Source organism: Kribbella sp. NPDC055071, assembly GCF_053608045.1.
The window spans coordinates 237,594-293,332 of sequence record NZ_JBSGUS010000003.1 but is presented as its reverse complement, the minus strand read 5'-3'; the positions used below and the strand labels follow the sequence as shown (position 1 = coordinate 293,332).

General features: G+C 67.9%; 56 protein-coding genes, 2 tRNA genes and 1 riboswitch (2 of these 59 cut by a window edge). Of the genes, 18 read left to right on the top strand and 40 right to left on the bottom strand.

Annotation, left to right across the window (positions count from 1 at the left end; translation table 11 throughout):
• Positions 1 to 647: the 3' portion of a trans-sulfuration enzyme family protein gene (locus tag ACWF4Z_RS08030; protein WP_452242225.1), read on the top strand. It extends 463 nt beyond the left edge of the window; the window shows 647 of its 1,110 coding nt (coding positions 464-1,110); its start codon lies off the left edge, out of view; it ends in the stop codon at positions 645 to 647.
• Here ACWF4Z_RS08030 and ACWF4Z_RS08025 read toward each other — a convergent pair.
• Positions 631 to 1,803 (bottom strand): MFS transporter, encoded by a 1,173-nt coding sequence (locus ACWF4Z_RS08025; protein ID WP_452242224.1) that lies wholly within the window; start codon positions 1,801 to 1,803, stop codon positions 631 to 633. The two genes, ACWF4Z_RS08030 and ACWF4Z_RS08025, sit on opposite strands and share 17 nt — an antisense overlap.
• A complete protein-coding gene (locus ACWF4Z_RS08020) occupies positions 1,800 to 2,537 on the bottom strand; it encodes a DeoR/GlpR family DNA-binding transcription regulator (RefSeq protein WP_452242223.1) in 738 nt (245 codons plus the stop codon). The genes ACWF4Z_RS08025 and ACWF4Z_RS08020 overlap by 4 nt, the downstream gene beginning before the upstream one ends.
• Positions 2,538 to 2,613: 76 nt before the next feature.
• Between ACWF4Z_RS08020 and ACWF4Z_RS08015 the strand changes: the two genes are divergently transcribed.
• Positions 2,614 to 3,783: an MFS transporter gene (locus ACWF4Z_RS08015; protein WP_452242222.1), complete on the top strand. Its 1,170-nt coding sequence runs from the start codon at positions 2,614 to 2,616 to the stop codon at positions 3,781 to 3,783.
• Here ACWF4Z_RS08015 and ACWF4Z_RS08010 read toward each other — a convergent pair.
• Positions 3,767 to 4,015 (bottom strand): hypothetical protein, encoded by a 249-nt coding sequence (locus tag ACWF4Z_RS08010; RefSeq protein WP_452242221.1) that lies wholly within the window; start codon positions 4,013 to 4,015, stop codon positions 3,767 to 3,769. The genes ACWF4Z_RS08015 and ACWF4Z_RS08010 overlap by 17 nt on opposite strands.
• A 31-nt stretch (positions 4,016 to 4,046) precedes the next feature.
• Positions 4,047 to 4,739, bottom strand: coding sequence for a FadR/GntR family transcriptional regulator (locus ACWF4Z_RS08005; RefSeq protein WP_452242220.1), 693 nt, complete (start codon positions 4,737 to 4,739; stop codon positions 4,047 to 4,049).
• A 122-nt stretch (positions 4,740 to 4,861) separates the two neighbouring features.
• Here ACWF4Z_RS08005 and ACWF4Z_RS08000 point away from each other — a divergent pair, with 122 nt between their 5' ends.
• Complete coding sequence (locus ACWF4Z_RS08000; RefSeq protein ID WP_452242219.1) at positions 4,862 to 6,022, top strand: CynX/NimT family MFS transporter; 1,161 nt, start codon at positions 4,862 to 4,864, stop codon at positions 6,020 to 6,022.
• A 168-nt stretch (positions 6,023 to 6,190) separates the two neighbouring features.
• Here ACWF4Z_RS08000 and ACWF4Z_RS07995 read toward each other — a convergent pair whose 3' ends face one another.
• The 3 genes from ACWF4Z_RS07995 to ACWF4Z_RS07985 form a co-directional block, all read right to left on the bottom strand.
• Positions 6,191 to 7,198, bottom strand: coding sequence for a sugar phosphate isomerase/epimerase family protein (locus tag ACWF4Z_RS07995; RefSeq protein ID WP_452242218.1), 1,008 nt, complete (start codon positions 7,196 to 7,198; stop codon positions 6,191 to 6,193).
• An 11-nt stretch (positions 7,199 to 7,209) separates the two neighbouring features.
• On the bottom strand, positions 7,210 to 8,301 hold the full coding sequence (locus ACWF4Z_RS07990; protein ID WP_452242217.1) for a Gfo/Idh/MocA family protein: 1,092 nt from the start codon (positions 8,299 to 8,301) through the stop codon (positions 7,210 to 7,212).
• 125 nt (positions 8,302 to 8,426) lie between these two features.
• Positions 8,427 to 10,190 carry a hypothetical protein gene (locus ACWF4Z_RS07985; protein ID WP_452242216.1) on the bottom strand — a complete coding sequence of 588 codons (1,764 nt, stop codon included), beginning with the start codon at positions 10,188 to 10,190 and terminating at the stop codon, positions 8,427 to 8,429.
• Positions 10,191 to 10,349: 159 nt separating this feature from the next.
• Between ACWF4Z_RS07985 and ACWF4Z_RS07980 the strand changes: the two genes are divergently transcribed.
• Positions 10,350 to 11,567 carry an MFS transporter gene (locus tag ACWF4Z_RS07980; RefSeq protein ID WP_452242215.1) on the top strand — a complete coding sequence of 406 codons (1,218 nt, stop codon included), beginning with the start codon at positions 10,350 to 10,352 and terminating at the stop codon, positions 11,565 to 11,567.
• Here the strand turns inward: ACWF4Z_RS07980 and ACWF4Z_RS07975 are convergent.
• The 3 genes from ACWF4Z_RS07975 to ACWF4Z_RS07965 are packed head-to-tail and all read right to left on the bottom strand — an operon-like array spanning position 11,564 to position 14,273.
• Positions 11,564 to 12,475, bottom strand: coding sequence for an aminoglycoside phosphotransferase family protein (locus ACWF4Z_RS07975; RefSeq protein WP_452242214.1), 912 nt, complete (start codon positions 12,473 to 12,475; stop codon positions 11,564 to 11,566). The two genes, ACWF4Z_RS07980 and ACWF4Z_RS07975, sit on opposite strands and share 4 nt — an antisense overlap.
• Complete coding sequence (locus tag ACWF4Z_RS07970) at positions 12,472 to 13,476, bottom strand: NAD(P)H-dependent glycerol-3-phosphate dehydrogenase (RefSeq protein WP_452242213.1); 1,005 nt, start codon at positions 13,474 to 13,476, stop codon at positions 12,472 to 12,474. The genes ACWF4Z_RS07975 and ACWF4Z_RS07970 overlap by 4 nt, the downstream gene beginning before the upstream one ends.
• The gene (locus tag ACWF4Z_RS07965) at positions 13,473 to 14,273 is read right to left on the bottom strand and encodes a lysophospholipid acyltransferase family protein (protein WP_452242212.1); all 801 of its coding nucleotides are present in this window, start codon (positions 14,271 to 14,273) and stop codon (positions 13,473 to 13,475) included. Before ACWF4Z_RS07965 ends, ACWF4Z_RS07970 begins: the two co-directional genes overlap by 4 nt.
• 16 nt (positions 14,274 to 14,289) lie before the next feature.
• On the opposite strand from ACWF4Z_RS07965, the gene cofC reads away from it, so the two are divergent.
• Positions 14,290 to 14,961, top strand: coding sequence for a 2-phospho-L-lactate guanylyltransferase (cofC, locus tag ACWF4Z_RS07960; RefSeq protein WP_452242211.1), 672 nt, complete (start codon positions 14,290 to 14,292; stop codon positions 14,959 to 14,961).
• A gap of 1 nt (position 14,962) precedes the next feature.
• The gene (locus ACWF4Z_RS07955) at positions 14,963 to 15,169 is read left to right on the top strand and encodes a hypothetical protein (protein WP_452242210.1); all 207 of its coding nucleotides are present in this window, start codon (positions 14,963 to 14,965) and stop codon (positions 15,167 to 15,169) included.
• A gap of 99 nt (positions 15,170 to 15,268) precedes the next feature.
• Here the strand turns inward: ACWF4Z_RS07955 and ACWF4Z_RS07950 are convergent, their stop codons facing one another.
• The 4 genes from ACWF4Z_RS07950 to leuC form a co-directional block, all read right to left on the bottom strand.
• The gene (locus ACWF4Z_RS07950) at positions 15,269 to 15,847 is read right to left on the bottom strand and encodes an HU family DNA-binding protein (protein WP_452242209.1); all 579 of its coding nucleotides are present in this window, start codon (positions 15,845 to 15,847) and stop codon (positions 15,269 to 15,271) included.
• Positions 15,848 to 16,028: 181 nt separating this feature from the next.
• On the bottom strand, positions 16,029 to 17,186 hold the full coding sequence (gene corA / locus ACWF4Z_RS07945) for a magnesium/cobalt transporter CorA (RefSeq protein WP_452242208.1): 1,158 nt from the start codon (positions 17,184 to 17,186) through the stop codon (positions 16,029 to 16,031).
• A gap of 279 nt (positions 17,187 to 17,465) precedes the next feature.
• The gene (leuD, locus tag ACWF4Z_RS07940; protein ID WP_452242207.1) at positions 17,466 to 18,065 is read right to left on the bottom strand and encodes a 3-isopropylmalate dehydratase small subunit; all 600 of its coding nucleotides are present in this window, start codon (positions 18,063 to 18,065) and stop codon (positions 17,466 to 17,468) included.
• A gap of 14 nt (positions 18,066 to 18,079) precedes the next feature.
• Entirely contained in the window at positions 18,080 to 19,510 is a 1,431-nt protein-coding gene (gene leuC / locus ACWF4Z_RS07935; RefSeq protein ID WP_452242206.1) for a 3-isopropylmalate dehydratase large subunit, read from the bottom strand.
• Positions 19,511 to 19,632: 122 nt separating this feature from the next.
• Between leuC and ACWF4Z_RS07930 the strand changes: the two genes are divergently transcribed.
• Entirely contained in the window at positions 19,633 to 20,352 is a 720-nt protein-coding gene (locus ACWF4Z_RS07930; protein WP_012922430.1) for an IclR family transcriptional regulator, read from the top strand.
• 96 nt (positions 20,353 to 20,448) lie between these two features.
• Positions 20,449 to 21,015, top strand: a complete 567-nt coding sequence (locus ACWF4Z_RS07925) for an HdeD family acid-resistance protein (RefSeq protein WP_452242205.1) — start codon at positions 20,449 to 20,451, stop codon at positions 21,013 to 21,015.
• Here the strand turns inward: ACWF4Z_RS07925 and ACWF4Z_RS07920 are convergent.
• From ACWF4Z_RS07920 to ACWF4Z_RS07875, 10 genes are all read right to left on the bottom strand, one after another.
• A complete protein-coding gene (locus ACWF4Z_RS07920; protein WP_452242204.1) occupies positions 21,012 to 21,986 on the bottom strand; it encodes a LacI family DNA-binding transcriptional regulator in 975 nt (324 codons plus the stop codon). The genes ACWF4Z_RS07925 and ACWF4Z_RS07920 overlap by 4 nt on opposite strands.
• On the bottom strand, positions 21,970 to 22,878 hold the full coding sequence (locus ACWF4Z_RS07915; RefSeq protein ID WP_452242203.1) for a nucleoside hydrolase: 909 nt from the start codon (positions 22,876 to 22,878) through the stop codon (positions 21,970 to 21,972). The genes ACWF4Z_RS07920 and ACWF4Z_RS07915 overlap by 17 nt, the downstream gene beginning before the upstream one ends.
• A gap of 12 nt (positions 22,879 to 22,890) precedes the next feature.
• Positions 22,891 to 23,712 (bottom strand): carbohydrate ABC transporter permease, encoded by an 822-nt coding sequence (locus ACWF4Z_RS07910; RefSeq protein ID WP_452242202.1) that lies wholly within the window; start codon positions 23,710 to 23,712, stop codon positions 22,891 to 22,893.
• Between the two features lies 1 nt (position 23,713).
• Entirely contained in the window at positions 23,714 to 24,577 is an 864-nt protein-coding gene (locus ACWF4Z_RS07905) for a carbohydrate ABC transporter permease (protein ID WP_452242201.1), read from the bottom strand.
• Positions 24,574 to 25,884, bottom strand: coding sequence for a sugar ABC transporter substrate-binding protein (locus tag ACWF4Z_RS07900; RefSeq protein WP_452242200.1), 1,311 nt, complete (start codon positions 25,882 to 25,884; stop codon positions 24,574 to 24,576). Before ACWF4Z_RS07900 ends, ACWF4Z_RS07905 begins: the two co-directional genes overlap by 4 nt.
• A 129-nt stretch (positions 25,885 to 26,013) precedes the next feature.
• Positions 26,014 to 26,089, bottom strand: a tRNA-Glu gene (locus tag ACWF4Z_RS07895).
• 78 nt (positions 26,090 to 26,167) lie between these two features.
• Positions 26,168 to 26,239: transfer RNA gene (locus tag ACWF4Z_RS07890), tRNA-Gln, on the bottom strand.
• 116 nt (positions 26,240 to 26,355) lie between these two features.
• The gene (locus ACWF4Z_RS07885) at positions 26,356 to 27,285 is read right to left on the bottom strand and encodes a CPBP family intramembrane glutamic endopeptidase (protein WP_452242199.1); all 930 of its coding nucleotides are present in this window, start codon (positions 27,283 to 27,285) and stop codon (positions 26,356 to 26,358) included.
• Positions 27,282 to 28,802 carry a glutamate--tRNA ligase gene (gene gltX, locus ACWF4Z_RS07880; protein WP_452242198.1) on the bottom strand — a complete coding sequence of 507 codons (1,521 nt, stop codon included), beginning with the start codon at positions 28,800 to 28,802 and terminating at the stop codon, positions 27,282 to 27,284. Before gltX ends, ACWF4Z_RS07885 begins: the two co-directional genes overlap by 4 nt.
• On the bottom strand, positions 28,795 to 29,583 hold the full coding sequence (locus tag ACWF4Z_RS07875; RefSeq protein ID WP_452242197.1) for a fumarylacetoacetate hydrolase family protein: 789 nt from the start codon (positions 29,581 to 29,583) through the stop codon (positions 28,795 to 28,797). The genes gltX and ACWF4Z_RS07875 overlap by 8 nt, the downstream gene beginning before the upstream one ends.
• Positions 29,584 to 29,624: 41 nt before the next feature.
• On the opposite strand from ACWF4Z_RS07875, the gene ACWF4Z_RS07870 reads away from it, so the two are divergent.
• The 3 genes from ACWF4Z_RS07870 to ACWF4Z_RS07860 are packed head-to-tail and all read left to right on the top strand — an operon-like array spanning position 29,625 to position 31,183.
• The gene (locus tag ACWF4Z_RS07870; RefSeq protein WP_452242196.1) at positions 29,625 to 30,107 is read left to right on the top strand and encodes a GNAT family N-acetyltransferase; all 483 of its coding nucleotides are present in this window, start codon (positions 29,625 to 29,627) and stop codon (positions 30,105 to 30,107) included.
• A complete protein-coding gene (locus ACWF4Z_RS07865; RefSeq protein WP_452242195.1) occupies positions 30,104 to 30,979 on the top strand; it encodes a 3-methyladenine DNA glycosylase in 876 nt (291 codons plus the stop codon). The genes ACWF4Z_RS07870 and ACWF4Z_RS07865 overlap by 4 nt, the downstream gene beginning before the upstream one ends.
• Positions 30,980 to 30,988: 9 nt before the next feature.
• Positions 30,989 to 31,183 (top strand): hypothetical protein, encoded by a 195-nt coding sequence (locus tag ACWF4Z_RS07860; protein ID WP_452242194.1) that lies wholly within the window; start codon positions 30,989 to 30,991, stop codon positions 31,181 to 31,183.
• 52 nt (positions 31,184 to 31,235) lie between these two features.
• On the opposite strand, the gene ACWF4Z_RS07855 is transcribed toward ACWF4Z_RS07860, so the two are convergent.
• Positions 31,236 to 31,577 (bottom strand): ArsR/SmtB family transcription factor, encoded by a 342-nt coding sequence (locus tag ACWF4Z_RS07855; RefSeq protein WP_452242193.1) that lies wholly within the window; start codon positions 31,575 to 31,577, stop codon positions 31,236 to 31,238.
• A gap of 82 nt (positions 31,578 to 31,659) precedes the next feature.
• On the opposite strand from ACWF4Z_RS07855, the gene ACWF4Z_RS07850 reads away from it, so the two are divergent.
• The 5 genes from ACWF4Z_RS07850 to ACWF4Z_RS07830 all read left to right on the top strand — a co-directional run bounded on the left by ACWF4Z_RS07850 (position 31,660) and on the right by ACWF4Z_RS07830 (position 39,926).
• Positions 31,660 to 33,117, top strand: coding sequence for an MFS transporter (locus ACWF4Z_RS07850; RefSeq protein WP_452242192.1), 1,458 nt, complete (start codon positions 31,660 to 31,662; stop codon positions 33,115 to 33,117).
• Positions 33,118 to 33,621: 504 nt separating this feature from the next.
• Positions 33,622 to 34,908 carry a Fic family protein gene (locus ACWF4Z_RS07845; protein ID WP_452242191.1) on the top strand — a complete coding sequence of 429 codons (1,287 nt, stop codon included), beginning with the start codon at positions 33,622 to 33,624 and terminating at the stop codon, positions 34,906 to 34,908.
• 71 nt (positions 34,909 to 34,979) lie between these two features.
• Complete coding sequence (locus tag ACWF4Z_RS07840) at positions 34,980 to 35,600, top strand: DinB family protein (protein ID WP_452242190.1); 621 nt, start codon at positions 34,980 to 34,982, stop codon at positions 35,598 to 35,600.
• A 102-nt stretch (positions 35,601 to 35,702) separates the two neighbouring features.
• Positions 35,703 to 35,858, top strand: a riboswitch (cobalamin riboswitch).
• A gap of 142 nt (positions 35,859 to 36,000) precedes the next feature.
• Positions 36,001 to 38,874 (top strand): ribonucleoside-diphosphate reductase subunit alpha, encoded by a 2,874-nt coding sequence (locus ACWF4Z_RS07835; protein WP_452242331.1) that lies wholly within the window; start codon positions 36,001 to 36,003, stop codon positions 38,872 to 38,874.
• Complete coding sequence (locus tag ACWF4Z_RS07830; RefSeq protein WP_452242189.1) at positions 38,871 to 39,926, top strand: ribonucleotide-diphosphate reductase subunit beta; 1,056 nt, start codon at positions 38,871 to 38,873, stop codon at positions 39,924 to 39,926. Before ACWF4Z_RS07835 ends, ACWF4Z_RS07830 begins: the two co-directional genes overlap by 4 nt.
• Positions 39,927 to 40,026: 100 nt before the next feature.
• On the opposite strand, the gene ACWF4Z_RS07825 is transcribed toward ACWF4Z_RS07830, so the two are convergent.
• The 7 genes from ACWF4Z_RS07825 to ACWF4Z_RS07795 all read right to left on the bottom strand — a co-directional run bounded on the left by ACWF4Z_RS07825 (position 40,027) and on the right by ACWF4Z_RS07795 (position 45,948).
• A complete protein-coding gene (locus tag ACWF4Z_RS07825; protein WP_452242188.1) occupies positions 40,027 to 40,887 on the bottom strand; it encodes an alpha/beta hydrolase in 861 nt (286 codons plus the stop codon).
• 92 nt (positions 40,888 to 40,979) lie between these two features.
• Positions 40,980 to 41,555: an isochorismatase family protein gene (locus ACWF4Z_RS07820; protein ID WP_452242187.1), complete on the bottom strand. Its 576-nt coding sequence runs from the start codon at positions 41,553 to 41,555 to the stop codon at positions 40,980 to 40,982.
• A gap of 11 nt (positions 41,556 to 41,566) precedes the next feature.
• The gene (locus ACWF4Z_RS07815; protein WP_452242186.1) at positions 41,567 to 42,928 is read right to left on the bottom strand and encodes an MFS transporter; all 1,362 of its coding nucleotides are present in this window, start codon (positions 42,926 to 42,928) and stop codon (positions 41,567 to 41,569) included.
• Positions 42,925 to 43,368, bottom strand: coding sequence for a MarR family winged helix-turn-helix transcriptional regulator (locus ACWF4Z_RS07810; protein ID WP_452242185.1), 444 nt, complete (start codon positions 43,366 to 43,368; stop codon positions 42,925 to 42,927). Before ACWF4Z_RS07810 ends, ACWF4Z_RS07815 begins: the two co-directional genes overlap by 4 nt.
• A 51-nt stretch (positions 43,369 to 43,419) precedes the next feature.
• Positions 43,420 to 43,722 (bottom strand): hypothetical protein, encoded by a 303-nt coding sequence (locus ACWF4Z_RS07805; RefSeq protein WP_452242184.1) that lies wholly within the window; start codon positions 43,720 to 43,722, stop codon positions 43,420 to 43,422.
• Complete coding sequence (gene cimA / locus ACWF4Z_RS07800; RefSeq protein WP_452242183.1) at positions 43,719 to 45,308, bottom strand: citramalate synthase; 1,590 nt, start codon at positions 45,306 to 45,308, stop codon at positions 43,719 to 43,721. The genes ACWF4Z_RS07805 and cimA overlap by 4 nt, the downstream gene beginning before the upstream one ends.
• Before the next feature lie 232 nt (positions 45,309 to 45,540).
• The gene (locus ACWF4Z_RS07795; RefSeq protein ID WP_452242182.1) at positions 45,541 to 45,948 is read right to left on the bottom strand and encodes a hypothetical protein; all 408 of its coding nucleotides are present in this window, start codon (positions 45,946 to 45,948) and stop codon (positions 45,541 to 45,543) included.
• 279 nt (positions 45,949 to 46,227) lie between these two features.
• Here ACWF4Z_RS07795 and ACWF4Z_RS07790 point away from each other — a divergent pair, with 279 nt between their 5' ends.
• Entirely contained in the window at positions 46,228 to 46,974 is a 747-nt protein-coding gene (locus tag ACWF4Z_RS07790; protein ID WP_452242181.1) for a polysaccharide lyase family 7 protein, read from the top strand.
• A gap of 149 nt (positions 46,975 to 47,123) precedes the next feature.
• Here the strand turns inward: ACWF4Z_RS07790 and ACWF4Z_RS07785 are convergent, their stop codons facing one another.
• From ACWF4Z_RS07785 to ACWF4Z_RS07775, 3 genes are read right to left on the bottom strand one after another with little or no spacing between them, the layout of a single operon-like run.
• Complete coding sequence (locus ACWF4Z_RS07785; protein ID WP_452242180.1) at positions 47,124 to 48,224, bottom strand: branched-chain amino acid aminotransferase; 1,101 nt, start codon at positions 48,222 to 48,224, stop codon at positions 47,124 to 47,126.
• Between the two features lie 46 nt (positions 48,225 to 48,270).
• Positions 48,271 to 49,320, bottom strand: a complete 1,050-nt coding sequence (locus tag ACWF4Z_RS07780) for a 3-isopropylmalate dehydrogenase (protein ID WP_452242179.1) — start codon at positions 49,318 to 49,320, stop codon at positions 48,271 to 48,273.
• Positions 49,317 to 49,472, bottom strand: coding sequence for a hypothetical protein (locus tag ACWF4Z_RS07775; protein WP_452242178.1), 156 nt, complete (start codon positions 49,470 to 49,472; stop codon positions 49,317 to 49,319). Before ACWF4Z_RS07775 ends, ACWF4Z_RS07780 begins: the two co-directional genes overlap by 4 nt.
• Before the next feature lie 146 nt (positions 49,473 to 49,618).
• On the opposite strand from ACWF4Z_RS07775, the gene ACWF4Z_RS07770 reads away from it, so the two are divergent.
• Positions 49,619 to 50,185, top strand: coding sequence for an O-methyltransferase (locus ACWF4Z_RS07770; RefSeq protein WP_452242177.1), 567 nt, complete (start codon positions 49,619 to 49,621; stop codon positions 50,183 to 50,185).
• A gap of 107 nt (positions 50,186 to 50,292) precedes the next feature.
• Here the strand turns inward: ACWF4Z_RS07770 and serA are convergent, their stop codons facing one another.
• The 5 genes from serA to ACWF4Z_RS07745 all read right to left on the bottom strand — a co-directional run.
• On the bottom strand, positions 50,293 to 51,891 hold the full coding sequence (gene serA / locus ACWF4Z_RS07765; RefSeq protein ID WP_452242176.1) for a phosphoglycerate dehydrogenase: 1,599 nt from the start codon (positions 51,889 to 51,891) through the stop codon (positions 50,293 to 50,295).
• A 115-nt stretch (positions 51,892 to 52,006) separates the two neighbouring features.
• Positions 52,007 to 53,200, bottom strand: a complete 1,194-nt coding sequence (locus ACWF4Z_RS07760) for a S1 family peptidase (RefSeq protein WP_452242175.1) — start codon at positions 53,198 to 53,200, stop codon at positions 52,007 to 52,009.
• 138 nt (positions 53,201 to 53,338) lie between these two features.
• The gene (ilvC, locus tag ACWF4Z_RS07755; protein ID WP_452242174.1) at positions 53,339 to 54,370 is read right to left on the bottom strand and encodes a ketol-acid reductoisomerase; all 1,032 of its coding nucleotides are present in this window, start codon (positions 54,368 to 54,370) and stop codon (positions 53,339 to 53,341) included.
• 39 nt (positions 54,371 to 54,409) lie between these two features.
• Entirely contained in the window at positions 54,410 to 55,042 is a 633-nt protein-coding gene (gene ilvN / locus ACWF4Z_RS07750) for an acetolactate synthase small subunit (RefSeq protein ID WP_452242173.1), read from the bottom strand.
• A protein-coding gene (locus tag ACWF4Z_RS07745) for an acetolactate synthase large subunit (RefSeq protein ID WP_452242172.1) crosses the window boundary here: on the bottom strand, positions 55,042 to 55,739 show its final stretch. The gene runs 1,051 nt beyond the window's last position; 698 of the gene's 1,749 nt are visible here — the last part of the coding sequence; its start codon lies off the right edge, out of view; the stop codon is at positions 55,042 to 55,044. The genes ilvN and ACWF4Z_RS07745 overlap by 1 nt, the downstream gene beginning before the upstream one ends.

The following is a 55,739-nucleotide window of genomic DNA, read 5'->3' as shown; positions in this document are numbered from 1 at the left end:
CGGGCCGGGCGACCGACGCGATCGTTGTCGTCGACAACACCTTCGCGACGCCACTCCTGCAGCGACCGCTCGCGCTCGGTGCGGACATCGTGATGCACTCGGCGACCAAATTCATCTCCGGCCACTCCGACGTCGTTCTCGGCGCCGTGGTCACCGCCGACGACGACCTGTGGAGCGCGATCGAACTCCGCCGGCGCAGCCTCGGCGCGATCCCCGGTCCGATGGAGGCGTGGCTCGCGCTGCGCGGATTGCGGACGCTGGCGTTGCGGCTGGAGCGAGCGCAGTCGAATGCGGCGTTCCTGGCCGAGCGCCTGCTGGCGCATCCGCGCGTCAGCCGGGTCCGCTATCCGGGGCTGCTCGACGATCCGGGCCATGAGCGCGCGGCTGCGCAGATGTCCGGCTTCGGCGCGATCCTGTCGTTCGAGCTCGGTGGCGACGCCGAGGCCGCTCAGCGCGTCTGCGAATCAACAGACCTGTGGGTGCACGCGACCAGCCTCGGCGGCGTCGAATCGATGCTCGAACGGCGCCGCCGCTGGCCGCTGGAGGTCCCGACGATTCCGGCTGACCTGATCCGGCTGGCCGTCGGGATCGAGCATCCCGACGACCTCTGGGCCGACCTGGAGCAAGCGCTCAAGAACGCTTTTTGAGCACCGGTCCACCGAAGAACGTCAGCACACACAGCACGACCGGCAGGATGAACGCGATGTTCAGCGGCATCCAGTGCGCGAGTCCGCCGATCAACGCCGGCCCGGCGAGCAGTCCGACGTACCCGAGTCCGACCACGCGAGCCATCAGGGCACCGGCCGAGGCCGGGTCGAGGTTGCCGGCGGCGGTGAACAGTTGCGGTACGCCGCCGGCCAGGCCGAGACCGAAGACCGCCCAGCCGACCAACGCGACGGGCACCGACGGTACGACGATCACGACGGTCAGGCCGACGGCCGCCATCGCGGCGCCCCACCGAACGATCGCGGCGGGTCCGACGACCGCGGCGACCCGGTCGGTGAGGAATCTGCCCACGGTCATCGCGACGGCGAAAGCGCCGTACGCATAGGCCGCCGTGCTGACGGACGTGCCGAGGATGTCGCGGAACTGCAGCGCGGCCCAGTCGTTGGCGACACCTTCGGAAAGCATCAGACCGAACGCGAGTCCGCCGAGCGCCCAGACCAGCTTCGCCGGCGGCTTCGTCCGCTCCTCGGCCGGCTTGTCGGCGTCATGGTGGACTGTGGGCTCCAGCAGGAACTGACGGGCGATCAGCGAGATCAGGATGCACACAACGCCCGCTGCAACCAGCGTGACCTCGGTCGGCACGCCGGCTCGCAGCGTGGCTGCACCGATGAGCGCGGCGATGGCGCCGCCGATCGACCACATCGCGTGGAAGGCGGCCATGATCGGCCGCCCGTACGCGCGTTCGACCACAACGGCCTGTGCGTTCATGCCGACATCGATCGAGCCGTTGCCGAGGCCGATCAGGATCAGGGCGAGGCCGAGCGTCCACCAGTTCGTTGCCAGGCCCGGACCAGCCAGAGCGATGCCGAGCAGTACGCCGGACGCCGGTACGAGGCGGCGCTGCCCCAGCCGGTCGACCAGCGGACCCGCGACCTGCATGGCGATAAAGGCGGCGCAGCCGAGCACCAGCAGGAGCAGACCGAGCGTGGGGTGCGAAATGCCGGTCGAGTGCTCGATGCTGGGGATGTGGACGACCCACATGCCCACTGCGAACCCGTTGAGGCCGAAGTAGAGCCAGGTGGCGACGCGGGCTGCTCTTGGCGGGGTGGTCTCGGTCGACAGCTCGGTGGCGGTCATTCGGCTACCTCCACGAGGACTCCGCGCTGGGTGAGGAGTGTTCGTTGGTCTTCGGGCGCACTGGCGTCGGTGATGATCAGATCGGCGCGGTCCGCTGGGCAGACGTAGGCCAAGGCGGCACGGTCCCATTTGGCGCCGTCGGCAAGGACCATAGATCTCGTCGCGACGTCCAGCGCCGCTTGCTTGACCTCTGCGTCGCCCAGGTCGAACGCCGTCAGTCCGGCGTCCAGACTGAACGCACAGGGGCTCAGCACGGCCAGATCGAACCGCAGCGCCCGCAACGACGCGACGGTGAGCGGACCGATGAGTGACAGCTCTCCCTTGCGCGCCTCACCGCCAGGCATGAGCAACCGGACCCGTGGCGCGTCGGCCAACTCGTGGGCGATGTGCAGCGACAACGGCATGACTGTCAGGGTGCGATCGTGCAGCAGTCGCGCTGTCTCCAGAGCCGTCGTACCGCTGTCGAGGACGATCGTCTCGCCGTCGCGAATGTGCTCGACCGCCGCTCGGGCGATGGCCTGCTTGGCCGCGACCGCCGCCTGCGCGCGGAGCGAGTACGGCGGCTCGAGACCGGACGGCATCGCCGACACCGCTCCCCCGTGGACGCGCTTGAGCACGCCCTGCGCGGCGAGGAAGTCGAGGTCCCGCCGTACGGTCATGTCCGAGGCCTCGGTCGCCTCGACCAGCTCGTGGACGGAGACTCGGTCGCCGACCCGGAGTCGTTCTACGATCATTTGATGCCGTTCCGCACTTCTCACGCGCAAAAATCTACCATCCATCTGATCGATCAAACAGTTAGCATGTTTACTTGTGCCTGATGACACAAAGCTGATCAAGCGGTCGCGGTACGCCGTGGCCGCCGTTTTCTGTGTGCACGGATCGGTGACGGGGTCGTTCGCGACCCGGGTGCCGTGGATCCAGGAGCACGCCGGGGTCTCCGCCGGGCAGCTCGGCCTGGCGCTCGCGTTCCCGGCGCTCGGCGCCGCGGTGCTGATGCCGCTGGCCGCCCGGATCACGCACCGCTTCGGCACCCGGACTGCTTTGCGCGGCCTACTCGCGCTCTGGACCCTCGCGCTCGTCCTCCCGTCGCTCGCGCCGAACCTCCTGACGCTGTGCGCCTTCCTGTTCGTGTACGGCGGGACCGCGGGGATGGCCGATGTGGCCATGAACGCGCTCGGCGTCGAGATCGAACATCGGCTGAAGAAGTCGATCATGTCCGGGCTGCACGGCCTGTGGAGTGTGGGGGCGCTGCTCGGGTCCGCGGTGGGGACGGTGGCCGCGCACGCCGGTCTGAGTGCTCAGATCCACCATGCGGTGGCTGCCGTCGTACTGACGATCGTCGGGCTCGTGGTGACGCAGTTCGTGCTCAACATCCATCCCGAGGAGGACGAGGAGCCGCCGGCGCGGTTCGCGTTCCCACCGAAGTCGGCGTTGCTCATCGGTGCGGTCGGGTTCTGTGCGGTGTTTGCCGAGGGCGCGAGCCTGGACTGGTCTGCGGTCTACCTGCGCGACATTCTGGACAGCTCGGCCGGTGTGGCAGCCGGCGCGACCACCGGGTTCGCTTTGACGATGGCGATCGCACGGATCACCGGTGACGCGGTGATCGACCGGTTCGGCGCCGTACGGACGGTTCGGTGGAGTGGAGTGATCGCCACGGCCGGCGGCGCACTCGTTGTGGTCGCTCCGAACGCGGTGTGGGCGACGGTCGGGTTCGGGTTGATCGGCGTCGGGATCGCGGTCGTCGTACCGCTCGCCTTCGCGGCCGCGGCCCGCAGCGGCACCAACGCCAGCCAGGCGATCGCGGGCGTAGCCACCATCACCTACGCCTCCGGCCTGGTCGCACCGTCGATCATCGGCGGCATCGCCCAGGCCAGCAACCTGACGATCTCGTTCCTCGTGGTCACGCTGCTCGCGACCGGGCTGGCCATCTTCGCCCCCGTCCTCCGCACCAAACCCCGATCCTTCACAGCAGCCGGTTGAGCACCTCGCCCGCCTCGTCGTAGCCCGCATCACTGATCCGCTGCAACTCCAACAGATCCCTGGCGGCCGCCGCACGCCGCGTCAGGTGCTCGCCTGCCCGCATGTTCCCTTCATCAAGCAACTCACTCAACGCATTCACGTCACCCCGCTCGTCGGCGAGATCGGCGAGCCGATCGGCGGCCTTCTCGTTGCCCTCGTCGGCCAGCGCGCGCAACGTCTCCCAATCAGTCATAACCCAATCATGCAGCGACAGCCGGCCTGTCTCAGGTATTACTGGACGGATCCGTTGCTTCTCGCTTGACGGACTCGATCAACGCATACGACGCCCGACTCGCCGCCTCGGGATCGCCTGCCCGGATGGCCTCGAGTACGCCGACGTGCGCGCCGAGGATCCGGTGATCCTCGCGCAGCATCGCGGTCTGGTGGATCGATGCGGTCAGCACTTCGGCGATCGCGTCGTACAAACGCAGTAGCAACGGGTTCCTGCTGGCAACCACGACATTGCGGTGGAAGTCTGCGTCCGCGGACACAAAGGCGTCCACGTCACTCGCGGCGCCGCGGGACTCCAGTGCCGCGGACATCACCGCCAGAATCTCCGGGTCCGGGTGCTGTGCGGCCAGGCGCGCGGCCGCGGCCTCGATGCCGGCACGGACGTCGAGTACGTCGGTCAACGAGGCGGAGAGCTCGTCCCTGACCAGTACGCCGCTGATCTCGTTCGTCGCCCGCACATAGGTGCCGTCGCCGACGCGCGGCTCGAGCAGGCCGGTCAGGCTCAGCGAACGTAGCGCCTCCCGTACGGTGCCACGGCTGACCCCCAGCTCGGTGGCGAGCTGGTGCTCCCCCGGGATCCGCGAGCCGCGCGGCCAAGCCCCGGACTCGATCTGCGCCCGGAAGCGCTCCGACACCTGCAGCACGAGCGGCACCTGCCGCACCGGTCCATCGAATGACACCGCCATCGGCCTCCGTTCCCGATCAGCGTACAGTGCAAATGTAGGACATCTGCATGGGAGAGGTGTGTGTCGTGGCGGTATTACCCGGATCATTACCCGGTTCGGAACTTCGGACCCGGTCGGCAGTGGTGACCGCAACGGTCTTCGTGGTGGCGCTCAGCCTCCGGCCGGCTCTGACCGCGGTCGGTCCGGTGCTGCCACGGATCGGCCTCGACCTGCACCTGGGCGAGGCCGCGCAGGGCTTGCTGGGCACACTCCCGCTGCTCGCGTTCGCCGGCGCCTCACCACTGGTGCATCTCGCCTCCCGCCGCTTCGGGATGGAGCGCACCGTCTTCATCTCACTGCTGGTCCTCGCGCTGAGCAGCGCACTCCGCCCGTACTCGGGCCAGGCCGGCCTGTGGATCGGGACGTGTGTCGTCGGCGCCTCGATCGCCGTTGGCAACGTGCTGGTTCCGGTGATCATCAAGCGGGACTACGCCGGACATGTGTCGCGGGCGACCGGTGTGTACACGGCGTTCATCACCGGTGGTGCGGCGATCGCGTCGATCCTCGCCGTACCGATCGCGGATGCGGTCGACTGGCGGCTGGCGCTCGCGGTCTGGGGCGGTCTCGCCGTACTGGTTGCTGTGATCTGGCTGCCGCGGACGCTGTCTCCGGAGCCGGCTCCACTGCCGGTTGCGGATGACGACGATCCGCCGGTGAGCGTCTGGCGGCAGCCGATGGCTTGGATGGTCACCGGGTTCATGGGGCTGCAGTCGACGAGCTTCTACCTGATCGTGAACTGGCTGCCGAGCATCGAGCTCGCGAACGGCGTCGCGGAGCGGACGACCGGGATCCACCTGTTCCTGTTCCAGGGCTTCGGGCTGGTCGGCGGGCTCTCGATTCCTCGCTTGATGAAGCACCCCACCGACCAACGCGCCGGCACCGTCACCGCCAGCGTCCCCGTACTGGTCGCCCTCCTAGGCCTGCTCCTACTCCCCCACCTAGCCATCGCCTGGGCAATCCTCGCCGGCCTGGGCCAAGGCGCCGCCCTGGTTGCCGCCCTAACCCTCATCAGCCTCCGCGGCCGCACCCACCACGAGACCACCCAACTCTCCGGCATGGCCCAAGCAGTCGGCTACCTCCTGGCCGCCACCGGCCCAGTCCTAGCCGGCTATCTCACCCAACACACCGGCTCCTGGCACACCACCCTCACCGTCTTCGCCACCCTCTCCCTAACCCAACTCCTCCTAGGCGCAGCCGCCGGCCGAGCCCCCCACCCACCGACCTCCACCAACACGAACGGATAACCCCGTGAGTGTCGGGTTCTCCCATCAGATGGTTGGTTCTCCCGTGACATCCCGATGGGAGAACGGACAAACTCGCGGGATAACCCACGAGTTGGCAACCGCCCGGCCGGGGCGACGCGCGACAGCAGCCGCCGCGCAGCGGTGTGCGTTGCGCGGCGGCTGGTGGGGCTACTTGTCGGTGGCGAAGGCTGCGTCGAAGGCGGCTTCGGGCTTGTCGAAGGCGAGGGCGCGGATGGTGTTGACCGCTTCGGCGGCGCCGATCTTGCGATCCATGCCGGCGTCTTCCCACTCGACGGAGATGGGGCCGTCGTAGCCGATCGAGTTGAGGACGCGGAAGCAGTCCTCCCAGTTCACGTCGCCGTGACCGGTCGAGTAGAAGTCCCAACCGCGGCGCGGGTCGGCCCACGGCAGGTGCGAACCGAGCCGACCGTTGCGGCCCCCGCCGACCCGCATCTTCGTGTCCTTGCAGTCCACGTGGTAGATCCGGTCCTTGAAGTCCCAGAGGAACGCGACCGGGTCGATGTCCTGCCAGACCATGTGCGACGGGTCCCAGTTCAGCCCGAACGCCTCCCGGTGACCGATCGCCTCCAGCGCGAAGGTCGTCGTCCAGTAGTCGTACGCGATCTCCGACGGGTGCACCTCGTGCGCGAACCGCACGCCCTCGGAGTCGAACACGTCGAGGATCGGGTTCCACCGGTCCGCGAAGTCCCGGTATCCGGCCTCGATCCGCTCCGCCGGCACCGGCGGGAACATCGCGACGTACTGCCAGATCGAGGAGCCGGTGAAGCCGATCACCGTCTTCACGCCGAGCTTGGCCGCGGCGCGCGCGGTGTTCTTGAGATCCTCGGCGGCGCGCTGCCGCACCCCTTCGGGGTCGCCGTCGCCCCAGACCCGGGACGGCACGATCGCCTGGTGCCGGAAGTCGATCGGGTCGTCGCAGACCGCCTGGCCGACCAGGTGGTTCGAGATCGCCCAGACCTTCAGGTTGTACTTCTCCAGGATGTCGCGCCGACCCTGGACGTACGAGTCGTCGTCGACCGCCTGCTGGACGTCGAAGTGATCACCGGAGCACGCGATCTCGACGCCGTCGTACCCGGCCTCGGACGCGAACTGGCAGACCTCCTCGAACGGCAGATCGGCCCATTGACCGGTGAACAGTGTGATCGGACGGGGCATCTCACAGACTCCTAAGGGGTTTCGACGGTGATCCACGCGCTGTCGTCGGCGGCCGACCGCAGAACGGCGTCGACCAGGCGGGCGGACCGCGCGCCGGCGGCAAAATCGGGGAGGCCGTCCGGGTGGTCACCCAGTACGGCGGCATAGCTGTCGGCCACGAACGAGTCGAACGCGTCCTGGTACCCCTGCGCGTGACCGGCCGGCAGCCGGTTCACCCGCGCGGCCGGCGGGCTCAGCGTCTCGGGATCCCGCGTCAGCAACTCGGCGGCTTTGCGGCGTCCGACCCACAACCGATCGGGGTCCTCCTGGTCGAACCCGAAACTCGACTCGGTCCCGGAGACCTCCAGGTACAACCGGTTCTTCCGCCCGGCCGCGACCTGGCTGACCACGATCGTCCCGACCACCCCGGCCTCGGTCCGGAACTGCGCGGTGGCCAGGTCCTCGGTGTGGACCTCGACTCCACCGCGGGTGGATCGCACGGTCCGCAGCTGCGCACTGATCGCCGCGATCCGGTCGCCGGTGACGAACTCGGTCAGGTCGCACCAATGCGACCCGATGTCCGCGAACGTCCGCGACGGACCCCCGGCGGCATCGTCGACGCGCCAGTTCTGATCGTCGGCGCCGGCGAGCCAGTCCTGCAGGTACGACCCGTGCAGGCTCGTGATCATGCCGGCCTCGCCCTCGGCGATCCGCGTGCGCAACTCCCGGACCATCGGGTGGTAGCGGTAGACGAACGGGACCGCACCGACCAGCTCGGCCTCGAAGGCGGCGGTCTGCAGTCCGGTCGCGTCGTGGACAGAGGTCGCGAGCGGCTTCTCGCAGATCACGTGCTTGCCGGCCTCGAGAGCCTGCAGTGTCACGTCGAGATGCGTGTTGTTCGGCGTACACACGTGGACCACGTCGATGTCGGCGGCCAGGAGCTCGTCCAGGGTCGCGAAACCGCGCTCGGCGCCGGTCGCTTCCGCGGCTGCCTCGGCCCGCTCGGGCGACGACGCGACGGCTCCGACCACCGTGGCCCCGGCGACCAGTGCGGACCGGCCGTGAACCCGGCCCATGAAACCGCCACCGACGATCCCGACCCTCAGTTTGCGCGCACTGGACACGTCGAAGGACGCTATGTGACCGGTTTGAACCCTGTCAATCGCCGTCCCAGCCCCACGTCACCCGGTCCCCCGACCCATTCGTTGCCCTCGGCCACAACCAGTCCACGCGCCGTCACCGGGCCGGCCTAGCGGTCGGACGGGTCTTCGGTCGGCGCGTCGGTCGGCAGCTCCGCGGCGATCTCCTGCCTGAGCTTCGCGAACTGCGCGCGGTCCGCGGTGAAACTTCTCCGCAATTCGGCGATCTCGGCGGCCGTCAGCGCCCCGCCCCGCACTCCCTTGGCCAGCACCGTGTTCCCTGCCGGAAGCGGGAAGTCGTAGTTCCCCATGTCGACCTGAGTGCCCGGTTTCAGCGTCGCGAGCATCTTCTCCCACACCTCGGAGAAGGCCAGGTAGTCGTCCAGCCACAGCAACAGTTCCTCGACACTCGGGTCCCGGACCGTCTCGCTGCCGGGCCAGTTGGCGCGATACGAATGCAACCGCGTACCGGCGAACCGGTCGACCATCGGCTGAACCGACGATCCCAGCTGACTCAGATACATGGATCCGATCGTCCGGCTCATCGCGTCGTCGGTGGCGAACATGGCGTCGACCAGTTGGCCGGCGAACACCTGCGGATCGGCGGTCTTGACCCACTCGACGTCGGCGATCTGACCGCGGGCACCAGCGCGAAGCCAGGTCATCACGTCAGCCGTCGTCAGGTCCGGCTGCCACTCGCCGACGACGAGCCGGAATTCGCCGTCAGGCTTCCAACCGAACCACCGGAACAGCAATCCTTGGATCCCGAGCGGCGTCAGCTCGACTCCGCCACCGACGGTCGGGACGATCGCACCCAGCCGCAGGAGCCGGTCGATCGCAGCCGCGCCGTCGGCGGATGCGCGGACCGCCGCCAAGCGATCGAGTGAGGCCGAAGGCCCTGGGAGGTACAGGGAGAGAATCAACTCGACGACCTGGATCCGCAGCGGACCGTCCAGGTCGGAAACCGCGATGCCGACCGTATCGGTCCAGAGGGCGATGGCGCGCTCAGGCTCCGACCACAGATCAAGGTTCTCGCCGCGAAAGACCCGGATCGGCACCGGCCAGAGGAAACCCGCCAGCACTCCCAGTCGCCAGGCCTCCTGCACCGCGTCAGGATCGGACAGCGACGTACCGTCAAGAACCTCTTGTACGACGTCCTTGCCCAGCCAACCACCGGACCAGGCACCCGTCCGGTCGGCGAGGAACTCGGCCACCTCGATCACGTCAGCCATCAACGGCGCGTTCCGGGCCGCGGCGGCCAGCGTCGACGGCAGCGAGATCGTCGGCCGCGGTATGACGTTGTCGCCGAAAAACTGCGTCGGGAGCTCGATCTCCGGACGCACGATCGGCCCCATCAACTCGTTGCGCCGTTCCCAGGGCATCCGGTCGAACCGGGCTGACCAACGCTCACCTTCCGCACCGGGTGGCGGTTCGAACTTCGCGTCGATGCGCAACCAGTACCTGCGCAGCGCCCGCGCCCAGCTCGCGGGCCTCTCGATCACGGTGTTGTCGGTGAGCATGTCCACCGCATCCGCGGTCTCCTTGCGGAGCGTGGTGGGGTCCTCCTTGGTCAGGCTCATCCGGATGAACGCGCCGAGCAGCGGCACCGTGCGAATCAACGCCTCCCGCACCTGCGCGTCGTACGGGAACGAGAACGGTCCGACCTCGATCGCGGTCCGGTACAACGACGTGTTCGGCCACACCATCACGCCGGGCACGCCTTGGCCCATGTCGTCGCGCAGGTGGAACACGTCCTGAACCGGCCGACGAGCCTCGAGCAACGCCCGGATCAGCTCCAGATCCGGGTCGCCCTCAGCGCCGGTCCGATCCATCCAGTCGACAAAGAGCCGAACAAACTCCTCAATCGGTTCCACCCCCGAACGCTATCCCCGGGCAGGTCCACCACTTCCGTACAAGCCGCAGGGGGTTACGCCAAGCCCTGAAACGAGTATCGAAACTGCGGGGAGACGACCTGATCGGTGCCTAGCGTGAATGCGGCCAAGGGGATATCGGGGTCGACGGAAGGTGTGACGGTGGAGGCTACCGGGCGCGCGGCCAGGTATCGGGATGTATTTGCCAATGGTGAGTTCCGGGCGTTGTGGTTCGCCGAACTCGTGTCCACCGCCGGCGATCAGGTTGCCCGGGTCGCGTTGTCGGTGCTGGTCTTTGTGCGGACCGGATCCGCGGCGTTGAGCGCGTTCACGTTCGCGTTGACTTTCCTGCCCGCATTGATCGGGCCGGTGTTGGGCGGTCTTGCCGACCGGTACCCGCGGCGCGAGGTGATGATCTTCTCCGCGTTGTCGCGCGGCGTGGTGATGGCTGTGATGGCGTTGCCGTTCGTCCCGCTCTGGGCGATGTTCCCGCTGATCTTCGCCGAGCAGTTCCTCGGTTCCCCGTCGACCGCGGCCCGTGGGGCCTTGCTGGCCGACATCCTCGAGGGCGATCTGCTCACCATCGGCCAAGGACTGCGGCAGATGGCCGGACAGTTGGCCGGCGTCGGAGGCTTCGCCGTCGGCGGCCTCCTGACCGCCTGGCTGACCCCCTACGGCTCGCTCGCGGTCAACGCCGCAAGCTTCTTCGGCTCCGCCCTCTTCATCGCACTCGGCGTACGACGTCGCCCGAGCCCCCACCAGGACACCGAACACGTCTCGCTGCTGGAGTCGACGCGGCGCGGCGCCAAGCTGGTGTTCGCCGACCCCCAACTACGCACGCTGATCTGGCTCATCTGGATGATCGGCCTGCCCGTCGCCTCGGAAGGTCTCGCGGTTCCGTACGCGGCACACCTGAGTTCGGACCCCACCGCCGGCGGCTGGTTGCTCACGGCAACGCCGATCGGAGCCGTCATCGGCGCGTACGTCCTGACCAGGCTCCGGCCGACGCTACGCCTGCGACTGATGGCGCCGCTGGCCGCTCTCTCCGGCCTACCGTTGCTGCTCTGCGTCCTCGAGCCGAACCTGATCATCTCGATCGCGTTGTTCGGCTTGTGCGGGATCCTCCAGGCCTACATGGTGGTCGCGCCGACGACGTTCATCCAGCGCTCTCCACAGGCCAGCCGCGGCGCCACGATCGGCCTGATGTCATCCGGCTCCATCGCGGCCCAGGGAGTCTGCCTCGCCCTCGGCGGCGCGATTGCGGATTGGCTCGGTCCCGCCGGAGCCTTGGCCGCAATGGGCACGACCGCCTTGATCCTGGGCGGGATTCTCACCATCGTCTGGCAGCGGGTCAACACCACCGAACCAGCACTGGCCTAGGCACTCCACTCGATGGCCAGGCGATCAGCCAATGCGATCACCCGGTCCAGGTACACACCACTCCGCGCACGTCCGAACCCGTTCCGCCGGCCGTGGAAGCCACCCTCGACCAAGCGATAGAGCGCCCACCGCCGCACCCGTACCGGATCGAGCTCAGCCGCCTCAGCGAACACCTCGAGCTCGCGCTCAAGCTCACGAACCACAGTGCCCGAGTCGATCAGTGCGGCCGCCCGAGGCAGGATGAGCGCGGCTCCGTCGTACGCCGGGTCCCCGACGTACCCCTTGGGGTCGACAGCCAGCCACGGCTCGCGTTCGGCGCGAAGGATGTTGCGGGCATGAAAGTCGCCGTGGACGACGAGCTCCGGCTGGTCCCGCCCCAGTTCGTCGACGACCGCCACCGCGCTCTCCACCACCGACGTAGACAACGCGTCCGGGAACTCAGCGGCGCCCGAGAGCAACTCCTCCCGCCACTCGTCGGCCTTGTCCGCCAGCCGTGGCAGCCCGTCCGGCGCCGCGATGGACAGCCTCCGGCTCAACTCCCCCGCCACGACCGCGATCGTCTCGCCAGGCTCGTCGGCCAAGGTCGTGGGATGCGCCCGCTCCAGCAACATCGCGTACTGCTCGTCGGCCCGCTCGTACAACCGGACAGCACCCCGGCCGTCCCAAGCAGTGAAGGCATCCGGCTCGTGCACGTTGCCAGGATGCGGGAAAGACACCTTCAGTACGGCGGGATCCGGCGAAGCCACCGGGAGCACCAAGCCAACCTGGCCGTGGAAAGCATCGCCGTCGGGCTCGCAGTCCCAGCGTGTCAGCAGATCCTCGACGATTCCCGGCAGCTCCTCCAACCACGCCGCGCCGGCCGGACCTTCACGCGCAACAGTGGCGTCGGCGAACGCGGCCGGGATCATCCCCAGCGCTCCGACTTCGCCGAGCGGGAGACGAGACTGAACAGCATGTCCTTCGGGGTCATCTCCCCCGACACCACCTTGGTGACGTGTTCGACGATCGGCATCTCGACGTCGTGGTGGTGGGCCAGCTCGGAGATCGACGCGCAGGACTTCACGCCCTCGGCGACCTGACGCATCCCACCCGCGATGTCGGCGACCGTCATGCCCTGCCCGAGCTTCTCGCCGAAGGTCCGGTTGCGCGACAACGGCGACGAACACGTAGCCACCAGATCACCCAAGCCGGCCAGCCCGGAGAACGTGTGCTCATCCGCACCGAGCGCCGTACCCAGCCGAGCGATCTCGGCCAGCCCACGGGTGATCACCGAGGCCCGCGCGTTGTCACCGAAGCCGAGGCCGACCGCCATCCCGACGGCCAACGCGATCACGTTCTTGCAGGCACCGCCGAGCTCACAGCCGATCACGTCGTTGTTCGTGTACGGACGGAACGTCGGCGAGTGGCACAGCTTCTGCAGCCGCGTCGCCGTCCCTTCGTCTGCACAGGCAACCACCGACGCGGCCGGCTGCCCTTCGGCGATCTCGCGGGCCAGGTTGGGCCCGGACACCACGGCGATCCGCTCCGCCCCGGCACCGGTCAACTCGGCGATCACCTCGCTCATCCGCTTCGTCGTACCGACCTCGACGCCCTTCATCAGGCTGACCAGCGGTACGGCGTTCGGCAGAACGCCGGCCCAGTCCCTCAGGTTGTCCCGCAACGACTGCGAAGGAACAGCCAGTACGACGGCCTCCGCACCCTCGGCGGCCGCAGCCGGATCGTGGGTCGCGGTGATCGCGTCCGGGAGTCGCAGGCCGGGCAGGTAGTCGGCGTTCTCGTGCTGGGAGTTGATCGCGTCGCAGACCGCCTCACGCCGGGCCCACACCGACACCTGGTTCCCCGCGTTGGCCAGCACGACGGCGAACGCCGTACCCCAGGATCCGGCTCCGAACACCGCGACCTTCGTCATGCCTTCTCCTCGCCCTTACCCTCTTCGGCCTTGCGGGCCTTGCGCAGGTCGTAGAGCTCCTTGGGCGGAGTCTCGCCGCGCAGCTCACCGAGCGTCTCGGCGACCCGGGCCATGATCACCTCGGTTGCCTCGTGCAACAGCTGGTTGGTCAGCGGCTTGCCCTCGAACGCGCTCAGGTCGACCGGCCGGCCGGCCCGCACCTGCAGGGTCTTGCGCGGCAGCAGCCGGATCCGGATCTTGCCCGTGTACGACTTGATGATCTCCTGCGCACCCCAGTTGCCGAGCGGGATCACCGGACAGCCGGTCATCAGCGCGATCCGGGCGGCGCCGGTCTTGCCGGTCATCGGCCACATCTCCGGATCGCGCGTGATGGTGCCTTCGGGGTAGACGCCGACACACTCGCCCTTCTCGACGGCGGCGACCGCGTCCCGGAACGCATCGGCGGCCTGCGCGGAATCCCGGTACACCGGGATCTGGCCGGCGCTGGTGATGATCCGGCCGACGATCGGCAGCTTGAACAGCGAGGCCTTGCCCAGGAACCGCGGAATCCGCCGGCACTCCCAGATGAAGTAGCCGAGCAGCACCGGGTCGAAATGCGAGATGTGGTTGGCCACGAAGATCACCCCGCCCGAGCGCGGCATGTTCTCCCGCCCGGTGAACACCGACTTGGTGAAGACCAGCATGAACGGCTTGACGATGATGACGATCAGGCCGAACCAGAAGCCCCGCCGTGGCCGGGGATCACGCTGCTGGCCGTCCACTGCTGCCTCCTGGTGCTCGTTACCGCCGTCGGTCATGGGAGAATCCTGCCTGATGGCAGACCTACAGGTCGCTCCCTGGATCCTGGTGATCCCGGTGAAGCGTACGGCGATCGCGAAGAGCCGGCTCGCTCCCGCCTACCCGCAGCACCGGCCGGAGTTCGCCCGCGCCTTCGCGATCGACACTACTGCGGCCGCCCTCGCGTCGCCGCTGGTGCATGCCGTCCTGGTCGTCACCGACGATCCGCTCGTGGCCGCGGACGTGACCGCGGTCGGCGCCCGCGTCGTACCCGATCTGCCGGCCGCCGGCCTGAACGAAGCCCTCCTGCATGGTGCCACTGTGGCCGCCGCCGAGTTCCCTGGCAACGCGGTGGCCACGCTGTCCGCGGATCTGCCCGCGTTGCGACCGGCCGAGCTGACGGCCGCGCTGGCTGCCTTCGTGGCGCCGCGTTCGTTCGTGATCGACCTGCCCGGCACCGGTACGACGATGCTCGCGACAGCGCCCGGGATCCCGCTGGATCCCCACTTCGGCGTGGGTTCCGCGCTGGCCCACCAGGCCTCGGGGGCGATCCCGATCGAACTCTCCGCAATCGAGTCGGTACAGCGAGATGTCGACACCGCAGCCGATCTGGCTCACGCCGTACAACTCGGTGTCGGTCCCGCGACCGCCGACGTGATGTCGCTCGTCCTCGGCGCCGCGACCGGCACCGAGGGCATAGCCTGCTGATATGCAAGCAACTGTGAGCCGCTACGACCTCGACACCTTCTCCGGGTCGGTGCTGACCGACACCGGGATCGAGTTGCCCTTCACCGTCCACGCGGTCTCGGACACACCGGTGCGGCATCTTCGCGTCGGCCAGCGCGTCCGCCTGCAGACCACGGGAACCGGCGCCGGCCTGACGATCGAGAAGGTCGAGTTCGCCACCGAGCTCTGAGAAGGTTGCCTCAGGCACCCTGAAATCAACGAACCCCGTACACACGCGAAGGCCGGTCACCCCTGGAGTGGGGGACCGGCCTTCGCTGTATTGCGTGGTTCAGCGAGCTGCGCGCTTCGCCGGGGCCTTCTTGGCGGGGGCCTTCTTGGCCGGCGCCTTCTTGGCAACGGCCTTGACCGGCGCAGCCTTCTTGGCCGGCGCCTTCTTGGCAACAGCCTTCACGGGCGCAGCCTTCTTGGCCGGCGCCTTCTTCGCAACCGTCGTCTTGGCCGGCGTCGCCTTCTTGGCGGCGGCGGTCTTGGTCGCCGCGGCCTTCACCGGGGCGGCCTTCTTTGCCGGGGCGGCCGTCTTCGTGGCGGTCGCGGTCGGCTTGGGCGCTACCAGCTTCGGCAGCTTCTTCGCACCGGAGACAACGGCCTTCAGCTCCGCACCCGCGCGGAACTTCGGCACCGTGGTCTTCTTGGCGCGCTTGGTCTCACCGGTCCGCGGGTTGCGCACGATGCGCGCGCCACGCTCGATGGCCTCGAAGGCACCGAAACCGGTGATGGCGACCTTGCCACCCTTTTTGGTCAGCTCGCGCTGCACGGTGTCGATCACCGATTCCAGTGCGTGCTGGGCCTGGCGGCGGTTTCCGTCGAAGTGCACTGCGAGCGCTTCGACCAACTGGCTCTTGTTCACTGCTTCCCTCCGTGAACACTAGGCGTCGAGCACAGCGCTCGATCTCACAGGAACGTTATGGACTCAAGTGGCAGTTCACAAACACCAACGCGGCAATTCGGCCTTGTTTTGGGCGATTTGGGCCACTTTTTGCCCCGATCGGTCGGTTCGGGGCCAGTCCAGCAAGGGAATCGGTGGAAGTTCACAGCCAACTGAGGCGTTTGAAGATGAGGTACAGACCGCCACACACCAAGCCCATCAGGCCGATCGCGAAGGGGTAGCCGTACTGCCAGTGCAGCTCCGGCATGTTGTCGAAGTTCATCCCGTAGACGGTGCCGATCAAGGTCGGCGCGAACAGGATGGCCGCCCAGGCGGAGATCTTCTTGACCTCTTCGTTCTGCGCGCTGCTGGCGATCGCGAGGCTCTTCATCTCCTCGTTCTGCTGCTGTGCCACCAGCGTCGCGTTCACGGTCAGAATGTCGCGGAGCAGTTCGCGGAAGCCGCCGACCTTCTCCACCACCTCCGTGACGTGGTCGGCCACATCGCGCAAGGAACGCTGCAGTTCCTCGTCCACGCCGTACTTCTCGAATCCACCGCGCAACGATTCGAGCATGCCGACCAGCGGCCGGGTCGCGCGCTGGAACTCGATCACCTCGCGGGACAACTCGTAGATACGCCGCGACACCTTCGGATCGCCGCGGAACACCTCGGTCTCGATCTCGTCGATGTCGTTCTCGAGACCCGCGACAACGGGCGCATAGCCGTCGACGACCTTGTCCATGATCGCGTAGAGCACGGCTTCGGTCCCGCGGTTGAGCAGATCGGGATCGCGTTCGACGCGGCGCCGGACCGCGGCCAGGTTGGGCGCTTCGGCATGCCGGACCGTCACCACGAAGTCCGGGCCGACGAACACGTGCACCTCGCCGAACTCGACCTCCTCGGTCGCGTCCCGATAGCGAGCGGCCTTCAGGACGACGAAGAGCGTGTCGCCGTAGCGCTCGAGCTTCGGCCGCTGATGGGCCTCGTTGGCGTCCTCGATGGCCAGCTCGTGCAGGTCGAACTCCTGCGCCAGTGAGGCGAGTTCGCGGCTGTCAGGCCGGTACAGGCCGATCCAGGCCAGGCTGCTCGGGGCTTTGTGCAGGACCCGGTACGTCTCTGCCAGCGACTCCGGTGACGCGACCCGGCGGCCGCCGCAGTAGATCGCACTGTCGACGACGCTGTGTCCCTTGGGTTTCGGGGATTCGCGCAGCTTCTCGGCCGGCTCGACGAGCTGCTCGGGCTCGGCGTGACGGCGGGCGGCGGCGCGCAGGGACGGCGTACGGCCGAAGGCACGAAGGGTGCGCAGGCGAAGGTCGGACATGAGTCCTCCAAAAAGCACAGCAGGTGCGGTGCAGCGAGTGAGAGTGACGGGCACGCGTCTGCCCGACCCCTACGGCACTCAAGCCGCAACTACCAGAGGACTTCAGCCTCTCAAGGTCGAGCGAGACCGGTATGTCTGGAGGGATCGCTACTCATGAGCGCCTCACCTCCTCGGTCTCGCAAGCCTTGTTCTGACAACCACGCCAGCCTAACACCAGCGTTATCGCCGCCGATGTGCGATTCGTTACGGCGGCGGTAACTCTGCCCCTACTGCACTTGTTCAGGCCTTGGCGGGCAAGGTGGCCGGCTTGAAGGTCGGCCGGGTCGCTTCGTACGTGGCGATATCGGCCGCGTGCGACAGCGTGATGCCGACGTCGTCGAGACCGTTCAGCAGGCGGTAGCGGGTGTAGTCGTCGATCTCGAACGGCGCCGATACGTCACCGGCCGAGATCGTCTTGTTCTCGAGGTCGACGGTGATCTTGGTGCCCGGGTCGGCCTCGATCGTGGCCCACAACTGCTCCACGACGTCCTGCGTCACCAAGGCCGCGAGCAGGCCGGCTTTACCCGAGTTGCCGCGGAAGATGTCGCCGAAGCGCGAGGACACGACCACGCGGAACCCGTAGTCGAGCAGGGCCCAGACCGCGTGCTCACGCGACGATCCGGTGCCGAAGTCCGGACCCGCGACGAGCACCGAGACTCCGTCGTACTCGGGCTGGTTCAGGACGAAGGCCGGATCGTTGCGCCAGGCCGCGAACAGCCCGTCCTCGAAGCCGGTCCGGGTGACGCGCTTCAGGTAAACGGCCGGGATGATCTGGTCGGTGTCGACGTTGCTGCGCCGCAGCGGGGCCGCCGTACCGATGTGCTGAACGAAGGCTTCCATGATTCTTCTGCTCCTCAGACGTTCTCGGGTACGGAGACCTCGACGGGCTGCAGGTCCGCGGGGGCGGCGAGGGTGCCGGCGACGGCGGTCGCGGCGGCGACGAGCGGCGAGACCAGGTGGGTCCGGCCGCCCTTGCCCTGGCGTCCTTCGAAGTTGCGGTTCGAGGTGGAGGCGCTGCGCTCACCCGGGGCGAGCGTGTCCGGGTTCATGCCCAGGCACATCGAGCACCCCGCGCCACGCCATTCGGCGCCGGCGTCCTTGAAGATCTCGGCCAGCCCCTCGGCCTCGGCCTGCAGCCGCACGCGGCCCGAGCCCGGCACCACGAGCATCCGGGTGCCCTCGGCAACCTTCCGCCCGGCCAGCACCCCGGCGGCGGCGCGCAGGTCCTCGATCCGGCCGTTGGTGCACGAGCCCAGGAACACCGTGTCCACGTGGATGTCGCGCATCGGCGTCCCGGCGGTGAGGCCCATGTACTCCAGTGCCCGCTCGGCGGCGACCTTGTCGTTCTCGTTCTCGAAGTCGTCCGGCGACGGCACCGACTCCGACAGCGGGATGCCCTGGCCGGGGTTCGTCCCCCAGGTCACGAACGGCGCGATCTCCTCGGCGCGCAGCACGACCTCGCGGTCGAAGGTCGCGTCGGCGTCGGTCGCGATGCTCTTCCAGTACTCGACGGCCGCCTCCCAGTCGACGCCCTCGGGTGCGTGCGGCTTGCCCTTCAGGTACTCGAACGTCGTCTCGTCCGGCGCGATCATGCCGGCCTTCGCCCCCCACTCGATCGACATGTTGCAGATCGTCATCCGGGCTTCCATGCTGAGCGCGCGGATCGCCTCACCGCGGTACTCGACGATGTAGCCCTGGCCACCACCCGTGCCGACCTTGGCGATCAGCGCGAGCACCAGGTCCTTGGCCGAGACCCCGTCGGGTAGTACGCCGTCGACTGTGACGGCCATCGTCTTGGGCCGGGCCTGCATCAGCGTCTGGGTGGCGAGGACGTGCTCGACCTCGCTCGTACCGATGCCGAAGGCAATAGCTCCGAACGCGCCGTGGGTAGAGGTGTGGCTGTCACCACAGACCACGGTCATGCCGGGCTGGGTCAGACCGAGCTGCGGGCCGATCACGTGCACGACGCCCTGGTCCGGGTCGCCGAGCGTGTGGATCCGGATCCCGAACTCCTCGGCGTTCCGGCGCAGCGTCTCGACCTGGGTGCGCGACACCGGGTCCGCGATCGGCTTGTCCACGTCGTACGTCGGAACGTTGTGGTCCTCGGTGGCGATGGTCAGGTCAGGACGCCGTACGCCGCGACCGGCCAGCCGGAGACCGTCGAACGCCTGTGGACTGGTCACCTCGTGGACCAGATGGAGGTCGATGTAGAGGAGGTCGGGTTCCCCGTCGGCATGGCGCACGACATGCGCATCCCAGACCTTTTCCGACAACGTCCTACCCATCAGACTCTCCTTTGAGGTTGTGGTGGTCCCGTCCGAGAAACGGTGCGTTCTCGCTCACAGTGCTCTCGATGGGGCGGCAGAAGCGACTTGCGTTCCACGATTCGAGACGGCAATATCGTCTCATGGACAACTCTAGCGGAGTCGGCGTTCTCGACAAAGCAGCCCTTGTGCTGTCCGCCCTCGAGTCCGGGCCGGCGACCCTGGCAGGACTCGTGGCGGCGACCGGGCTGGCCCGTCCGACCGCGCACCGGCTGGCGGTGGCCCTGGAACACCACCGGCTCGTCGGGCGCGACATGCAAGGACGGTTCGTGCTCGGTCCGCGACTGAGCGAGTTGGCCTCCGCGGCCGGTGAGGACCGGCTGCTGGCGACAGCCGGGCCTGTGCTGGCGCGGCTGCGCGACATCACCGGTGAGTCGGCGCAACTGTTCCGCCGCCAGGGTGAGTACCGCGTGTGTGTCGCCGCCGCTGAGCGTCCTTCCGGTCTGCGTGACACCGTCCCCGTCGGCAGTCAGTTGACGATGGCCGCAGGGTCGGCCGCGCAAATACTGCTTGCTTGGGAGGACCCGGAGCGGATGCACCGGGGTCTCCACAACGCAACCTTCAACGCGGCGGCCCTGGCCGGCGTGCGGCGGCGCGGCTGGGCCCACTCGGTGGGCGAGCGCGAGCAGGGCGTCGCGTCCGTGTCGGCCCCGGTCCGGTCGCCCAGCGGCAAGGTCATCGCGGCCGTGTCCGTGTCCGGACCGATCGAGCGCTTGTCCCGTCAGCCCGGGCGGATGCACGCCCCCGCCGTCATGGCCGCCGCCGAGCGGCTGTCCGAGGCCCTGCGCCGCGCCTCGGAATAGTTAGTTCTGGCGAACATTGCCCTCGGGTCCTGATGGGATCACGATGGGTTCGGGTACCGGTACGCCGGGTGCCGGGCCCGTCTAGGGAGGTCTGACATGGTGCGGGATTGGCTCACCGCAGGCTGGAAGATGCTGCTCGTACGTGGCGTGATCGGGGTGATCTTCGGAATTCTGGCGATCGTGTGGCCCATCGACACGGCGATCGCACTCGCTCTGCTGTGGGGCTTCTGGGCCCTGACGGACGGCGTCGGCTCGATCGTCCAGGCCTTTCAGCCGGAGTCGCGCGGCGGTCGGCTCTGGCTGGTCGTGATCGGGGTCATCGCCTTGGTGGCCGCGTTCATCGCGATCACCAGTCCGGGGATGACGGCAACGACCCTGACCTGGATCCTCGGGATCTGGCTGGTCGTCCGTGGTGTCTTCGAGCTCTTCGGTGCCTTCGGCAGCCGCCTGATCATGCCCCGCTGGCTGCTTGTTCTGAACGCGGCCCTGTCGATCCTGCTGGGCGTCCTGTTCGCCTCCAACCCAGGCGCAGGTGCCGTCAGCATCGCCGTCCTCCTCGGCGTCACCGCCATCGTCTGGGGCGTCGTCATGATCGCCGTCGGCCTGTCCGTTCGCCGCGCAATCCCCGCCGGCCCGGCCCACGCGAGCCCCTCGCCCGCCTAACAGCCGCAGGAGGTGTTGGGGATCAGGGTGTAGTCGAGGAGGTGGCGTGCTGGTTCGGACGGGTTGAGGAGCAAGTCGACAGCTTGGTGGGCGGTTTGTTCTATGGGTTGCCGGACGCTGGCCAGGGGTGGGATGGCGACGCTGCACTCGTCGGTGCCGTCGAATCCCATCACTGCCACGTCGTCCGGAACCCGTAGGCCAGCCTCCCAGGCGGCGAAGAGCACTCCGAACGCCTGCTCGTCCGTCGCGCAGTAGATCGCCCGTGGCGGCCGCTTCTGCTGGAACCACGGGCGTACGGCGTCTCTCGCGGCGAACCGTGACACGTCGCAGGCCGCGTACCGGACCGTCACGCGTGGGTGGTCGTGGAGCGCTCGTTCGATGCCGGCCCGGTGTTCCGACGTACCAGGTGATGGTTCGGGACCGGTGACCACGCCGAGGGTCTTGTAGCCGTGAGACAGCAAGTGGTTCGTGGCCGACTCCGCGGCCGCGACGTAGTCGATCGACAACGTCGACACCGTCACGCCGTCGGGTACGGGGTGCAGGGCAACCACCGGCACCCCCGCGGTGGCGAACCGCTGGATCGCCGGCTCGGCCAGCAACGAGACCAGTACGACGCCATCCACCTTGCGCTCGATGAACGACCCGATATGCGCCGCCTCCTGGGCGGGATCCCCCGCCGAGTCGCCGATCAGCAGCAGGTGATCGTGCTTTCGCGCGTAGCTCTCCAGATGCTCGGCGAGCGTGGCGAAGTAGGGATTGCGGACCTGCGGGACGAGCAGACCGAGCGAGTAGGTGCGACCCGCACTCAACGCGCGAGCCACGATGTTGGGCCGGTAGTTCAGCTCGGCCGCTGCCTCCAGGACGCGTCGACGCGTCTCGGCCGACACCGGACGCGGGCCGTTGTTGAAGACGTAGCTGACGACCGCGGTCGACGTACCGGCGCGCTCGGCGACGTCACGTCCGGTGGCCATCGATCTCCCCCAACCCTGCGGACACGATCCGCGCCGTGATCTCCTCCGCCACGACATCGGTCTCGAGGTCGGTGGCGATCCGCACAGTTCCCTCCGGATCGGGGACGAACGTGCTGCGGCCAGCATCCTCCCCGCCGAGGGCGATGTCGATCCGTCCGGGTCCGGAGAACTCGAAGAGCTCGGGCCGCGCCAACGTCAGCACCGCGACCGGGTCGTGCGGGACGTTCCACGTCTCGTTCCAGTACGCCCACCACTGCTCGATGTCCGCGCCGAGCGCCGCACCGAGCCGGCCGGCGGCCCGGATCCGTTGCAGGCGGGCGGTGTCGATACTGATCCGCTGCGTGATCTCCAGTCCCGTCACGGTCGTCGGGATACCCGCGTTCAGCACGGCCTGCGCCGCCACGTCGTCACTGCGGAAGTTGTGCTCGGCACTCGAATCCGGACCGAACGATCCACCCATCACCCACAGGTGCCGGATCGATCGAACGACGTCAGGCGCCGACTCGAGTGCCGTCGCGAGATTGGTGAGCGGCCCGATCGCGATCACGTCCAGCGCACCTGCACGCAACCTGGCCACGAGCCGATCCGGCGCACTGCCGACGCTGATCGTCTCCCGCTCGAGGTCGTCGTGCAGCGTGCCTTCGTGACCCGCCCACCACACCTCGCGTCCGGACAACGGCTTCGCCTCACCCGCGAAGGTGTCGACATCGAGCCCGGCGAGTCCGGCGTACCGGCGGGCTATCCGCGCGCGCAGCCGGGTATCGCCGTACACGGTATGGACCTCGACGAGGTCGAGCTCCGGCGTACCCAGGATCTGGGCGAGTGCCATTGCGTCGTCGACGTCGGAGCCGATGTCGGTATCAAGGATGATCTGGTGCGTCTTGGAATGCATGCTCTCCTCGGCCTACTTGAGACCGCTGCTCGACACGGATTGGATGAAGTACCGCTGGAAGCCGGCGATGACCGCCAGTGGAATGACGGTGAGTACGACGGCGCCCGCGAAGATCAGGCCGTAATCGGCGAAGTTCTGCCCCTGCAGGTTCGACAACGCGACCGGACCGAGCACGTGCTTGGAGTCGGTGCCGATCAGCAACGGCCACACGTAGGACTGCCATTGGAAAAGGAACAGCATCAATCCGGCACCGATCAGCGCGGGCTTCGACAACGGTAGATAGATCCAGCGGAAGACCCCGAACCAGCCGAGCCCGTCGAGCCGCCCGGCCTCCACCAATTCGGCGGGAATCCCCAGGAAGAACTGCCGCAACAGGAAGATCGCCATCCCGTTGCCGATCCCCGGCAGGATCAGTCCGGTGAAGGTGTTCGTGAGGTGCCAGTCCCGGAACATCGTCGACAGCGGAATCGCGATCGCGTCGAACGGCACCAAGAAGCTCAATACGACGACGCCGAAGACCAGACCGCGACCGCGGAAGGTGAATGCCGCCAACCCGAAGGCAGCCGACGCGCACACAGCCAGCCCGACAATGACCGTGATCGCGCTGACCAGAATCGAGTTCAGCGTCGCGCGGCCGATGTCACTGCTGATCAACGCCGAGTAGTTCGCGAGCGTCGGCTTCAGCTCGAAGAACGTCTGCCACCCCAGCGGATTGAGACTGGCGAACGTCTCCGACCCCGGCCGCAGCGAATTCGTCACCACCCACAGCAGCGGCAGGAAGAACAGCACACCGACGACTGCACCGACCGCCGAGATTCCGAACCGGCGAACCATCTCAGTCCTCCCCTCGCAGCAACCGGAACTGCCCGGCCACGATCGCGAGCGTGAGAGCGACCAGTACGACGACCTCCGCCTGCGCGATGTGAATGTCGCCGATCGCATACGCCCGGCTGTAGACGTCGTACATGAGCAGGTTGCTGTTGCCGTTCGGACCGCCCTTGGTGAGGATCTGGACCGGCGCGAACACCAGCAGGTTCGACACCGTGTCCGCCACGAGGACGAACGCCAGTGGTCGACGGACCAAGGGCAACGTGACGGAGATCAACCGTCGCCAGGCCCCGGCTCCGTCGAGTACGGCGGCCTCCCGGATCTCCTCCGGGATCTCTTGGATGCCCGCGATCAGGAACAGCATCCAGTAGCCGACACCGATCCACGACAGCAACACGATCAGCGACGGGAGCACCTGGCTCGACGAGGTCAGGAACGGCTGCGCGGGCAGACCGAGCCGTTCGAGGAAACCGTTGGCCAGCCCATCGGGTCGGTAGATGACACTCCAGATCACCGCCGACACAGCCGGCGGCGTCGCGATCGGCAGAATCACCAGCGTCCGCCACAGCTTGGATCCCGCGGCCTTCTGCGTGAACAACACCGCCAGCAGGAACGCCACGACCACCTGGATCGGATTGACCAGGACAGTAAAGAGGAGGGTGACGCCGACGGACTTCCGGAAGTCCTGGTTCGACAGCAGGTCGGTGTAGTTGCTCAGCCCGGTGAACACCCGGCCGCCGCGCAGCAGGCTCTCGGCATAAAAGCTCTGGACCAACGCGGCTCCGGCCGGGACGATCCGCAGTACGGCGAGGCAGAGCAGCGCGGGTGCCAAGAACGCGAGAGCGATCAGCCCCTGACCGCGCCGATTCACCGGATGGACTTCCACGCCTCGGTCAGCTGGCGGGTCGCCTCCTGCAGCCGGGTGTCGGCGTTGCTGCCGTTGCGGATGTCCGCGAACGCCTTACCCATCACTTCCTCGAACTGGATGTACCCGACGCTGACCGGCCTCGACACCGCCGTGTTGGCGCTCTCGTACGCCGTGATCGCGGCGGCCCCCGCGGTCTTGGCACCGGAGAAGCTGTCCATTGTCGGCAGGTACTCCTTCTGGGCGGCGAGATTGGCCGGGATGATCGTCGTCGTACTGGTGGTCGCCAGGTTGCCGGCCGGATCCAGCGTCGCGAACTCGACGAACTTGCGCGCCATCCCCTGCTGCTTGGAGGCCGGGTTGATACCGAGCGACCACGATCCCGTCGGGGTCACCGGCTTGCCACCCTGGAAGTACGGCATCGGCGCGACACCCCAGTCGATCTTCGAGCTGCCGAAGATCTTCAGGTCCCACGGACCGCCGATGAAGAAGGCGGCATCGCCGTTCGCGAAGACCGGGCCGGTCTGGAAGCCGCCGATCCCGCGGGGCGACAGTCCACTGGCGTAGGTAGCGCCGTACCACTGCATGGCCTTCTTCCAGCCGTCGGTCTCGACAGCCGGAGTCAGCGCGTCGTCGCCGGTGATGCCGGATCCGCCGCCGAGCGATTCGGCCAGCGGCTGCAGCTGGTAGTACGCCTCGGGCTGCTCCATGAACAGGCCGTACTTGATCCCCGCGGCCTGCTTGGCCTTGAGGCCGGCGGCCTGGATCTGCTCCCAGGTCCAGCGCTTGGTCGGATCCGCGGTCGGCGGGGTCACCTGCGCCTTGGCGAGTGCGGTCTTGTTGTAGAAGAGGAACTGGGTCGAGTTCCACATCGGCAGCGACCACAGCTTGTCGCGGAAGTGATTCGTGGCGTACGCCGTCGTACTCATCGAGCTCTTCACCTGCGCGTCGAGGTCGCCGAGGTCGACCAGGAATCCCTTGGCGGCAAGCTGGGAGACCCGCGGCTCGTCGACGGTGTAGACGTCGATGCCGGTGTCCTTCGCGCTCAGCCGCTGCTGCATGGTCGCGTTGAACTGGTCGAACGGGATCTGCGTGTAGGTCACCTTGATACCGGGGTTCTTCGCCTCGAAGGCCGTGATCACCGGCTGGTACGTCTCGGCGTTGTCGGTACCGGTGAACGAGATCGTGCCGGTCTCGGGGCCTTGGTCGGCGGCGGCCGGGGTGTCCGCGGCGTTCGAGGACGAGCCGCCGCAGCCGGCGACGAGCGTCGCGACGGCAACCATCGCGATCGGGAGGAATGCGGTCCGCTTCACGGGGATGCCTTTCGTGGCTCGCGGTAGGTCTAATCGCTTAGACTAAGCGGTTAGAACGGGGCTGTCCAGGAATGACTCCCGGCAGACGACGAAGGCCCTCATCCGGATGGATGAGGGCCTTCGGTTCTCTGGTAGCCCCGACGGGATTCGAACCCGCGCTACCGCCTTGAGAGGGCGGCGTGCTAGGCCGCTACACAACGGGGCCAGAGGTGTGTCGGCCGACCCTTCCGGGCCGGGCAACGAGGTTGAACTCTACCGATTTCCATCGGTGCGGTCCAATCCGCTGGGGTACTAGGACTCGAACCTAGACTAACTGAACCAGAATCAGACGGGCTGCCAATTACCCCATACCCCAAGGCATTTCACTACGGTTCTGACGGCGTCTCCGCCCTCACAACCTGGCTCGAAGAGAGTACCCGAGCGGAGGCCCGGACACCAAAACGGGTCGGCCGCCGCGGGTTGTCACTCCCGTCACACCAGCCTCGTGCCGGGTGGCGACGCCCCGGTCAGTGGCAGCACCGACACGGTCTCGAGTTTGAGGCGCCGCGCGATCAGCAACGCGATCGCACCGAACGCCACGAACTTGACCACGTCGACCGTCACCAGACCCCACGGCGCATCCTTCACACCGAGGCTCGCGCCGACGCTGTCGGTCATGGCCGCGAAGACGAACGTGACCACGTTGTTCGCCGCATGGGCCGCGATCGACGCCTCGAGCCCGCCGGTCCGAATGACCAGGATCGCGGCGACCAGCCCGAACGCGAACCGGTCCAGGAACAACGCCGGGCTCTGCCACGGCCAGATCCCGTGTGCCATCGTGAACAGCAGCGTCGTGACCAGGATCGAGATGATCGAGCTCCGGACCAGCGCTCCGACCGCCTGCAACAGGTAGCCGCGGAAGAAGTACTCCTCCCCCGCAGCCTGGAACGTCGAGGTCAGCATCGTGACCGCGATCACCGCGGCCGCGTCCGGCGCGGCACCACCGCCGTGGCGTTCGGCCCCGGCGAGCTGAATGTTGCCGACCTGGATCACCAGGAGCATCACCAGCTCGAGCGCGATGGCGGCCGCCGCGAACCAGGCCAGCGGACGCCAGCGCAGCCGGCCGACCACCGAGGACAGCAGACCGGGCGCCTGCCGGTTGAGCTTCTGCGCGATCAGCATGCTCAGCGGAATCAGGACGACCAGCGACAGGTTCGTCGCCAGCAAACCGAGCCACGAGATCGTGCCGTCGGGATCCTTCCGGATGCTCTGCTGGATGCCGAGGATGATCAGGCTGGCGATCATCCACCCGACCAGGATCGTCAGCGCCCCGAGGACGACGAAGGCGCGTGGGACATCGGTGTTCCGCAGCAGCCGTTCGTACGTCGGAGCGCCCGCGTCGGTGCGTTCCGGCGCAGTCATGACGCCGTACGGCGGGCCAGCTCGAGCCGGCGCAGAGACTTCTCCCGCCCGAGTAGTTCCAGCGACTCGAACAGCGGCGGCGAGATCCGGCGCCCGGAGATCGCCACCCGGACCGGGCCGAACGCGTTCTTCGGCTTCAGCCCGAGACCGTCGATCAGCGAAGCCCGCAGGGCCGCCTCGATCGCCTCGGTGTTCCACTCGACGTCCGCGAGCGCCTTGGCGGTCGCCTCCAGCACAGTGCCCGCGTCGCCGGTCAGCACCTTCGCCGCGGCGTCCGGGTCGATGGTGAACGTGTCGTCGTCGACGAACAGGAACCCGACCATGTCGACGGACTCGGACAGCGTGTTCATCCGCTCCTGCACCAGCGGTACGGCGGCCTGCAGCAGCGCGATCTGGTCGGCCGACGGCTCGGCCGGGAGCACGCCTGCCTTGGCCAGGAACGGGATCATCCGGGTGCCGAACTCCTCCGGCGGCAGCATCCGCATGTGCGCGGCGTTGATCGCCTCACACTTCTTCGGATCGAACCGCGCCGAGTTCGAGTTCACCTTGCGGATGTCGAAGGCCTCGATCATCTCGGCCATCGTGAACACGTCGCGGTCGTCCGCGATCGACCACCCGAGCAGGGCCAGGTAGTTCAGCAGGCCTTCCGGCAGGAAGCCACGCTCCATGTACTCGCCGAGGCCGGAGCCCTTGTCCCGCTTGGAGAGTCGCTTGTTGCCCTCCCCCATCACGAACGGCAGGTGCCCGAACCGAGGCGTCCGGCCGGAGCCGATGCCGATGTCGGCCAACGCCTCGTACAGAGCGATCTGCCGTGGCGTCGACGGGAGCAGGTCCTCGCCGCGCAGCACGTGGGTGATCTCCATCAGCGCGTCGTCGACCGGGTTCACCAGCGGGTACAGCGGGTACCCGTTCGCGCGGACCAGGACGTAGTCGCCCAGGTTCTCCGGCAGGAACGTGATCTCGCCACGGACCAGGTCGTCGAACACGATCGGCCGGTCCGGCATCCGCAGCCGGACCACGGGACGCCGGCCTTCCTCGACGTACGCCTTGACCTGCTCGTCGGTGAGGACACGGCAATGTCCGTCGTACCCGCTGTGCTCGCCGGCCGTCCGCGCGGCCTCGCGCCGCTGGTCGAGCTCCTCCTGCGAGCAGTAGCAGTGGTACGCCTTGCCCGCGGCGAGCAGCTTGGCGACGACATCGGCGTAGATCTCCATCCGCTCGGACTGCAGGTACGGCCCGAACTCGCCGCCGACCTCGGGACCCTCGTCCCAGAGCAGGCCGAGCCAACGCAGCGAGTCGTAGGTGTACTGGTAGCCCTCGTCGGTGTTGCGGGCCTGGTCGGTGTCCTCGATGCGGAGCACCAGCTTGCCGCCGTAGTGGCGGGCGAAGGCCCAGTTGAACAGGGCACTGCGGATGTTGCCGACGGTCAGCAGCCCGGTCGGCGACGGTGGGAACCGCACCCGGACCTTGCTCGGCTCGAGGTCGCCCAGCACATCGTCACTAGCCCGGTCAGTCACGCACGATCACCTTGTTCGTCAGAGTTCCGATTCCTTCGATGCTGACCGCGACCTCGTCGCCGGGCAGCATCGGGCCGACGCCGGCCGGGGTGCCGGTGAGCACCACGTCGCCGGGCAGCAGGGTGGTGAAGGAGGTGATGTAGGCCAGCACCTCCGGGATGTCGAAGATGAACTGCGACGTCCGCCCGTCCTGCTTCGGCTCGCCGTTCAGCTCGGTCGAGACGCGGATGTCGGCCGGGTCGAGGTCGGTGGTGATCCACGGACCGAGCGGGCAGAACGTGTCGTACCCCTTCGCCCGGGCCCACTGCCCGTCGCTCTTCTGCAGATCCCGCGCGGTCACGTCGTTCGCGATCGTGTAGCCGAAGATCACTTCCTCGGCCCGCTCCTTGGGCAGATCGCGGCAGATCCGGCCAATGATGATCGCGAGCTCACCCTCGAAGTTCAGGTCGTTGGTCTGCTCCGGGTAGACGATGCCGTCCCGCGGGCCGATCACGCTCGTGTTCGGCTTCAGGAAGATCAACGGCTCCTTGGGGACCTCGTTGCCCAGCTCCTGCGCGTGCGCGGCGTAGTTGCGGCCGACGCAGACCACCTTGCTGCGCGGGATCACCGGCGCGAGCAGCCGGACGTCGGCCAGTTGCAGCTGTTCGCCGGTGAACTGGACCGGTCGGTAGAGCGGATCCGAGTCGAGCACAGCGACGGTCCCGACGAGACCCTCGGGGTCGTCGGTCTCGACAACGCCGTACTTCGGTTCGTCGTCGACGGAGAATCTGGCGATACGCACGGGCCGAGCCTACCGTCGGCGTCGAATGAGACAGTTATCCGGTGACAACTGATCTCCGCCTGGCCCGTCCCGACGAGTACGACGCGGTCGGCGAGCTGACCGTGGACGCCTATTCGCACGACGGTTTCGTCCGGGGTGAGTATGCGAAGACTCTCCGTGCCGCGGCCGATCGGGCCGCGAAAGCCGAGCTGTGGGTCGCGGCCGACTCGTCCGGGCTGCTTGGCACTGTTACTTACTGTCCGCCTGGCTCTGTGTACCGAGAGATCGGGCTGGACGACGAGGGCGAGTTCCGGATGCTCGGGGTTGCCGGACGCGCGCGCGGGCTGGGGATCGGCACGGCGTTGAGCGTGCAATGCATCGACCGGACACGGGAGTTGGGTCTCGGCCGGGTGGTCCTGTGCAGCGCGGTCTACATGAAGACGGCCCACCGCATGTACGAACGGCTCGGCTTCACCCGCCTCCCCGAACGCGATTGGTCCCCCATCGCCGGCGTCGACCTGTGGGCCTTCGCCCTGGACCTGTGACTACTGCACCCGCCTCCCCGGTCCTCGTCGCGCTCGAGCCCGCCGAGTGGCGGAGCCTGGCCGCCGCGCACGCGACTCGCGTCGACGCTTTGACCGCGGGTCATCTCGCCCGCAAGCAGCGGCGCGAGAAACATCCCGTCGAGGACTTCCTCTTCACCTACTACCCGACCCGGCCGAACCAGCTCCGCAGCTGGCACCCCGGCCCGGGCGTGCGGCTGCTCTCCGCGGTCCAGTACGACGGGCGCCGGGGATACGTCTTTGCCGACGGCGCCGCCATCCTGGATCCGGCCGAGATCTCGCGGCGGGCGGACAGCATCCGGTGGATCCGCCGGTTGTTGGCCGCGACGCTGGATCGCCAACCACAGTTCGGTTGTTTCGGGCTGCACGAATGGGCGATGGTCTACCGGGCTTCCGCCGTACGGCATGAGAAGTGGCCCCTGCGATTGGGTGCCGCGGGCACCGATCAGGTGGTCGAGTCGCACAAGATCGCGTGCTCCCACTTCGACGCGTTCCGCTTCTTCACCGCCGACGCCCGCCCGCTGAACGTGCTGCAGCCGACCCGCGAGTCCCAACCGTCCATGGAACAAGGCGGCTGCCTGCACGCCAACATGGACCTCTACAAGTGGGCCGGCAAACTGATGCCGTTCGTCCCGAGCTCGTTGCTCCTGGACTGCTTCGAGCTGGCCCGCGACATCCGCACCCTCGACATGCGCGCCTCGCCGTACGACCTCGCGGCCTTGGGCTACGAGCCGGTCCCGATCGAAACGCCGGCCGGCAAAGCCGAGTACGCCGCCGCCCAACGAACCTTCGCCGACCGCGCCCGCCCGCTCCGCCACCAACTCGTATCCCTCTGCGACGAGCTCCTCGGCTAACCTCACCCCATGGGAAAGATCGTCGCCATCGCCTTCGGCATCCTCGTGCTGGCCATCGGCGCGATCTGGACGTTCCAAGGCCTCGGCTACCTCAAAGGCAGCTCCATGACCGGCAGCTCCTTCTGGGCCATCGTCGGCCCCATCGTCGCCGCTGCCGGAGTCTCCATCCTCTACGTAGCCTTCCGAGGCCCCCGCAAACGCTGAGCCCCGCCTTGCAACCTCCGTCGAATCCAGTCCGCCGAGGCTGACCGCCAGGTCAGCGCCCGGCCAGCACGTCGGAGGTTGTCAGGACCGCGTCGAGTAGGCCCGGGAAGCAGGCATCGAGGTCGTCGCGACGGAGGGCCAGAATGCGTTGGGCGCCGTGGATGCGTTCGCTGATCACCCCGGCCTCGCGCAGGATCTTCTGATGGTGCGAGAACGTCGAGCGGCTGATCGTCAGGCCGGCCGCGTGGTAGAGCTCGTTGCACGGTGAGCTGTCCATCCCCGCCAGCGTCCTGACCGCCGCGAGCCGCGCAGGATCCCCGAGCGCCGTGAGCACCTTGGGCAGGCGGAACTCCGCCACGGGCAGGTTTCTGTCGCCGATGACCTCGCTGTTCATACCTCCACCTTAGTTCGATACCCATCAACGGTCGACGCTTGTCAACCGTCGATGATCATCGTACTGTTCGATAATCATCGACATGATCGATGAGTCTCGACGGATGGAGACACGGATGCTCGGCACCCGGAACCGGCTGATGCTGCCGGTGCTCCTCGGCGCGTTCTTCATGTACGGATTCGACGGCAACGTGGTCAACGTCGCCTTGCCGGCGCTGCGTCACGACCTCGGCGCCGGACCGGCCGCCCTGGAGCTGGTCGTCGGCGCGTACGTCTTCGCGTACGCCGCGGGCGTCGTGACCGGCGGCCGACTGGGAGACCTCTTCGGCCACCGCCGGGTCTTCCTGCTAGGGATCGCCGGTTTCTCCGTGGCATCCGGACTCTGCGCAGCGGCACTGACGCCGTCCGAACTGGTCGCGGCTCGCTTCGCGCAAGGGCTGGCCGCGGCCGCGATGGTTCCTCAGGTCCTCGCGCTGATCACCGCTCACTACGAGGCCGGCGAACGGGCTCGACCGCTGGCGTGGTTCGCGAGCATCGGCGGCATCAGCGGAATCTGCGGCCAGATCCTCGGAGGGCTGTTGCTGGTGGGCTACGGCTGGCGGCCGGTCTTCCTGGTCAACCTGCCAATCGGTGCGGTCCTCCTCCTCGCCGCCCGGCGAGTCCTGCCGACGACCGATCCACGCCGACACACGTCGCTCGACGGCATCGGCGTACTGGCCGTCTCCGGCTCGCTCGCGCTGGCCTTGGTACCGCTGATCATCGGCCGCGCCGTCGGTTGGCCGGCGTGGGCGTGGATCCTGCTGATCGCTTCGGTGCCGGCGATGTCGGCCGCACTGGCCTGGGAGCGCCGACTGGCCCGCACCGGCCGAGCGCCGCTCGTCGACCTCGGCCTGTTCGCCAACCACGGCTTCGGGTTGGGTCTCGCGGTCAACGCGGCCTTCATGGTCGCGTTCGGCAGCTCGATCTTCGTGCTGAGCCTGACGTTGCAGGACGGCCTGGGCCTGACCGCACTACAAGCCGGCGCGGCCTTCCTGCCGATGGCCGTGCTCGCCATCGCCGCTGCGCTCCTCAGCCGCCGGCTGCTCGCTCGAGCGGGAACCCGCATCCTGGTGGCGGGCGGCCTGATCAGCGCAGCCGGAACCCTCCTGGAAGCCGTCGCCCTCCAAACCCTGGGCGGCCACATCACCGCCTGGTGGCTGATCGCCGCCTTCGCCATCATCGGCCTGGGCAACGGCCTCATCCTGCCGTCCCTCATCGGTACGCCGATGACCCACGTACGCCCCACCCAGTCCGGCGCAGCCGCCGGCCTCCTCTCCACCACCCAACAGTTCGCCAACGTCACCGGCATCGCGATCATCGGCACCGCCTTCTTCGCCGCCCTAGGTCCTCACACAGACCGAGCCCACTACGCAACCGCCGCCACAACCGCCACGTGGTCCACCCTGACCGTCATGCTCATCCTCGTAGCCCTCATAACCCTCCTCACCAAAACCCCCACCGCCCCGACCCCCAACCCCCTCGCCACAACCAAAGCCCCTTAGGCCCACCGGCGGGGACGCCTGTCAGCCGGCGCGGCGCCGGCGGGACGCCCCTCGGCCGGCGCGGCCCGCGCATCCAGCCCAAGCGCACGACGCGCGTCGTCGCCTGCCGGTGCGGGAACGGCCCCGCTTACTCGTCGGGGAGGTTGCCGTAGGAGATGTCTTTGGTTTGATCGAAGGTGTTGCCGTCGGGGTGGTGGAGGTGGGGATGACCCGAGTCGGTGTCCAGGTCGAAGTCGACTTCTTCTTCGGCCTTCGTGACGTCTTCGGTTGCCTCGTGGTGGCGGTGTGGGAGGTGTTCGCCGAGTGTGCAGCAGGCCTGACTGCTCGTCCTGCGGCTCGGTGTCGGTCATCGCCAGTCCTTCCGTGTCGGCCGGTGTGTGACATTGGTGCACAGTCCGGGCAGGATGCTGATTCTGCCGCGTTTCGATGGCGCGTGGTGAACGGTCGCAGGGTTACTTGGACGCCACCCTTGTTCAAGGTTGAGAACTAAGCTTGAATAAGGGTATGGCACGGGTCGAGTTGCATCGGTGGCCTGGGCACCCGGACGGGTTCACCCGGGCGGAGCGGCTGGGCGGGTCGTACGAGCTGTACTTCCCGGACCCACTCGTCGGCCGCGAGTTCGACCTGAGCGACGACGTCCTCGCCGCGCTGGAAGACGCCGCCGGCGATCTGGCCCGGCTGGACGCGACCGCCGCGGTCCTGACGAACAGCGAGGCGCTCGCGCGGCTCCTCCTGCGCGCCGAAGCCGTCGGGTCGTCGCAGATCGAGGGTCTCGTGGTCGGCGCGCGCCGACTACTCAAGGCCGACGTACTCCGCGATCGCACCACCAGCGGGCCTGGTGATCTAACCGCCGAGGAGGTGCTCGGCGCGGTCGACGCGATGACGTGGGTGACGGAGTCCGTCCAGGCCGGCGACAAGCTCGAGCTCGACCACTTGCTCGAGGCGCACCGCCGGCTGATGGCACAGTCCCCGACACCAGAGTTCGGTGGGAAGGTCCGCTACCTGCAGAACTGGATCGGTGGCCGCTCTCCCGCCGAGGCGTACTACGTCCCACCGCCGGCCCAGCTGGTCCCTGACCTCCTGACCGACCTGATGACGTTCGTCCGCCAGTCCCCGCTGCCCGTGCTCGCCAAGACCGCGATCGCCCACGCGCAGATCGAGACCATCCATCCATTTGCCGATGGCAACGGTCGGACCGGGCGTGCCCTGATCCACATGATCCTGCGGGCCGACGGACTCGTCTCACGAACCGTGCCACCGGTGTCGCTGTCGCTCGCCACCCACGCCGCGCAGTACGTCGAGGCACTCACCGCCTTCCGGTACGTCGGACGCCCGACCACGACCAAGGCCCGCACGGCCGCGAATCCGTGGCTCCGGTTGTTCGCCATGGCCTGCAGCCACGCCACCGCGGAGGCGGCCCGCTTCGAACAGACCGCGACCGATCTCAAGACCGCGTGGCGCGACCGAGCGGCTCCAGTCCGGGCCGGATCCGCGGTCGACCTGCTGATCGAGTCGCTGCCGGCGGCGCCCGTACTGACGCTCGCGGCCGCCGCGCAGCTCATCGACCGATCTCAGCAAGCCGCCAACCAAGGGCTTGCGCGATTGGTCGAAACGAGGGTCCTGCGCGAAGTCACCGACGGGCGCCGCAACCGTGTCTACGAAGCCCCCGAGCTGATCGACGCCTTCACCCTGCTCGAACGCCGCTTCGCCAGCCCGGCCGCCGATACGCGCATCGAACCGCCTAGCAGACCAGTCCCGTCGAGGCCAGAACCAACACACCATCCGCATTGACTTTCCCCTTCCCGTCAGGACATGATTCGAACACATGTTCGATCGCGTCGCCAAATAGGGACGCCCGGACGGTGAGCTCAATCATTGAGACGGGGAGCGTGAGGACCGTGATGCCGGAGCCGTTCGACTGGGACATCCTGCACCGCCCATCCGCGATGGCGATGGTGCGCGGCCAGCTCGGCTTCAGCTGGATGGTGTTGTCCGGTCGACTCGCCCAACTGACCGACGAGCAGTACTTCTGGCGTCCGAGCAGCGAGGCCCTGACCGTCGTACGACGGCAATACGCCGGCCGGTTCCGATCACTGGGGACCGGCGAGTGGGTGGCGCAGTGGCCGGACGAACCGGACCATCGCGGTCCTCGCACGATCGCCTGGCTGATCGCCCACCTGACCGAGACCTTCTTCGAGCGCTGGGAGTGGACCTTCGGCGCCAGCCGGCAGGGACGTGCCGACATCACGCTGCACGGCAACGCGCGGGATGCGGTCGCCTGGCTGACCCATTGGGTCGATGCGTGGCAGGAATCGATCGCCGCCCTCGACGAGGATCAGGCGATGACGGTCGGCCTCAGCCAGGCGACCGAGTTGGACGCGGGCGAGCCGTTCGGGCACGTCGTCCTCAGGCTGAATCGCGAGCTGATTCATCACGGCTCGGAGATCATGACGCTGCAGGATCTGTATGCGGTCGCCGCGTGAGGACCCGCCCCAGGAGCGACCCCTGGACCGACCGGCGGCGCGACACGCCGCGACACGCGCGGCTCGGCGTGGCGATGCCGGGAATTGTCGGCGCGAGGTCCTAGCATCACTAGTGCTGGTGGTTCGGAGTGGTCGGCACCACAACATGTGGGTCATTCCGAGGCAACAGGGGAATCCGGTGAAACTCCGGAGCTGCCCCGCAACGGTGAGCGGAGACCCTCCGCGAGTCCGGATACCTGCCACCGGCGCGCGCACCGCCGGTGCGCGCGGTCCGAGACCTCGCGGGTGGGTCGCAGGGCGTGACGGCAGTGTTCCCGGCCGGTTCGGCCGTGACGCCGTGCGCCTGCCCGCGCACTGGTCGAGGACCTCCGTGACTTCCGTGGAGAGAGCACCTGTGACCATCGCTTCGTCCTCCCGTGCCGCCGATCAGGCCGGCCCGGATTCCTGGGCAGACCTGTCGACCGAGCTGACCGTCGTCCGCCGCGACGGCAGCAGCACCCCGTTCGACCCGACCAAGATCTCGGTCGCCATGAGCAAGGCGTTCCTCGCCGTCGAGGGCGCCGAGGCCGGCGCCACCCACCGTGTCCGTGACCTGGTCGCCGACCTGACCGGCCGGGTCGTGGGTGCCCTGACCAGCCGCGGCGACGCCCGTCGCAGCGTCCAGGTCGAGGACATCCAGGACCAGGTCGAGCTGGCGCTCATGCGTGCCGGTGAGCATCAGGTCGCCCGTGCATATGTCCTGTACCGCGAGGAGCGGACCAAGGCCCGCACCCCAGCCGATCCGGCCGGCATCACCGAGAAGCCGGCGCTGACCGTCCGCGCGGCCGACGGCACCCGGACGCCGCTCGACGTCGACCGGTTGCGCGTCATTGTCGGCGAGGCGGCGGAGGGCCTCGACTCGGTCGACCCCGAGCTGATCCTGAACGAGACCCTCGGCTCCTGCTACGACGGCATCGCGCAGCACGAGGTCGAGCTCGCGCTCGTGATGGCCGCCCGGTCGTACGTCGAGACCGAGCCGCAGTACAGCTTCGCAGCCTCCCGGCTGCTGCAGGACCAGATCCGGCGCGAGGCCCTCGGCCGCGTGCACGGCGAGGCTCGGCAGGCCAGCCAGGCCGACATGACCGAGGCGTACGTCGACTACTTCCCGCGCTACATCCAGGTCGGTGTCGAGGCTGGGCACCTGGACCCCGAGCTCGCGACGTTCGACCTGGACCGGCTCGCCGCCGCGATCCGCCCCGAGCGCGACCTGAACTTCACCTTCCTCGCCCTGCAGACGCTCTACGACCGCTACCTGCTCCACATCGACAAGGTCCGGTTCGAGCTCCCGCAGGCGTTCTTCCTCCGCGTCGCGATGGGGATGGCACTACGCGAGGACGACCGGGAGGCACGCGCGATCCAGTTCTACGAGCTGCTCAGCTCGTTCCGCTTCATGTCGTCGACGCCGACGCTGTTCAACGCCGGTACGACGCGACCGCAGCTGTCGTCGTGCTTCCTCACCACGGTCGAGGACGATCTGTCCGGCATCTTCAACGGCATCCGCAACAACGCACTGCTCGCGAAGTACTCCGGTGGACTCGGCAACGACTGGACTCCGGTCCGCGGCATCGGTGCGCACATCCGCGGCACCAACGGCGAGTCGCAGGGCGTCGTCCCCTTCCTCAAAGTTGCCAACGACACTGCCGTAGCAGTCAATCAAGGAGGAAGACGTAAGGGCGCGGTTTGTGCGTATCTGGAGACCTGGCACGTCGATATCGAGGAGTTTCTCGACCTGCGGAAGAACACCGGCGACGAGCGTCGTCGTACGCACGACATGAACACGGCGAACTGGGTGCCGGACCTGTTCCTGCAGCGTGTCGAGGCCGGTGGCGACTGGACCCTCTTCTCGCCGAACGAGGTCCCGGACCTGCACGACCTGTACGGCGAAGCGTTTGCGACCGCGTACACCGCGTACGAGGCGGCTGCCGACCGTGGCGAGATCCGGGTCTTCAAGCGGGTGAAGGCAGTCGACCTGTGGCGCCGGATGCTGACCGTGCTGTTCGAGACCGGGCACCCGTGGATCACGTTCAAGGACGCGTGCAACCTGCGTTCGCCGCAGCAGCACGACGGCGTCGTCCACTCGTCGAACCTGTGCACCGAGATCACCCTCAACACGACGGTCGACGAGACCGCGGTCTGCAACCTGGGCTCGGTCAACCTTGTCGCGCACCTGACCGAGGACGGTCTGGACGCGGACCTGCTCCGCGACACGGTGAAGACCGCGGTCCGGATGCTCGACAACGTCATCGACGTGAACTTCTACACCACCCCCGAGTCGGAGCGGGCCAACCAGCGCCACCGCCCGGTCGGCCTCGGCCTGATGGGCTTCGCCGACGCGCTGTTCTCGCTGCGGATCCCGTACTCGTCGGATGCTGCGGTCGAGTTCGCGGACAGCTCGATGGAGCAGATCAGCTACCACGCGATCGAGGCGTCCAGTGACCTGGCCGGCGAGCGCGGCACCTACTCGACGTACGACGGTTCGCTCTGGAGTCAAGGGATCCTGCCGATCGACTCGCTCGAGCTGCTCAAGAGCGCACGCGGCGGTGACGTGATCGTTGACGAGGGCAAGCAGCTCGACTGGGACGTGCTGCGGCAGAAGGTGCTGCGCGACGGCATGCGCAACTCGAACGTGATGGCGATCGCGCCGACCGCGACGATCTCCAACATCTGCGGTGTGAGCCAGTCGATCGAGCCCGCGTACTCCAACCTGTTCGTGAAGTCGAACATGTCCGGTGAGTTCACCGTCGCGAATCCGTACCTCGTCGCCGACCTCAAGGCGCGCGGGCTGTGGGACCAGGTGATGGTGTCCGACCTGAAGTACCACGACGGCGTCCTGGCCGGCATCGAGCGGATCCCGGCCGACCTGCGCGAGCTGTATGCGACCGCGTTCGAGATCGACCCATTGTGGCTGGTGAAGGCCGCATCGCGCCGGCAGAAGTGGATCGACCAGGCCCAATCGCTGAACCTCTACATGGCGGCCCCGTCGGGTCGCGCGCTCGACGAGCTGTACCGGTCCGCGTGGCGGTACGGCCTCAAGACGACGTACTACCTGCGTTCGCAGTCGGCGACGCATGTGGAGAAGTCGACACTGAAGGGGACCGACGGCCGGCTGAACGCCGTACCCGTGTCAGTGCCCGTAGCAGTGCCCGCTCCCCCGGTGCCGGTCGACCTGCCCCTGCCCGAGCCGACCGGAGCCGTCTGCTCCATCGACGATCCCGATTGCGAGGCCTGCCAGTGACGACCACCGGACTGGGTGAGATCACCGTCGGCGCCTCGCGCGTCGAGGTCACCGACAAGGCGATGATCAACGCACGCGCCGACGTCAACCAACTGCTGCCGTTGAAGTACCAGTGGGCCTGGGACAAATACCTTGCCGCCTGCAACAACCACTGGATGCCGACCGAGGTGTCGATGCAGGCCGACATCTCGCTGTGGAAGTCACGCGACGGTCTGACCGAGGACGAGCGGCTGATGCTGAAGCGCAACCTCGGCTTCTTCGCGACCGCGGAGTCCCTGGTCGCGAACAACATCGTCCTGGCCGTCTACCGACAGCTCACCAACCCCGAGTGCCGGCAGTATCTGTTGCGCCAGGCGTTCGAGGAGGCCGTGCACACGCACACCTTCCAGTACATCTGTACCTCGCTCGGCCTGGACGAGGGCGAGTTGTTCAACATGTACCGCGAGGTTCCGTCGATCTCGGACAAGGACGCCTGGGCACTGAAATACACCCAGCACCTGGAGGATCCCGATTTCCGGACCGGTACGCCGGAGTCCGACACCGCGTTCCTGCGTGACCTGATCGCGTTCTACGTGGTCTTCGAGGGGATGTGGTTCTACACCGGGTTCGCGCAGATCCTCTCGCTCGGCCGGCGGAACAAGATGGTCGGTATCGCCGAGCAGTATCAGTACATCCTGCGCGACGAGTCGATCCACCTGAACTTCGGCATCGACTGCATCAACCAGATCAAGCAGGAGAATCCGCACCTGTGGACGGCCGACTTCCAGGCCGAGGTCCGGCAGATGCTCACCGAGGCGTGCGAACTGGAGGTCGCGTACGGGCGCTCGACCATGCCGAACGGGATGCTCGGCCTCACCGCGGAGCTGTGTGAGCAGTACATGCACTTCATCACCGACCGTCGCGCCGAGCAGATCGGGATCGCGCCGATCTTCGGCGAGACCCGGAACCCGTTCGGCTGGATGTCAGAGGTGATGGACCTCAAGAAGGAGAAGAACTTCTTCGAAACCCGAGTGATCGAATACCAGTCCTCCAGCGGCCTGAGCTGGGAGTGACCCGACGCAGGGGCCGCGGGGACAACTCCCCCGCGGCTCCTGCTCAGCCCGCCGTCAGCCCACCATCAGCCCAGCCGCCAGCCTGCGGTCAGCCCAGCCGTCAGTGGCCGGCTGCGGCGGCCGGGGCGTTCTTGCGGATGAACTCGAGCGCGGTCCGCGCGACCTCTTCCCAGCCGTGGTCGATGACCAACGAGTGCCCGCGCCCCGGGATCTCGGCGAACTCGGTGACCGCCTGGTTCTTGCTGTGCTTCTTGTACGCCGCGTGCGAGATGGCGTGCGGGACCGTGTGGTCCTTCTCGCCGGAGATGATCAGGATCGGCCCGCGGTCCTCGGCGGTGAAGTCGACCTTCGTCTCGCTGAACGGATTGAGGTTCGCGACCGCGGCCTGGAAGATCGGTACGCCGGACGCCGCGACGTGGAACTCGTCGTACAACTGGCGGGCTTCGGCCTCGTCGAGGGCGTTGGCCCAGCCGTAGCTGAACTCGTCGAAGGTCAGCGTGACCGCCCGGCGCGCGTTCGCCGGGTTCCCCAGGACCGGCGAGCCGGACTTCAGCGCCGACGGCGGCAGCGGCAGCACACCCCGGCCCGGCGCGGGGTCGATCGACACCGTCACCGCCGACACTCCTTCGCCCGCGAGCTTCTGCACGATCAGCCCACCGAAGGAGTGGCCGACGATCGCAGGCTTGGTCTGGAGCCGGCCGATCGCGTCAAGGTAGTGGTCGGTGACGGCCTGGACCATCTTGTGCGCGAACACCTCAGGATGCTCGCGCGCCTCGGCCACGGTCTCCGGGTCGTCCGGCCAACCGGGGGCAATAGTGCTGTAGCCGTTCTCCTCGAACAGCCGGCGCCAACGGTCCCAACTGCTCGACAGCAACCACAGACCGTGGACGAAGACCACGGTCTGCCGACCGGATGCATTGGCCTCGTCGATCTCGGACTGTTCGCGATCGGTGAGCGACATACTGCCTCCTCAGGCTGAGCTACCGACGACGATAGCCAGCAACTGCCGCCGCGCACATCGTCCCGGCTGACAAAGGTGCTCGGCCCAGTCGCTCAGCCCAGCAGGTTGATGATGTCTGCGGTGGCGCCGGTTTCGCCGAGGCGCGGGAAGATGCGGGTCAGCGAGTGTTCGTGGGAGTCGGCGGAGAGGTCGGTCATGGCGTCGGTTGCCAGGGTTACGTGGTAGCCGTGCTCGAAGGCTGCGCGGGCGGTCGACTCGACACCGATGCTCGTCGCGACGCCGGTCAGGACGATCTGGGTAATGCCGCGGCGGCGCAGGTGGACGTCGAGATCGGTGCCGTGGAACGCGCCCCAGTTCCGCTTGGTGACGATGATGTCGTCGGAGTGACCGGCCAGCCGGTCGACGATCTCGGATCCGTTGGCGGGCGGTGTCGCGGTCGAACTCATTTGCTGTTCGGTCCGCCCGGTCGGCCGGTCCGATCCGTCGGCGCTGAAGCTGACCCGGACGAGCACGACGGGGAGGTTGCGCTTGTGGAAGGCGTCGACGAGCTCCGCCGTACGCTCGATCACGTCAGCGGTCGAATGCGGTTCGCCGGGGAGCGCGGCGACGGCGTTCTGCAGGTCGATGACCACGAGCGCGGTCTTCGGGTCAAGAGTGGTGACGGGCACGACAGAACCTCTCAGTTGGGGTGGGTGGAGCCGATCCGGACCAGCGATCGGTCCAGGACCGTGACCAGCACGAGCAGACAGGCAAGCGCGAGCAGGAACAACGAAAGCTCGTGCAGGCCGGCCGTGGTAGCACCGTGCCGGAAGAACTGGGCATTCGCCGCGGCAGCGATCAGGGCACCGAGGTACCCGCACGTCCGCAGCAGGCCGGCCGACGATCCGATCCGGGCCGGATCCGCCTGGTGATACAGGGCGTTCTGGTTGGCGAGCGCGCTCAGGCCCTGGGACAGGCCGGCCAGGGCACCGACCAGCGCCAGCAGGACGAACGCGGTCCGCCCGTCGACGAACTGTGGTGCAACCGCGGCCGCCACGAGGAAGATGCTCCCGGCAATGAGTTTGCCCCGGACCTTGGCCCGGCGGCCGGTGATCGCGATGATCACGACAGCGCTGACGGACAACGGCAGCATCAGCAGTCCAGTGGACGCGGCGCCCAGTCCGCGCCCCTCCTCGAGCCATTGCGGAAAGGCGTAGAGGAAGGCATACGAACCAACCATCGACAGCACTTGGCGGACGTACGTCGCGATCAGCGCAACGTTCCCACCCAGTACGTGCAGATCGATGAACGGCTCGACCACACGCAATTGCACGCGGACGAACGCCGTTCCGATGACAACTGTGAGCACCACCAGGTACCAGTGCGAGACCCGCGGCTGCATCAGGAACAACATCAGCGAGACCAGCGTCGCGGTGAACAGGACGACGCCTGGGTAATCCAGCCGCCCGGCAGCGCGACTGTGCGGACGCACCGGCAGCCACAGCATGCCGAGGATCACACAGATCACCGACAACGGAACGTTGATGGTGAAGATGAGATGCCAGCCGCCGAGGCCGATCAGCAGGCCACCGAGGGTCGGCCCGATCACCGCGATCACCTGGTTGGAGATCGACAGGAGGCTCAGGATCCCGGCTGGGGTGCTCATTCTGGTCCGGTCGGCCTCGCTGCGGATGAGCGACATCGAGGCCGGGTACGCCGCCGACGTCCCGAACCCGAGTAACACCCGGGACACGATGAGTACGCCGAGACTCGGAGCCAGCGCACCCATCAGGCCCGCGATGCCGACCACCGCCGTACCGATCAGGTAGAGCGGACGCGGGCCGTAGAGGTCGACCAGGCGACCGGCGACCGGCTGGCCGACGGCTGTCGCGAGGTAGAGGCCGGTGACCAGCCACGCCGTCTGCGACGGAGGTACGCCGAAGGTCGCGCCGATCGGAATCAGCGCGACGGCGAGCATCGACGAGTTGATCGGGTTGAGGATCCCGCCGATCACCATCGGCGCGATCAGCCGGCGATCGAACTTCGCCGGGTCTGGCGTCACCGGGAGGTCGCCGCCTCGAGCGCGCGATCCACCAGAGCCAACGCCGTCAAGATCGTCTGGCGCTCGTCCTCGGTGCAGTGATCCTGCAGAGTCTGGCCGAGCCACTCCTGCTGAACCTTACGGTCGCCCTGGATGCGATGCCGACCGGCGGTGGTCAGCGAGACCACCTGCCGGCGACCGTCCTGCGGATCCGGGTGGCGCTGGATCAGGTCCGCCGCGCGCAGAGCGGCAAGGATCGCGGCCATCGACTGCGGCCGGACCCGCTCGGCGGTCGCCAACTCGCTGGCCGACGCCGGCCCGCCCTTGTCGATCCGGCTCAGCACCGACGACTGCGAGGGCGTGAGGTCGTCCTGCTCGGCCAGCTCCTTCAGCCGCCGCTTGGTCCGCCCGAACACGACGCGCAGCTGATTGGCCGCTTGTACCGCCGAGGCAGAGATCATGCAGCCAACATAAACCCATCAGTCCAAACTGTCCAGCTTCGGCTGATCAGTTCAGACTGACGAATAGCTCACCTCAAGGACGCCGATGACCTTGTCCAGCCGGGCCGCGACCCGGCCTGCGTCGAAGCCCGCACCGGCGACCACGATCCGCAGGGTGCGCTCGTCCAGGGACAGCGCCAGCTCGCGAACGTCGTACGGATTGAGCTGGACGGCGATCCGGGCCAGCAGGCCGCAGGTCTCGACGACCTCGGCGGTGAAGACGGTGGCAGCGGGCGCCGGCGCGACGGCCAGCGCCGTCTCCACAGCGGAATTGACAGCGGGATTCACGGCAGGGGTCACGGTCAGGGCGCTCATCGGACGACCTCCTTGTGGCGCAGGAGGCCGAAGGTGAAGCCGTCGACGAGGGCCTCCCACGATGCCTCGACGATGTTGTGCCCGACCCCGACCGTCACCCACGAACCCTCGCCGTCCGCGGTCTCGATCAGCACTCTGATCACCGCGTCCGTCCCGTGGCCCTGGTCGAGGATGCGGACCTTGTAGTCGACCAGCTCGAACTTGTTCACGGCCGGGTAGGCGCGCTCGATCGCCGTCCGCAGCGCGTGGTCCAGCGCGTTCACCGGGCCGTTGCCCTCGCCCGTGACGATCTCGCGCTCGCCGCCCGCGACGAGCTTCACGGTGGATTCGGAGACGGCCTCGCCGTCGGCGCGGGACTCGGTGATCACGCGCCACGACTCGACGTCGAAGAAGCTGACCCGCCGGCCGGTGACCTCTTCCATCAGCAGGAGTTCGAACGACGCATCCGCGGCTTCGAACGTGTAGCCGCGCGCTTCCATCTCCTTCACCCGGTCCGCGACCCGGGTGACCAGCTCGCGGTCGTTGCCGAGATCGAACCCGAGCTCGCGGCCTTTGAGCTCGATACTCGCCCGGCCGGCCATCTCGGAGACGAGCATCCGCATGTCGTTGCCGACCAGGCCCGGATCCGTGTGCTGGTAGAGGTCGGGATCCACCTTGATGGCGCTGGCGTGCAGGCCCGCCTTGTGGGCGAACGCGGACACACCGACGTACGGCTGCCGGGTCGACGGCGGCACGTTCGTCACTTCGGCGATCGCATGCGCGATCCGGAACGACTCGGCGAGCTTGCCGGCCGGGAGCAGCTCCAGCTCCCGCTTCAGCTCGAGGTTGGCCACGATCGCCAGCAGGTCGGCGTTGCCGGTGCGTTCGCCGTACCCGTTGATCGTGCCCTGGACATGCGTGACGCCGGCCTCGACAGCGGCGATCGTGTTCGCCACCGCGCAGCCGGCGTCGTTGTGGCAGTGGATGCCGAGCCGGGCACCCGTGGACTCGAGGACGTCGCGGACGATGTCCTGGAGCTCCCGGGGAAGTGTGCCGCCGTTGGTGTCGCACAAGGCGACCACGTCCGCGCCGGACTCGACGGCTACCCGTACCACCTCGAGGGCGTAGGCGCGGTTGGCGCGGTAGCCGTCGAAGAAGTGCTCGGTGTCGAGGAAGACCCGTTGACCGCTGCCGGTGAGGTGCTGGACCGTGTCGGCGACCATCCGGAGGTTCTCGTCGAGTGTCGTCCGGAGGGCTCGTTCGACGTGCGCGTCGTGGCTCTTGGCAACGAGTGTGACGACGGCGGCGCCGGAGTCGCGGAGCGCGGCGACCTGTGGGTCGTCGGCCGCGGACGACCCGGGCTTGCGGGTCGCGCCGAACGCGGCGAAGGTCGCCGTCTTCAAATGCAGCTCGGTCCGGGCCCGCTCGAAGAATTCGGTGTCCTTGGGCACAGCGCCCGGCCAACCGCCCTCGATGAACCCCACACCCAAGTCGTCCAGGTGCTGCGCAATGGCAATCTTGTCGGCCACCGACAACGCCAGACCCTCCTGCTGCGCGCCGTCGCGCAGAGTCGTGTCATAGACGTGGAACTCGTCCGAGATGCTCATAGTCGGCCTTCCGGTGGGGGCTCGCGGCAAACAAAAAACCTCCCGCATGGTGCGAGAGGTCTGCGCGCTCAGGTACTGCTGGCTGAGCGCGCCTAGGGAATAATCACCCGGTAGATCTTCATGACATTTCGCAGTCTGCCACACAATGTCCACACCGTGGCGAGAATGTCTCGCATCACGAACATTCAGTACGCCGACCAGTACTGGGGAGTACGCCGGAGTCCAGCCGGCCTCAGGCGGTCAGTGAGGTGAGCGACCAGCCGGGGTCGTCCCAGGCGGTGTAGAAGTCCTCGCGGGACAAGGCCCGCAGTCCCCAGGCCTCGCGATCCAGGGCCTGGTCGGTCAGGATCCCCTCGTCGTCCTCGAGCCGCTGCCACCAGTACCGCGTGACCTCGCCGTCTTCGCGGACGCCGAGCTGCCGTACGACGACCCACTCACGCTCGTGCCAGACCGCCTCGTAGAGCCAGTCGGTGCCGTCCTCGTCGGCCAGAGCGCCGTACGTCCGCGGCGCCGTCCCGCGGTCGAGATCATGGATCAGCTCAACAGTCGAGCGGATCGCCGCGGCCGTCTGGGCCGACCAGCCGCGCCTCTCGGCGAGCTCGGCGTAATAGGCGTCGACTTCGGGCGGGAAGCTGCTCATGGCGACTGACCCTACCGAAGAGCGCCTGTGGACAGCGACCGTCCATCCACAGGCACAACCTGAGAACCTGCTGTGTTTCCAGACCCGGCCGGTCGAGGCACGCCTAGCCGCGGGCGATTGGGGGTGGCTGGGGCCACCACCGTGGTTGTTGATGGCCGGAAGCTGCATAAGTCGGCTGAGCCGTTCACTGGTGGGCCACGATGACGATGGCACACGTTGTTGGCCGCGGCGTTCTGTTGCTCCTGGCAACCGCAACCCGTCCCACTGAGAGAGGCAGTCATGAAGTCACTCCGGATCTTCCTCGCCACCGCCCTCGCCACCGTGGTGACCGCGGTCCCCGCCAGCGCGTGTCTCACCACGCCGAGCGCTCAGGTGCCGGCCGACGTACTCAATCTGACGAACTGGAAGATCACCCTTCCGACCGGCTCGTCGGGCAGCCCGACCGAGATCAAGCAGCCGGCCCTCGACAGCTACTCGGTCGATCCGTACTTCAAGGTCGTCGGCGACGCCGTCCAGTTCCGCGCGCCCGTCAACGGCGTCACGACCAGCGGGTCCAGTTACCCGCGATCCGAGCTGCGCGAGATGACGAACAACGGCAGCAGCAACGCGAGCTGGTCGTCAACCTCGGGCACGCACACGCTCGTCGTCCGCGAGTCGTTCGACCACCTGCCCGCGGAGAAGCCACACCTCGTCGGCGCACAGATCCACGACGCCGACGACGACGTCACCGTCTTCCGGCTCGAGGGCACCAGCCTCTACCTCACGAACGGCGACACCACGCACTACAAGCTGATCACCAGCTCATACACCCTAGGCACCGTCTTCGAAGCAAAATTCGTCGTCAGCGGCGGCAAGGTCAAGGCCTACTACAACGGCACCCTGCAAACCACGATCACCAAGAACTTCTCCGGCGCCTACTTCAAAGCCGGCGCCTACACCCAAGCCAACTGCACAAACTCATCCCCCTGCGCCACCACCAACTACGGCCAAACCACAATCCACACCCTGACCGTCACCCACTCCTAAGACGGCACGGCCGGGATCCCGGCGAGCGGACCGGCACCACTCACCAAGCAGACTGCTGAACGCCAGTTCACGCTCACGACCTCGCCCGGCAGGGGCGGGGCTGCAGTTGATGAGTGGCTGGGGTCCGCCGACACAGAGCTCTCCCGGGATCACATCCCAGGTGCGACCACTCGGGTCATCCAGTTGTGGGGGTCTGTGGTGCGGCCGTATTGGACGTCCAGGAGGGCGCTGCGGACGGCTGCGGTGACCTTGCCGCCGGTGCCGTCGCCGATCTGAACCTCGCCGTCCTTCCACTTGAGCGACGCGACCGGCGTGACGACCGCGGCGGTGCCGCAGGCGAAGACCTCCTGGACCGTTCCGTCGGCCGCGCCGTCGCGCCACTCGTCGATCGAGATCTTGCGCTCGGTGACGGTGTAGCCGAGGTCGGTGACGAGCTTCAGGATCGAGTCCCGGGTGACGCCTTCGAGGATCGTGCCGGACAGCTCCGGCGTGACGACGGTGTTGTCGTCGAGGACGAAGTACAGGTTCATCCCGCCGAGCTCCTCGACCCACTTCTTCTCGACCGCGTCGAGGAAGGCGACCTGGTCGCAACCCTCCGAGATCGCCTCGGCCTGCGCGAGCAGCGAGGACGCGTAGTTGCCGCCGGTCTTGGCCGCGCCGGTGCCACCAGGCGCCGCCCGCGTGTACTCCTCGCTCAGCCAGATCCGGACCGGCTTCACGCCGCCGGAGAAGTACGACCCGGCCGGCGACGCGATCACGCAGTACGTGACGTGCGCGGACGGGCGGACGCCGAGGAACGGGTCCGAGCCGAACATGAACGGCCGCAGGTACAGCGACGTCTCGCCACCGCCGGGCACCCAGGCCTTGTCCAGCTCGACCAACTGGCGCAGCGACTCCAGGAAGACCGCCTCCGGCAGCTCGGGCAGGGCCAGCCGGTGGGCCGACCGCGCGAACCGGGCCGCATTCGCCTCGGGGCGGAACATGTGGATCGAGTCGTCGGGATGCCGGTAGGCCTTCATCCCTTCGAAGATGCTCTGGGCGTAGTGGAACACCGAGGTCGCCGGAGACAGCTCCAGCGGCCCGAAGGCGGTGATCCTCGCGTCGTGCCAGCCGTTCTCCTTGGTCCAGGTGGCGATCGCCATGTGGTCGGAGAAGTACTGCCCGAATCCCGGGTTCGCCAGGATCTCGGTGCGCTGGTCGTCGCTGGCCGGATGGGTGGTTGGCTCAACGGTGAATGGCAAAGCGCTCATGGCTGCACCGTACCTCTCGGCCAAGTGGTCATGCGAGCGTCGCCGTTCAGCCGGCCGCGCGCTTGGCGATGGCATCGCCGATCTCCGCGGTGCTGCGGGCCGCACCGGTCCGCTCTTCGATGTCTGCCTCGACGGCCGCCTCGATCGCGGCCGCGGCCTCGGTCAGGCCGAGGTGGTCGCACAGCAGCGCGGTGGACAGGATCGCCGCCGTCGGGTCCGCCTTCTGCTGACCGGCGATGTCCGGCGCGGAGCCGTGCACCGGCTCGAACATGCTCGGCGCGGTCTTGTCCGGGTTGATGTTGCCGCTGGCCGCCAGCCCGATCCCGCCACTGATGGCGGCCGCGAGGTCGGTGATGATGTCGCCGAACAGGTTGTCGGTGACGATCACGTCGAACCGGGCCGGGTCGGTGACCAGGAAGATGGTTGCCGCGTCCACGTGCAGGTAGTCGACCGCGATCTCCGGGAACTCGGCGGCGACCTTGTCCACGGTCCGCTTCCACAGGTGCCCGGCGTACACGAGGACGTTGTTCTTGTGCACGAGCGTGAGCTTCTTGCGCGGCCGCGCCTGGGCCCGCGCGAACGCGTCCCGCACGACCCGCTCGACGCCGAACGCCGTGTTGACGGAGACCTCGGTGGCGATCTCGGCCGGCGTGCCGACGCGGAGGGCACCGCCGTTGCCGACGTACGGACCCTCGGTGCCTTCGCGTACGACGACGAAGTCGACGGCACCGGGGTCGGCCAGCGGGGAGCCGACGGACGGGTAGATCTTGGAGGGCCGCAGGTTCACGTAGTGGTCGAGGGTGAACCGGAGCTTCAGCAGCAGACCGCGCTCGAGCACGCCGGACGGAACGCTCGGGTCGCCGACGGCGCCGAGCAGGATCGCGTCGTGCTTGCGGATCTCCTCGAGCTCGGCGTCGGGCAGCGTCTCACCAGTGGCGTGCCAGCGCTTCGCGCCGAGGTCGTACTCGGTCCGCTCGAACGTCACGCCTTGGCGGGCGGCGACCGCGTCGAGGACCTTGAGCGCCTCGTCGATCACCTCCGGTCCGATCCCGTCCCCGGGAACGACGGCCAGCGTGAAGTTCTTTTTGTCGCTCACTTCTTGGGTTCTCCCCCGTTGTCGCGGCGGTTCATGGCCTCTTGGACTGCCCTGACCTCGTCGCTCACCGCGCGGGTCGTGCGGCGACGGCGAGTCGCCTTCCGCTCCTTGGCGTCGATCGCCGGCCAGTTGGCTGGATACATGTCGTACATGCTGCTCTCCCGAATGGTCTCGCGGGCGGCAGGGTGTTCCAGAATTTACTCTGGCGTACGACTATTTCACCACTATGCGGGCACGGAATCCCGGAATGTGAGATACCGGTGCGGGTGACGGCCCCGAGCTGTGCAACTCTCAACCGGTGAGCGCTCCTCCAGAACTGCCGCCGCTGGTGTCGGCGGCCCTCAGCCTGTCCGGCCGGCGCGGATTCGTCAGCTCCACCCGGAACGAGACCGGCCGCCTGCTCGCCTCGCTCGCGGCCTCGAAGACGGGCCTGCTCGGTGAGCTCGGAACCGGCTGCGGCGTGGGCTCGGCCTGGTTGCGCAGCGGCGCCGCGGACGGGACGAACATCGTCACCGCGGAGAGCGATCCGCAACTGGCCCAAGTGGTGGCGGAGCTGTTCGCCGCGGACGAACGGATCGAGGTCGTCTCGGCCGACTGGACCGCGCTGATCGAGCGTGGCCCGTTCGCGCTGCTGTTCGTGGACGCGCGCGAGGCCAAGCTCTCGGCCCGCGACGTCATCGCGGACGTGGTCGAGCCCGGCGGCTTCGTCGTACTGGACGATTTCACGCCGTCAGCGGTCTGGCCGCCGATGTACGAAGGCCGCGTCGACACGCTGCGGCAGGAGTGGCTGATGGACAAGCGCTTCACGACCGTCGAGGTCATGGTCGCGCCGGACGCCGCCGTACTGCTCGCAACCCGACACTAGACATGAAGCGGGCCCGGACACTTGGGTCCGGGCCCTTGCCAGCCGCCATGCGCCTGCGGGCGGCTAGCCGCTTCTAGTAAAACAGACTGAATCAGTCGTTCGCTGAACTACGCCTCGAGGTCCACGGTGCGGGCGGTGTCGGCGTGCACGGCGTTCGCGATGTCGTCCAGTACGGCGGGGACGATCTTCGAGTCGACCGAGAGGGCGACCAGCGCCTTGCCACCCTTGCGGTCACGGCTGACCTGCATGCCGGCGATGTTCACGTCCGCGTCGCCGAGGATGCGGCCGACCTGGCCGACGATGCCTGGCCGGTCCTCGTAGGTGAGGAAGGCCAGGTGCGCGGCCAGCTCCACCTCGACGTCGAATCCGTCGATCTCGACCAGCCGCTCCGACTGCCGAACGCCGACCAGCGTGCCGGAGACCGATACCTGCGCACCGTCGGCGAGGGTGCCGCGCAGGGTGATCAGGTTGCGGTGCTCGGGGCTGTCGTGGTCGGTGACGAGCCGGACCTCGAGGCCACGCTCGGCCGCGAGCAGCGGTGCGTTCACGTACGAGACGTTGTCCTCGACAACATCCGCGAAGACACCCTTGAGTGCGGCGAGCTCCAGCACCTTGACGTCGTACTGCGTGATCTCGCCACGCACCTCGACGTCGAGCTGCTGCGCGACCCCGCCGGCCAGCGCAGTGAAGATGCGACCGAGCTTCTCGGTCAGCGCGATGCCCGGCCGGACCTCCTCGGCGATCACGCCGCCCTGGACGTTGACCGCGTCCGGAACCAGCTCACCCGACAGCGCGAGCCGGACCGACTTGGCGACCGCGATACCGGCCTTCTCCTGCGCCTCGGCGGTCGACGCACCCAGGTGCGGGGTGGCGACGACGTTCTCGAACTCGAACAGCGGCGAGTCGGTGCACGGCTCGGTCGCGAACACGTCGAGGCCGGCGCCGGCGACGCGGCCCTCCTTGAGCGCGGTGTAGAGCGCCTGCTCGTCGACGATGCCGCCGCGGGCCGCGTTCACGATGATGACCTCGGGCTTGACCTTGTGCAGTTCCTCGTCGCCGATCAGGCCGATCGTCTCCGGCGTCTTCGGGAGGTGCACCGAGATGAAGTCGCTGGCGGCCAGCAGCTCGTCGAGCGAGGCGAGCCGGACCCCCATCTGCGCGGCCCGGCCGGCCTGCACGTACGGGTCGTAGGCGATCACGTTCATGCCGAAGGCGGCCAGGCGCTGCGCGACCAGGACGCCGATCTTGCCCAGGCCGACGATGCCGACGGTCTTCTCGAACAGCTCGACCCCGGAGAACTTGCTGCGCTTCCACTCGCCGTTCTTGAGCGACTGGTCGGCGGCCGGGACCCGGCGCGCGGCGGCCAGCAGCAGCGCGACCGCGAGCTCGGCGGCGCTGACGATGTTCGAGGTCGGGGCGTTCACGACCATCACACCGGCCTGGGTGGCGGCCTTCACGTCGACGTTGTCGAGGCCGACGCCGGCGCGGGCGACGACCTTCAGGCGCTTGGCGGCCGCGAGGGCCTCGGCGTCCACCTTGGTGGCGCTGCGAATGAGGATGGCGTCGACGTCGGCGATGGCCGGGATCAGCTGGGCGCGGTCGGCGCCGTTGGTGTGGCGGATCTCGAAGTCGGGGCCGAGCGCCTCGACGGTGGCCGGGCTGAGCTCTTCGGCGATCAGGACGACGGGCCGGGTTACGTCAGTCATGGAGAAGTCTCCTGGATTAGCGGTAGGGGCTCGTGTGAACAGAGCACCGCGCTGTGCCCGCTGCACCGATCGTACCCCGTCGGTTCTCAGGGCCGCCCAGTGACCCGAATGGCGGTCAGTCCGTGTCGCAGCTGGCCTGTGCCATCAGGACGGTCTGGTCGATCACGAGCTTGCCGCCCTGCCGGATCAAGCGGTAGCGCAAGTCCAGCCGGTTGCACGACAACCCCTTGGCACCGGTCGCGTTCGGCGAGTACAGCGCGTTGAACGTCATCCGGGCGTTCACACCGGTCGCGCCGTTCTGGCTCACCTCGGTGAGCTTCGCCCCGAAGAAGTACGACGTCTCGTGGTTCTGCGCATCCTTGGTGGGCGTGATCGACTTGGCCAGCCGCTCGGAGTACACGGCCTGCAGTGCGGCGAAGTCGCGCCGGTTCTCCAGCGACAGATAGCTGCCCAGCAACGTCTGGGCCTCGACCGCGAGCGGGGTGTTGGCAACCTGCAACTCCGGCACGATCCCGGTCTGCGGGCCTTTCGACCGCGCACACGTGCCGCCCGGCTCCGGCGTGATCCCGGTCGACTTCGGTACGACGTACTCGCGCAGCCTGCCGACATCCACGATCGTGGCCGCCTGGACCGTCTCACCCGTGACCAGACCGACCACCTGCCCGCGCTTGTCCACGACAGGGCCGCCAAGTTTGGCCGCGTTCATCACTTCGCTGAGCGCTCGCGGATCCGCCGCCGAACCGACCGGCTGGATCGTCTGCTTGCCGGCCGCCGTGTAGCCGATCAGCCCGCGCTCGGCCTTCGGGTCCGGGTCCGTGGCCGCGAGCTCCAGCGGCGCGTCGTCCAGCCGCCCGATCATCACCAGGACGGCGACTCCGTCGGCGCTTCTGCCGAGCAGGTTGGCCCGCCGGATCCGGCTGTCCGGGGTGACGATCACGATCGACAGCGACTGCTCGACCGCGGAGGCGGCGGTCAGGATCAGGCCGTTGTCGAGCAGTACGCCGGAAGCCTCGCCAGAACCCCCGCACGTCGTGGCCAGCACCCGAACGACACTGTGGCCGACGTCGTCGAGGACCGCGCCGGTGTTGAGCTTCAGACTCTGCGAACGGACCCACCAACCGGCGGTCGCGCCTGCGGCGACGATCAGCACGAGGACGAGGAACCCGGCCAGGAACCGGCCGTACACCCACGGCTGTCGGGGCGGGGGCTCCGGGGCGCGCGGCGTGCTGATCTGTAGCTGGGTGATCGTGCCTACGCCCGCGGGGATGCGCCGAGGCGGCCGCGGCGGCGTACGCCTGCCGTCTTCCACCGCCCGTCACCTCCCCGCACCCATCCAGACCAGAACAGTCACTGATTGTGCCAAACGCGAAGCGCATCTGAAGGGAGGGAAGGCACGAAAAGAAGAAAGTCGAGCCGGGGTCTGGCAGACCCCGGCTCGGTGGTTACGTCAGCGGGCCGACGAGCCTTCGACGTAGTCGTCGTCGTGGGACTTGACCCAGGACATCAGGCCGCGCAGTTCCTTGCCCACGGCCTCGATCGGGTGCTCCTGGCTCTTACGCCGGAACTCCTTGAACTCCGGCGCGCCGGCGTCCTGGTCGGCGATGAAGCGGGCCGCGAAGGTGCCGTCGGTGATGTCACCGAGGACCTCCTTCATCCGCTGCTTCACCGACGCGTCGATGATCCGGGGGCCGGACACGTAGTCGCCGTACTCGGCGGTGTCGGAGATCGACCAGCGCTGCTTGGCGATGCCGCCTTCGTAGATCAGGTCGACGATCAGCTTGAGCTCGTGCAGGCACTCGAAGTACGCGACCTCGGGCTGGTACCCGGCCTCGGTGAGTACCTCGAAACCGTTCTGGATCAGCGCGGACACGCCACCGCACAGGACGGCCTGCTCGCCGAACAGGTCGGTCTCGGTCTCCTCGGTGAAGGTGGTCTTGATACCGCCGGCCCGCAGGCCGCCGATCCCCTTCGCGTACGAGAGCGCGAGGTCCCAGGCCTTGCCGGTCGCGTCCTGCTCGACCGCTACCAGCACCGGTACGCCGCGACCCTCGGAGTACTCACGGCGGACCAGGTGGCCCGGGCCCTTCGGGGCGACCATGAACACGTCCACGCCGGCCGGCGGCTTGATGTAGCCGAACCGGATGTTGAAGCCGTGACCGAACACGAGCGCGTCACCGTCAACAAGGTTCGGCTCGATGGCCTCCTTGTAGAGCTTGCGCTGCGCCGGGTCCGGCGCGAGGACGACGATGACGTCGGCCTCCTCGACCGCCTCGGCCGGACTGACCACGCGCAGGCCCTGGGCCTCGGCCTTGGCCCGGCTCTTCGAGCCCTCCGGCAGACCGACCCGCACATCCACGCCGGAGTCGCGCAGCGAGAGCGCGTGGGCGTGGCCCTGTGAGCCGTAGCCGAGAACGGCCACGTGGCGGCCCTGGATCACCGACAGGTCGGCGTTGTCGTCGTAGAACATTTCAGCTGCCACTTCGGCGTTCTTCTCCTTGGTTGATGGCTTCTAGCTACTTCAGCCGTGACGGACCGCGGGCCGGCCCGGCGGCGGTGTCGGGACCGGGTGGTGGTTGGCCCGATCGGCGGGTTGCGCCTGGATCGTCGGCGGGCCGGACGCTACGTGCGGCGGTGGCACCGGGACCGGCCGGAGCGTGCGGTCGGAGATGGAGCGACTGCCCCGTCCGATCGCCACCATGCCGGACTGCACCAGCTCGCGGACACCGAAGGGTTCCAGCACCCGGAGCATGGCCTCGAGTTTGTCGGGATTGCCGGTCGCCTCGATCGTGATCGCGTCCGGTGCCACGTCCACCACCTTCGCACGGAACAGCTGGACGGTCTCCAGCACCTGTCCCCTGGTCAAGGTGTCCGCTTTGACCTTCACCAGCAGCAATTCACGCTGCACCGTCTGCGTCGGCTCGAGTTCGACGATCTTGATCACGTTCACCAGCTTGTTCAGCTGCTTGGTGATCTGCTCCAAAGGCTGCTCTTCCACGCTGACCGCGATGGTCATCCGGGAAACCTCGGGGTGCTCGGTCGGGCCGACCGCGAGCGAGTCGATGTTGAACCCGCGCCGCGAGATGAGCGCCGCCACCCGCGCCAGCACACCGTGCTTGTTCTCGACCAGGATGCTCAGAGTGTGCTTCGTCATCAGAGTTCCTCGCCGTCCCACGTCGGCGCCATGTCGCGGGCGATCTGGATCTCGTCGTTGCTGACACCGGCGGCGACCATCGGCCAGACCATCGCGTCGCGGTGGACGACGAAGTCGACCACGACCGGCTGGTCGGTGACCGACATCGCCTTGTCGATGGTGGCGTCGACCGACTCCTTGTCCGAGCAGCGCAGCCCGACGCCGCCCATCGCCTCGGCCAGCTTGGCGAAGTCCGGGATCTGGGCCGAGTGCAGGTCGGTGTTGGAGTAGCGCTTGTCGTAGAACAGGGTCTGCCACTGCCGGACCATGCCCAGCGACTGGTTGTTGATCACGGCAACCTTGATCGGGATGCCCTCCAGCGCGCAGGTGACCAGCTCCTGGTTCGTCATCTGGAAGCAGCCGTCGCCGTCGATCGCCCACACCGTCTTGTCCGGTCGGGCGACCTTGGCCCCCATCGCGGCCGGCAGGCCGTACCCCATCGTCCCGAGACCGCCGGAGTTCAGCCAGTGGCGCGGCTTCTCGAACGGCAGGTAGTGCGCGGCCCACATCTGGTGCTGGCCGACACCACTGGTGTAGATGGCGTCCGGCCCGGCGATCTGGCCGATCCGCTGGATCACGTACTGCGGCGACAGGCTGCCGTCCTCGGGGTCGTCGTACCCGACCGGGTACTTGGCCCGCACGGATTCGAGCTGCTGGC

Bases quoted from the DNA above. Each gene is read 5' to 3' on its own strand.
- ACWF4Z_RS08025 (WP_452242224.1), bottom strand. From the start codon at position 1,803: ATGACCGCCACCGAGCTGTCGACCGAGACCACCCCGCCAAGAGCAGCC.
- ACWF4Z_RS08020 (WP_452242223.1), bottom strand. From the start codon at position 2,537: ATGATCGTAGAACGACTCCGGGTCGGCGACCGAGTCTCCGTCCACGAG.
- ACWF4Z_RS08010 (WP_452242221.1), bottom strand. From the start codon at position 4,015: ATGACTGATTGGGAGACGTTGCGCGCGCTGGCCGACGAGGGCAACGAG.
- ACWF4Z_RS08005 (WP_452242220.1), bottom strand. From the start codon at position 4,739: ATGGCGGTGTCATTCGATGGACCGGTGCGGCAGGTGCCGCTCGTGCTG.
- ACWF4Z_RS07995 (WP_452242218.1), bottom strand. From the start codon at position 7,198: ATGCCCCGTCCGATCACACTGTTCACCGGTCAATGGGCCGATCTGCCG.
- ACWF4Z_RS07975 (WP_452242214.1), bottom strand. From the start codon at position 12,475: ATGATCCCGGCCGCGTTCGCCGACGCCACTGTTGCGCGTGAAGGTCCG.
- ACWF4Z_RS07970 (WP_452242213.1), bottom strand. From the start codon at position 13,476: ATGACGAAGGTCGCGGTGTTCGGAGCCGGATCCTGGGGTACGGCGTTC.
- ACWF4Z_RS07965 (WP_452242212.1), bottom strand. From the start codon at position 14,273: ATGACCGACGGCGGTAACGAGCACCAGGAGGCAGCAGTGGACGGCCAG.
- cofC (WP_452242211.1), top strand. From the start codon at position 14,290: ATGGCAGACCTACAGGTCGCTCCCTGGATCCTGGTGATCCCGGTGAAG.
- ACWF4Z_RS07955 (WP_452242210.1), top strand. From the start codon at position 14,963: ATGCAAGCAACTGTGAGCCGCTACGACCTCGACACCTTCTCCGGGTCG.
- corA (WP_452242208.1), bottom strand. From the start codon at position 17,186: ATGTCCGACCTTCGCCTGCGCACCCTTCGTGCCTTCGGCCGTACGCCG.
- leuD (WP_452242207.1), bottom strand. From the start codon at position 18,065: ATGGAAGCCTTCGTTCAGCACATCGGTACGGCGGCCCCGCTGCGGCGC.
- leuC (WP_452242206.1), bottom strand. From the start codon at position 19,510: ATGGGTAGGACGTTGTCGGAAAAGGTCTGGGATGCGCATGTCGTGCGC.
- ACWF4Z_RS07930 (WP_012922430.1), top strand. From the start codon at position 19,633: ATGGACAACTCTAGCGGAGTCGGCGTTCTCGACAAAGCAGCCCTTGTG.
- ACWF4Z_RS07925 (WP_452242205.1), top strand. From the start codon at position 20,449: ATGGTGCGGGATTGGCTCACCGCAGGCTGGAAGATGCTGCTCGTACGT.
- ACWF4Z_RS07920 (WP_452242204.1), bottom strand. From the start codon at position 21,986: ATGGCCACCGGACGTGACGTCGCCGAGCGCGCCGGTACGTCGACCGCG.
- ACWF4Z_RS07915 (WP_452242203.1), bottom strand. From the start codon at position 22,878: ATGCATTCCAAGACGCACCAGATCATCCTTGATACCGACATCGGCTCC.
- ACWF4Z_RS07910 (WP_452242202.1), bottom strand. From the start codon at position 23,712: ATGGTTCGCCGGTTCGGAATCTCGGCGGTCGGTGCAGTCGTCGGTGTG.
- ACWF4Z_RS07885 (WP_452242199.1), bottom strand. From the start codon at position 27,285: ATGACTGCGCCGGAACGCACCGACGCGGGCGCTCCGACGTACGAACGG.
- ACWF4Z_RS07860 (WP_452242194.1), top strand. From the start codon at position 30,989: ATGGGAAAGATCGTCGCCATCGCCTTCGGCATCCTCGTGCTGGCCATC.
- ACWF4Z_RS07855 (WP_452242193.1), bottom strand. From the start codon at position 31,577: ATGAACAGCGAGGTCATCGGCGACAGAAACCTGCCCGTGGCGGAGTTC.
- ACWF4Z_RS07850 (WP_452242192.1), top strand. From the start codon at position 31,660: ATGATCGATGAGTCTCGACGGATGGAGACACGGATGCTCGGCACCCGG.
- ACWF4Z_RS07845 (WP_452242191.1), top strand. From the start codon at position 33,622: ATGGCACGGGTCGAGTTGCATCGGTGGCCTGGGCACCCGGACGGGTTC.
- ACWF4Z_RS07825 (WP_452242188.1), bottom strand. From the start codon at position 40,887: ATGTCGCTCACCGATCGCGAACAGTCCGAGATCGACGAGGCCAATGCA.
- ACWF4Z_RS07810 (WP_452242185.1), bottom strand. From the start codon at position 43,368: ATGATCTCTGCCTCGGCGGTACAAGCGGCCAATCAGCTGCGCGTCGTG.
- ACWF4Z_RS07805 (WP_452242184.1), bottom strand. From the start codon at position 43,722: ATGAGCGCCCTGACCGTGACCCCTGCCGTGAATCCCGCTGTCAATTCC.
- cimA (WP_452242183.1), bottom strand. From the start codon at position 45,308: ATGAGCATCTCGGACGAGTTCCACGTCTATGACACGACTCTGCGCGAC.
- ACWF4Z_RS07795 (WP_452242182.1), bottom strand. From the start codon at position 45,948: ATGAGCAGCTTCCCGCCCGAAGTCGACGCCTATTACGCCGAGCTCGCC.
- ACWF4Z_RS07790 (WP_452242181.1), top strand. From the start codon at position 46,228: ATGAAGTCACTCCGGATCTTCCTCGCCACCGCCCTCGCCACCGTGGTG.
- ACWF4Z_RS07785 (WP_452242180.1), bottom strand. From the start codon at position 48,224: ATGAGCGCTTTGCCATTCACCGTTGAGCCAACCACCCATCCGGCCAGC.
- ACWF4Z_RS07775 (WP_452242178.1), bottom strand. From the start codon at position 49,472: ATGTACGACATGTATCCAGCCAACTGGCCGGCGATCGACGCCAAGGAG.
- serA (WP_452242176.1), bottom strand. From the start codon at position 51,891: ATGACTGACGTAACCCGGCCCGTCGTCCTGATCGCCGAAGAGCTCAGC.
- ilvN (WP_452242173.1), bottom strand. From the start codon at position 55,042: ATGACGAAGCACACTCTGAGCATCCTGGTCGAGAACAAGCACGGTGTG.